Genomic DNA, 57,671 nt, shown 5'->3' with positions numbered 1-57,671 from the left:
CTTTCGTTGGCTCGCGCCAGCAGCTCCGGCGAGCTCTCACACGCCAAACTCGCATCCGCATACTCATCGTAAGTGCCTGAGAAAGCGATTGGGCTGCGCTCCGCGCTCAGCCACAATAGCTTTGTCGCCAGCTTACGAATGAAGAAGCGGTCATGCGAGACGATGACCATGGCGCCGGGATAGCGGAGCAGCGCCTGTTCAATCCTCTCCCGCGAATCAATATCCAAGTAATTCGTCGGCTCATCCAGCACCAGCAAGTTTGCGCCGCTGAAGTAAAGCTTGAGGAAGGCGAGCCTGCAGCGCTCGCCCATGCTTAAATCACCGATGCGCTTGCGCACCTCTTCGCCTGAGAAGAGGAAGCAGCCCAGAATCGTGCGGGCTTGGGTCTGCGTCATGGCAGGCAGCGCCAGCAGGCTGTCGAGCAGTGTCACACCGTCGTCGAGATGCTTGAGCTCCTGCGAAAAGTAGCCGATCGACGTCTGCGGATGCTGCCGCACCTTGCCGGCAGCGGGCTGCAGTTCACCGACGAGCAGCCCCAGCAGCGTCGTTTTGCCTGAGCCGTTGGGGCCGAGCACGGCCAAACGGTCGCCGCGGTCTACGCTGAGGCTTAGCTCAGCGAACAACTCGCGCTGGCCGTAGCTGAACGCGGCCCGCTCCAGGCGCACAAGCGAGCGTGAAGCGAAGTCGCTTGCGCTCAGCTTCACCTTTAGGTGCGCCGCTTCCCGCGGCTTCTCCACGCGTTCCCCCTCTAGGCGCTCCAACTCCTTCATCTTCGCGTTCATCCGCGAGACGTGCGCACCGGCTCGCGCCTGAAAGTACCCGCGCTGTATCGGCACCTCAGCCATCCGGGCGTTTTTCTCGCCCTGATGGAACCACTGCCGATACGTGCGAATGCTCTCCTCCAGCTGCTCGCGTAGAAGCTGCTGCTTGCGATAGAGCTGCTCCTGCGTACGCAGCTCGAGTTCTTTTTGACGTGTATACTCCGTATACCCGCCACGGTATTTCCGACTGCCTGTCGGCGTCAGTTCGACCAGGCAGGTCGCCACACGATCCATGAAATGGCGATCGTGGGAGACGAACACGACGGTGCCCGGATAGGCTCGAAGCCACACTTCGAGCCATTCGAGCGACGCCGCGTCGAGGTGGTTGGTGGGCTCGTCGAGCAGCAGCAGCTGCGGCTCGCGCACCATCAGACGCGCCAACTGGGCGCGCGTCTTCTGCCCGCCGCTCAGCTGGCCGAGCGGCTGATCCCACAGCTCGCGGCCGAGGCCGAGCTGCAGCAGCTTGCGCTCCACTTGGGTTTCCCAGTGGTAGCCGTCCAGCCCCATGTATCGCTCTGCCGCCTCCTGATAGTCGGCTAGCAGGCTCTCCATGCAAGGAGCAGCCGCATCCTGCATCCGCGCCTCCAGCTCCTTCATGCGGCGCTTCGCAGCGCAGTGCTCTGGGCAGCCTCCCTCGACATAGGCGTGTGTAGACACCGCCTCATCAGCCTCTGTCTGCTGCCCCATCCATCCCCACTGATCGAGCTTCAGCCTGCGTTCCACGCTGCCTTTATCAAGCTCCAGCGTGCCTGCTAAAAGGCGAAGAAGCGTCGTCTTTCCTATGCCATTGCGGCCATAGATCGCGATCCGCTCCCCTGCATTCACTTCCAAATCCACTTGTTCAAAAATTGGTTTCCCCGCGAATTCCTTCATCACATTCATTGCTTTTAGTAGTAAAGTCATAGACTCATTTCCTCCTTAAATTCAAATACAAAAAACCGCAAGCAATCGCCTACGGTCAGGAAGAACAAGTCATGATTTTGGTATGCAAAGAACAGCAACCCCTGAAGGAGTCAGCCCCTTTAGACATACGTATCCCACTCGCTCTACCTGCACAATCGTAGAGTCTGCCTATCAACGAACAATTTCGTTTTAGCAGAGAAAGTTAGGCTACATACTTCATCGTCAAAGGGTACCTCCGAGTTCTTTAAGATGGCTCTATTGTATCATAGCCCCCTAAGCACTCAAGGGAGAAAATTAGTATAACCATCTTGCAGCCTGCCCTTTTTTATACTACAATTCAATTCGTAATAATTACTTTTTAATCCCAAGACGAAGGAGGTCCTTGTTTTGAACAAAGTTCCCGTTATCGTACTGAGTGGATTTCTAGGCAGCGGCAAAACAACACTGCTCATCCGCATGCTTCAAGAAGTTGCCTCCTTTAACCTAAGCCCCGCTGTTCTTATGAATGAGCTTGGGAAACAAGATGTAGACGGCCATCTCCTCCAAGAAGCCTCACCTGATGTGAACATGGCCAAACTGCTCGATGGCTGCATCTGCTGCAGTAAAAAAAGTGATATTAGTGATTCCATTAAACAATTGTTAGCGCGCAAGCCTGACGTCATACTCATTGAATTAACCGGTGTTGCCAACCCAGAGGAAATCGTCGATGCATTTACCGAGCCTGCACTACTTCCTCATGTGAAACTACATAACGTCATCACCATACTTGATGCCGAAAACGTGCTTGAATATAACAGTATTTTCGCCTCGGACCGAGAGCTTGTCTATACACTTCGCAGACAGATGGAAGTTGCAGATCTTCTTATTCTGAACAAAATCGACTTAATCACTGATAAACAACAGAGATCCATCGAAAAAACAATTCGCAAATTCAATGTACGTTCCTTCATACTGCCAACCACACATAGTCAATTCGATTTAGAGCTTATTTTTGGCACTCTCAGTCCACAAGGATCGCAATCCACCGTCTCGCCGAATTTCAACAAAAAGCTTCAATTTCAAGCCATTAAAACGGCACAGTCGCCAAGCGAGACATCCAAACATACCCCATCTTTCTCACGTATTCAGACAATTACAATCCTCATGGATGATGACTTTGCAGTGTCACAGCACTTTGTCGAACGTTATTTAGCAAAATGGGGCTCCACACTGCTTCGGGCGAAAGGTTATTTGATTATTGGCGCTAAGCACGAATCCTTTGTTATGCAATTCGCAGGCAAACGCACGAACTGGCAGCAGACCACTTTCCAAGGAACGCCTTATCTCGTCCTCATTGGTATGGATCTGGATGCAAAAACTCTCGAAGATGACTGGCAAAAGCGATTAACGGAATCCTAACTACAATAGCAATGCAAACCAAAAAAGCAGTTCCGCTGAGTTCACCTCAAGCAGACTGCTTTTACTTTTCCACGATTTTTTAATGCAGCTCAGAAGATGGAGATATGCCCGACTTACAATCTGAGCAGTATCCAAATATCTCAAAACGATGGCTTTGAATTTCAAAACTCTCCGGCAAATCCTTCACAAGCTTCATCGGACAGAACTCGAAGGTTACCGTCTTTTCACAACTGATGCAGATCATATGGTGATGATGATGAGATAAACAACTCGCTTTGAATTTCAAGCCATCCGCCAAGTGAAACTGCTCCAGAACACCCATCTCACTCAACAATCGAAGATTACGGTAGACAGTATCAAAACTCACACCAGGATATTTAACTTTCATGTATTCATAAACGTCTTTTGGCGACAAATAACTTCCGGACTCAGCGAATAACGTTGCCAAACTTCTGCGCTGCTCTGTAATTCTCCATCCTTGCTGAGCCATAGCCCTTAGCATCTCGTCAATCGTATGCGTATGAGTGCCCACCTGCATTACCCCTCTGTCATAAATTGTTCTATTAACATAGTGCAGCAAATAGACCGCTTGAGTCAAGTAGACGAACATCTCGTTCTTAATAAAGTTGTCCTATTCCCCTTTCATTCATCATAGGTTACAATAGTAATAATTATGATTAAGGAGTCTTCATCAATGCCCACTACTGTGTTTCGAGCGAGCATGCATATTATCGCCGCTATCTGTTTCCTTTTAATTGTGCTTATCCTTTTAAACAACGACATGCCTACACAGTCCCTGTTAACAACAGAACGCATTCAAGCATTCAAAACCATGTTCATCAGCATCCTATTAGAAGCTATTCCCTTCATTTTACTAGGTGTATTGCTTTCAGCCTTGCTCCAAACGTTCGTATCCGAGCAAACCATACGCCGTTTAATTCCCAAGAACCCTATTCTTGGCATCCTGTTCGCCTGCGTTTTAGGCATCCTATTTCCTATGTGCGAATGCGGCATGATTCCTGTCGTTCGAAGACTAATACTCAAAGGAATGCCCGTCTATATCGCAGTCGTTTTCATCGTAACCGGACCCATCATTAATCCTATTGTATTCGCAGCTACATTCATGGCTTTCCGAAATCATCCCGCTATCGCTTATTCCCGCATGGGGCTGGCTTTTGCTGTTGCCATAATAATCGGACTAATCCTCTACCGTTTTATCAAAAGTAATCCATTGCGTATAAGTCGAGCCAACTTTTCCAGCCAAGAAGCGTTGGAGGGGCATCAGCATCAGGGTGGTGGCATATCCAGTAAGTTAAATACCTTTTTCGTTCATGCCTCTGATGAGTTTTTTGAAATGGGCAAATATCTCGCCTTTGGCTCTTTGCTCACCGCGCTGATTCAAGTTTTTATGCAGCGCGAAAGCCTGCTTGCCATTGGTCAAGGCCCTATCAGTTCCCATTTGTTTATGATGGGCTTCGCTTATATCCTATCTCTATGCTCCACGTCAGACGCTTTCGTTGCTTCATCTTTTCAAACGTCATTTACATCCGGTTCACTGCTTACATTCCTGGTCTTCGGCCCTATGCTTGATTTCAAAAGCACACTTATGATGCTTTCCGTTTTCAAATCCAAATTCGTACTCATGCTCTCAGTATTAATTGCTATCACCGTACTGGCTTGTTCACTGCTTTTGGAACGCTTTTTCTAACTTTTAAGGTCATACAATCTAGGAGGAATTGACATGAGTGAAGTCCGGCTAATAAGCTATCATTATTTCTTTCGTACGTTAATTTTACTTGGTTTTTCCAGCTATATCGTGATCCTCACCAAGACAGATGCTCTTCAATACTACATAGCTCCGCGTATGATGATTTATGTCAAAACCGCCTCCGTTATCCTTTACATCATCGCCTGCTTTCAAGGTTATATGGCACTGCGTGCTTACTGGGGCAAACCAGTTGCCTGCGAATGCGAACAACCAGTTTCTCGCTCAACCTTGCGCAATACAGTTGCTTACGGACTGCTCGTTCTGCCGTTGTTAATCGGCTTCCTGCTGCCTAATACAGCCTTAAGTAGTGCAATGGTAGTTGCCAAAGGGATGAATCTCTCTGCTGCAAAATCTAGCATAGCCAAACAAAATACAGACCTGATCACAGATAATGGCTCCTCAACAGGAGTGAATGCGTCCAACCAGGGAACTGCGCCCTCAACAGTACCACCTGTGAACAGTAGCCCTGCTCCTGCTTCTAGTACCGAGACGCCAACAATCGCTAATTCCGATGCCGAACTCCAAAAGATGTTCCACGTCGATAACGAGTGGGATGAAGATTTTTCCAAAATCGGCATGATCCTCTACAAAAAAGACACCATCGTTGTAAAGCCAGAAATATACATGGAAATCCTTTCGTCCATTGACCTTTTCAAAAACAACTTCATAGGCAAAAAAATTGAACTCACCGGCTTCGTCTACCGCGAAGACAATATGTCAAAAAGCCAATTCGTCGTCGGACGCTTTGCTGTAAGCTGCTGTTCCGCAGATGCTACCCCTTACGGAGTCATGATTGACTTCCCGACCGCTCAAAGCTACCCCAAAGACACGTGGGTCAAAGTCACAGGCACCATCCAAAACGGCAGCTACAACGGAAACGACATCTTCATCATCAAAGCAACCCAAATCGAAAAAACCCCAACGCCCGACTCACCGTATATATACCCAAACTTCGAACCGCTCAAAGAGCTTAACTAGTCAGCACAACTAACGACTACCAAACCAAAAAACCGTCAGGACCACTCTTCATGAGCCTTGACGGTTTTTCTTCACCTCGCGGTTGTCCTATTATGATTTAATGTTCCTGTTACTGCTCCAGTTCCAGTTCGATTGTGTTCTTAATTCTAATTGTTTTACTGTTCTTTACTTAACCATGCAGTCATTCAGTCATACTTCTCACTCATCACTCCTTAATCCCCACTCCTCACTCCTCGCTTCTTACTACTTGCTTATTTCTTACCACTTGCTTACTACTTACTTCTTACTCCTCCTCATCCCCCCTCACACCTTACCTCTTACTCCCTACTCCTTCTTACTTCATACTTCTTACTTCTTACTTTTCACCTCTACTTATACCCCACTCCTCATAATTTTTTTCCATAAAAAGGAAACGAATGCAACTTATATTAATTTCAAACTCAACATATAGACACTATCCCCATTACTCATTTTGCTTTATATCTACAATTCTTTGTCCTAATCTCTGCACAGATCCGATCGAATTTGTGACTCTCATATCTAGAGATATTATTTTAATCCCCGCCTCCTCTTTTATTCTTTTCAAAACAAATCTTACCAGAACCATAATCCTCAAACCGATCGAATAACCAAACCGTAAGATTAAACGCTTTTTGCTGACTTTCATTTAAATCTCCAGTCTAACCTCCGTACTTCAAATTTTCTTTATTTGGTCTCTTCTTTGTTAATCTTCTATTTTTCTTTCTTTAATTAATTTCATTTTTTCTTTATTTCGTTATTTTCTTTATTTCTTTTCTTATTTCTTATTTCTTATTTCTTATTTCTTATTTCTTATTTCTTATTTCTTATTTCTTATTTATAGTTTTTAATTCTTTGTTATCGTTTTCCACACCTCTTTTCTTCTCATTTTCTCATGTTCCTCTTAATTCCCTGTACCGTTTTCCGTAGCTTTTGCCGACTTCTATGTCTAATTGAAAACTGTACTAATTTCTATATCCTAATTACTGAGTTCACACTCATACTTACAAAATCAAAAGAAAAGTATGAATTAGAGTTGAAATAAGAACAAATATTCGATATAATAATATAAGAACAAATGTTCCATATCCAACCTATTTGAGGTGTCATAATGGAGACGAACTATCATTTACCAAGTACCCTGGAGCAGTTTCAGCAGCAATTTCCAACTGAAGAGGCCTGTATAGATTACTTTTTTGAGACGAAATGGCCCTCTGGTTTTTCTTGTCCTCACTGTGGGCATTCGCGCGCCTATATAACCAGTACACGCCGACTCCCTCTTTATGAATGTCTTCAATGCCATCACCAAACATCCCTTACAGCTGGAACTATAATGGCAGGCAGTCGCACGTCTTTACATAAATGGCTTACAGCTATTTTTCTGATATCGGGCACGGAACAAGGCACGAATGCTGTTGTGCTCTCCAAGATTATTAGTGTCACCTACAAAACAGCCTGGCTCATCCTCCACAAAATTCGTCACGCCATAAGTACAGCCGACCAAGGCACACTACTCTCGGGTATCGTCCAAGTAAACTCAGCTGTCTATGGAAAGCCATATAATCCTTACTTCCGCAACCATCCTCAGGAACACTATCTTCTAGCAGGCTCCTCCCTTAACATTCAGGGCGAACCTTCCTATATCAAACTCAAACTTGTCCCTAAAATACATGTAAAAGAAAAGCTTTTTCAACGATCCGCAACATTGGATTTCACCCAACAACATATCGAATCACATACAAAGAGCATCGAATTTATTACTGGACGCTTTAGTTCCAAGAAATTCCGCGCTCTCCTTGCATTCGCTGCACAAGCCGGTAAATCTATTAATAATACTTTCCATGGCATTGGCCAAAAGTATCTACAAAATTACCTAGATGAGTTTTGCTATAAGGTAAATCTCACTTTACACGAAGCACCCATTTTTCAGCATTTGACACACTTATGTACAACACCTCATGCCAAGTTAAACTTTCTCAATCCCCAAAATACGCACATGTGCGCCTAATAGCAAGAGTATAACAATGTAGCCTTAAGCGTCCTATCTTATAGGGAATTGGTTTTTCAATAATCCCAAAGCTATTTTAGGTAATGTTCACTAGGATTTTTTTGTGATATATAAAAGCAGAATACAGATAGGGGTTTTAATTATTACTACACCCTTACTACTTACTGCAACCTGAGTCAAAGGGAGAATGGCGATAGCGGGCATTCATAGTAGGTAATAGGTACTAAGATAGTACTTATAGTGTTTACTTAGACGATTACTGAAAAATCAGTTAACTAACTGTCCTTAATCACTCTCTTCTCTCTTCTCTCTTCTCTCTTCTCTCTTTTTTTTCACCACTCTTATTTACTCTTATTTACTCTCCTTTATTCTCTTTTGCTTTATCTTACTTCCTTTTATCACCATTTACTATTACTTTCCTCTTACTCCCATTACTCTACTTCCTTATCACCTGAGCCAAGGGGATAGTGATCATAGTCCCCCGTTAGAGGATAGGTACGACCCACGTAACAAGTAATTTTAATAACTCCGCTCCCCTATATCTGAGCCAAAGGGATAGTGGCCACAGTGCCCGCTTAGGCCATATCCAACCCTTATGTTTGGCGTATCATAAAAAAAGAATCCTCAGCTTAATAGCTGGGACTCTATTGGAATTGAATTGCTTATTTTGCAGCTATTTCAGATAAGGATTCCAATTTGAGCAATTCTGTTCGAACTGCGTCTTTAGAGAAGTTTTCTCCTATAAACACGGCAACGTCGGGCACATCGCCTTTGGGAGTGATTTTGACAAAATCCATTTCTCGGTAGGCGTACTGGAATAAGAACCTGCTTGAGGTATCGGAAAAACTGAGAATTCCTTTAGCGCGGTATACCTCTTGCGGTAGCTTACTGATAATTTCCTCGAATGCGTTGCTATCTACTGCCCGCTCAAAAAAGTGCGTATACGCCATCACATGATTGTGAGAATGATGGTGACTGTCATGATCACGGTCGGCGTCATTATTGGCGTCATTATGGTCTTCATGATGATGGTTGGCATTGTGCTGCACGTTATTATTAGTGTCATTATGATTTGCGATAAGGTGCTGTTTCTGCCCTTTCTCTTCTTCCAGCATTTCGATGAGTCTCATATCGATTTGGCTGAACACGGTGTAGTATATAGATGCATATGGATTCCATTCGCGTACAAGTGCATCTACTTCCTGAAGCGCCGTTTCCTGTAACAGGTCAGCCTTGTTCAGTAAAAGTAAGTTCGCACAACGGATTTGTTCCTGCATAAGCCGGTAGGTCTTGCCACGACTTGTCCGACTTAGCTCCAGCAATTGCGGTGCATCCACTACGGTGATGACGGCTTTGAGCTCTACCGGGAGTATAAGCGAAGCATCTGTTACTTCATCAATGATTTCCATTGGATTAGCGATACCTGTCGATTCTATGAAAATCAGGTCAGGCTGCTCCTCAGTTACAAGTTCTTTGAGCGCCGTCGCCAGATCGCCTCGGCTCGAACAACAAATGCAGCCTCCCAGCAGCTCGGACATCGGTACTTCATTGGCAATTAACTGGCCATCTAGGTTAACTTCACCAATCTCGTTCATGATAACCGCGGGTTTACGCCCCGCTTCGGTAAAATAATCAATTGCCTTCGTTAATAAAGTGGTTTTGCCGCTTCCGAGGAACCCGGATAATACATACACGGTAACTCTTTTATGTGCTCCCATACTCATTTCTACCTCCGCCAAGCAGTATGATAGCAAAAGCTTCTAACCTGCTCATAATTGATTCCTCTTCTATTATTCGTAAATATTACCTTTAAGTCAAGAGGAGACAACATTTCCGTAGACTTGGGCATGTTGATTCCTTGATTATGTTTCTGTTATTTCAGAGGTCTTTTGCTTAACTTCGAATTTAGTAAAAAGGATCGGCCATTTCCCAACTAGCTGGACAAGAAAGGGAAATAGCTTGACCCACAACAGGCTGTTTACCCGATCGGTTGGCTTGAGCGGAAGCTCTAGTCGATCGTAGAGGATTGCCGCAGCTTCTTCGACAAGTGCTAGCGCCAGGTCCGTTGGAGCAGCTGCGTTGACTGCTTCCAAACGCGGAAGATAGTACTGACTAATGGATTCCGATAATTGATGCTCAGACAAGTTGTCTGAACCCATTACTTCCCCCATCCCTAAGCTAACGAGACGAGCAACGTCGGCATCGAAAGCATGGGGAATGCAGTAAATTTCCAACGCTAAAGCCGCTATGTATATCTCCCTTAATATCTCGTCTTCTTTAGACTCGGATAATATGGGGTCTCTTAGGTAGACCGCAACGACCGGTTTAATTGTTTCCCAGCTGTTTTCTATGCTCTTCATTGTAAACTGCATCATTGCTGCAGCTAGTTCTATCGGTGTAATTTGTTTTCTTTCTGCCTTTTGCATGTTGCTTAACCCTCTTCTCTCTCGTTACTTTTAAAATGAATGGTGAGTTCAATAATTTCTGAGCGGCTGCCTATACGAATGGGTGGTCCCCACGTACCAAAACCTGAGGAAACGATAGCATGAAGGTTACCTTTGCGCAAGTAGCCCCAATCTACCTCAAAAAGCCTTCTTGTTATAAGGTGATTAGGCGCCATTTGGCCCCTATGTGTATGGCCTGATAGCATCACATCTGCACCAGCATCGGCTGCTTTGTCTAGGTGGTAGGGTTGATGGTCCATCACGATTATAGGTTGTTTGGGATCTGTGCCCTCCAGCAATGTAGCCAGCGCCTTACGCCCATCGGGCGTTCGCTCGGCCGCTTTGTCTTTTCTCCCAACGATGTACAGCCGTTCTTTGATATGAACGGTTTCGTCCATGAGCACACGAATGCCGATCTGCTTCATTTGTTCCACGAAGGCAGGAATATGTCCGCCAATGTATTCATGATTACCGAGCACAGCATATATCCCAAGTGGAGCCTGCAGTTCTCGCATTGTTTTACCCATATTGTAGCGGATAAATGGCTTAATATCATCGTCAATGACATCCCCCGGCAAAAGAATCAAGTCCGGTTTTAAGCCATTGACTTGCTCTACAAGTTTACGCAGATGGCGGTTCCCGACAATTGAGCCTAGATGGATATCGGAGGCTACTGCGATGCGAAGCTGCTCCCAGTCTCCCGCTTTTTTGGGAATCGTAATGTCATATCTGCGTATAACAGGGCTCCGTGCATTATAAGAACCACGAATTATAGCGATGAGTATAATCCCTACATTTATCCAACCAAGAATCGGAACGTATGTATTTGAAGGAACGGTTGCCAGATGGAACACGCCTATCGCCAAATCAGTCAACGGCAGCAGCAGAATACCAAATTGCATGATGGCAAACCAGTAGGAGCCGATGATTTTCAATAGTCTGGACACGTCAGCAGGCAGCACCCGCGAGCTTGCCCATGCTAATAAATACGATAAGGCGACAATCCAGAAGACAATCCAATATAAGCCAGGATGAAACCAAGAACCTAGTTGGTCCGATAGAAAGACTCGGCCGTGCCAGCCGATGTAGCCATTCACGCCAAACACAATAACGAATATGAGCGTGATGCTTATTGCCATGCGTGTTTTCATGTCGTTAACTCTCCCATTCTGTTCTTACAATTCTGCCTCTATAGGAGGAGGCTTAACGGTTCTATGCATTGCTCATCGTCGTTACGCACATTTCCCACTCGGCTCGAAACGGGGTACGCAAACATTAGGTCTGATGGATACGGCTGCAAAAGCGGTTGTAGCTCGTTAGTGTTTGTGATGCTGCGATCCAACCAGACTGCCTCCATCTCTCTCGGCAAAATGACCGGCATACGCTCATGAATATCCGCCATCAGTTCGTTCGCTTCCGTTGTAACTACGGTGCAGGTAGAAATGCGCGTGCCATCCGGAGATGTCCACGTGTCGTACAGCCCTGCCATACTAAAGATGCCTTTGCTGCGCAGCATAATACGCATCGGCTGCTTATGCTTACCCGTCCCTTTCCAGTCGTAGAAGGAGTCCGCCGGAATCAGGCAGCGCTTACGCTCAAACGGCTTGCGGAAGGCAGGCTTATCCGCGAGCGTCTCTGCTCGTGCATTGAGCATCTGGTAGCCCAGCTTCTCGTCCTTCGCCCACTCTGGAACGAGCCCCCAGCGCAGCTCGCCAAGCTTATTCTTCTCCCCATCATGGACGATAGCCATGACTTGCTGTCCAGGTGCTACATTATATTTGGGGTTGTATCTTCCAGGATATTTGTAATAAATATCATAATGAAGCATAAGCTCCTCTAACGTCACGGTGATCGTATAGCGTCCGCACATCTGTGCACATCTTCTCCTTCGCATTGTTCTCCCACATGAGAACTAATTCTTTTAGTCGCTGCAGCACTCTTCCTCCATTATGAGAAAAAGAATTACTCACGTCAATTCGTGTAAGCCCGAGGAAGATTTCTCCATCGGGCTTACGGTCTTGATCTTGCTATTGTCTCGATCTTCTCTCGTTCTACGCTTTCTGTTCATCAACTTTCGGAGCCTTATACACACTTGCTACCAGATGATCAATATACCGTGCTGTTCGCACGCTAATTTCAGCACGCATATAATCCTTAGCTATGATAAGCGCATCTTCATGCCCGCGACATACATAGCGGTAATGAATGGCGCGGTCATTCTTTTCCTCTTCAAATAATTGAATGCTTCGCTGCATCATCTTGGTTTTAATTTCGCTTAAGTCGGCTTGTATATGCGCAGCAAGCGCATGAGCGACTCGCGCATATAGCATTCGGAGCGTTTCGGAGGATCTCTCGATTTCACCAGCTTTTTTCTTGATCATCCCGTGCATGAGCGGCAGCAAGACATAATCTCGCATAACACCAATGTCTTCCGCTGTGGGACGGTTTGCCGGAGCAGGTCTATCACTGCGTTGGTTTTGAAAAGCCTCTCGATGCTGAGGCAGCATCATCCTGCTGGATTCCCATAGGCCGTTTTTCTCCAATTTTTTGCTCATTTATAGTGCCCTCCGATTTTGAGCGCCCTGTTCTGCGCTTGGCCGGCTGTTGTGAGCGAGGAAGCACGAACAATCGCCGCGTTGCCAAATCGGTCCTTGATGCTGTCCGTCACTTTTTCAAGCGCTCGCGCCTTGATCTGATCCTCGAAGAGGGTAAGCTGATAGGTGTCATCATCCACTAACTGGCTCAGCATGACACCGGCGCGACGCACCGGCATGGTGTCCCAGAACTTATAGAAAAGCTTTTTTACAGCTTGAAACACCGTACTTGTATGATTCGTAGGATCCGGCATCTTCATTTGGCGCGAAAAGCCTGTCGGGGCGTCGAAAGGACTGCACATACAGCTTACGGTAACAATTGAAGCCATATAGCCTTTGCGCCTACAGTCGCGGCACACCTCTTCTGTAAGCTCGAGCAGGATGGTATCTACTTCAGAGGAGTCCGCGTAGTCCCTCGGCAAAGTCATCATATGGCCTACGGACTTCGGAGGCGTATCAAACGTACCCGGCGTGACCGGACTATCATCGAGCCCATTCGCTGTTCGCCACATCACTTCGGCGTGAATGTCCGACTGCTTGCCGAAGCGTGCGCGGAATTTATTCTTGAGCTGCGGCAGCGGCGTTCTCGCCACATCGCCAACCAAATACATACCTAGCTTGGCAAAATGTGCGGTCATCCGCGAACCGACACCAAACATTTTACTTACAGGCTGCTCCCACAAGTATTTCTCGACGTCTGATGGGTGCAGCGTGAAGATGCCACTTTCATTCTTTTTGGCCCAAATATCGGTCGCAATCTTCGCTAGTATTTTATTAGAACTAATCCCTATACGAACCTTTACCCCCGTTTGACTGAACACCTTTAGCTGAATGGTTTTCGCAATCGTGATCGGATCTCCGAACATAGACAAACTCGCTGTAACATCAAGAAACTGCTCATCTATACTGAAAATTTCAACAAGATCGGTAAACCCTTCGTAAATCTTGGTAATCTGCAGCGAAACATCGATATAATGCTGCATGTGCGGACGCATCACGATCAGCTCAGGACACTTCTTAAGCGCTTCGCCTAACCGTTCGGCTGTGGATACGCCGTATTTCTTAGCAACGGGGCAGGCGGCTAGAATGATACCCGAACGTAGAGCAGGGTCTCCTGCAACAGCAACCGGTTTATCCTCTAAGCCCGGGTGACCCGCTTTCTCCACACTGGCATAGAAGCTCTGACAATCTGCTAGGAAGATCGTTCGTTCCCGGCCTTTGCTTCCTTTGCTCACCGCAATCCCCCCCGCATATTCATGAGCGTAGTCATAAGCTCAGCCTTGACCAAGCTGCGAAGCATCGTGAAATGATGAATGTAGCCTCGGACTTTGTACTCTACGTTAATGCCTAAGGCATTCATTTCGGTATGGATAACTCTAATATCTCGCTTCTTCATCTGGCTCTTAATACTTTGTAATTCCGGATAAATAGCCATCTCAACTTCTCTGAGATAAAAAAGAATATGATTGTACACGATTTTATCCTTATAAACCTTGAGCTCCTCCATGTCCCTTGCTAGCATATCGAGTAAAATGGGCAGCAGCGTGTATTCCTTAACAATTTGAACATCCTCTTCTGTCTCAATTCTTGAACTTGAACTAACTTTCATATTTCCACCACCATATGCGAACATATATTCGTGTTACTTATTATATACCGAACACGTATTCGTTATGCAAGTGAATTTTTCTGGAAGCAAAAAAAAGCCACTTAACGGGCATCTTTAACCCTGCAAGTGGCGCACTTTGTTTAGTCTATCGAAACATGGACCAGAGTTTGATCAAGTGAAAGGCGTTAGATGGATCAATCTTTTGTGCAAGGATAAACTCCAAAATTTGGGTCGTTTGGCTTCCGCTTAGCTTCTCACCGAGAATGCCGGCGGCAAGTCCTATTAAGCGCGTAACCTTGGTATGATTTTGTAAATCAGCCTTCGTCACACCCTGCAGCAGCATTTTAATGCGTTCCTTGATCTCTGGATTTTTCATCTTGAACTTTACGCGCTCTACGAGCGCAGGATCGATGCCATAATGGTGATAGCTCATGTTCGCACCTCCGATAACCTGTCATGCTCCTAGCTTATGAGTAAATGCATACAAACTTGACTAGGACTCCTGTATAAAAAAGAAAACAGCTGCCGCTGCCGGCAACTGTCTCCTATTTTTTGCTATTGCTACATATAAATCGCGACCATGATGACACATAGGCTATTTAGCGCAACAAGCAGCGGCATGCCAATGACGAATGAGGTATGTTTCGTCTTATGGCGCCAAACCCGCATACCGAGCCACCCGCCAATCCCGCCACCGAGAGCAGCCAGTATAAAAAGACGTTTTTCAGGCACTCTACGCCCGCCTTTTTTGGCTTGTCCCTTGTCATGTCCCATTTCTATGAACGTAATGATATTCATCAGCAGTAAATAACAAAGGAAATAAGTCAAGTTCCATACACCTTCGTTTCCAAAAAAATAGTAAACTATCTACTATCATCTTAAAATCGAATGCGAGCACGGTCAAATGTTAATTTATTTCCTTCTTTAGAGTAGCTCCAACTCCACAACCGTAGCTCTTTGATCCGGCAGCGGATAGCTGGAGTGCTCAGGTCTAGCGAAACTAATGAACGCATCGTCCGGATACTGGGCGGCATTCCAAGGACGGCTTAGGAAGAGCTCGGAACCGTCAGATAGCAGCCTTGCTTTCTTCACCTTACCGGCCAACCCGTTTAAGTTAATAGGACCTACGCTTTCCTCAAACAAGTGGGCATACAGCAGATTGCCCTTTTGCGTATACCTGCCCCACTCCGGTTTCGGTAAGTAGGCTTGCCCGCAGCCGTAAATGCTGTCCCCATTTTTCTGAACCCAATCGCCGATCTCGGCCAAAATGTCCAGCGACTCCTTCGGAATCTCGCCGAGCGCATTCGGACCCACATTCAACAGCAGATTCCCATTTTTGCTGACGCACTCTATCAGCTTCCGGATAAGGGTAGTTGAGGATTTATATTGGAAATCTTGGGCTGCGTACCCCCAATTATTATTCAGCGTGATACAAGCTTCCCATGGAAGCGAATTGCCCTCGTCATCCGTCACGCCTTGCGGCGGAATGATCTGTTCCGGTGAAGCAAAGTCACCCGAATAGCTGAGCGGATTTTTAGTGAAAATAGTTCCGCCTTCTTCGCCGCTTGCGTCTAATCGGTTGTCTACGATGATATGTGGCTGCAGAGATCGAATCATCGCCATCAGCTCGGTTGCTTTCCATGTCTCCCCCTTCATGCGATCATAAGAGAAGTCGAACCACATCACATCCAGTTTGCCATAGTTCGTCAGCAGCTCCCTTACTTGTCCATGCATATACTGAAGGTACCGATCAAACGTCTCCGGATTTCTTGTGTAGTTCTCATTATCCCGCATCGGATGAATGCGATCCCCGTAAGCCGGATAGTCCTCATGATGCCAATCGATTAACGAATAATAGAGTCCCACCTTTAAGCCTTCCGCCCGAAACGCTTCAATAAATTCGCGAACCAAATCTCGCCCGGCCCGTGTATTCGTTGACTTATACTCAGTGAGAGCGCTGTCAAATAAACAAAACCCGTCATGATGCTTGGCCGTCAATACCGCATATTTCATACCCGCTTGCTTCGCAGCACGCGCCCACGCCTTAGGATCATAACGGACAGGATCGAATTCATCATAATACGTTTGATAGTCCTCTACCGAAATACGCTCGACGCTGCGCACCCATTCTCCTCTGGCTGGAATGGCATACAGTCCCCAATGAATAAACATACCGAATCGATCCTGCAGAAACCACTGCGTACGCTCTGTTCGTTCTTGAATAATCGGATGATTGCTTGACATCAGCTACACACCTTTCGAATTTAATGCGTGTGTAAAAAGTCCACTTTCAGAACCGAGAAGGTTGGACGAAGTCCGGGGAAGGAGGAACGGAGCGAGATGTGAGTACCGGACCTCCCCGTTTCGTTCAAGATTCGATGCCGAGATGCTTCCATGAATGACTTCGTTATCAAAGTGGGCTTTTTAAACAACCTCTTAAAACTTCACAACTTTAGTCTATCAAGCCTGTGCTATAATAAACAGGTACGAAACTAACCTCAATCAGGATATAATTAACATTCTCAGGTGAACATGATGATGAATACGCAGCAAATTACATTCCTATCGGACCTTCTGCAGAACCTACAGATTCACATTTTAGAAGCGCATCTTACGCAGTGCACAGCTTCGTGGAAGGAGCTTAATTTTACACCAGAGCATAATAAGCTGTATTGGATTCTGGAAGGCGAAGGCTGGGTTAAGGTTGACCATCAGGAGCTTAATCCTTTACCCGGTCAGCTCTGTCTGCTTCCTGCCCACACGCTCCATTCTTACTCCACGATCAGCGATCGCCCTTATTTAAAATATTGGTGCCATTTCACGGCACATATCGGTTCTTTTGACCTCTTTCAATGGCTGGATATTCCTTTGTTTATCCAAATTTGCAACGTAGAGCAGATGACGGCATGGTTTAAAGAGCTTGCCGCCTTGCATCATGAACCGTCACTAACTTCGCGTTTACGAGAAAAAGCAATCCTGCTGCAAATCATATCCAGCTACTTGGAAGCGGTTCCTGTACATGTACTGCAAAAGCGTACCGATGAAATGGACCGACTCGGCCAATTACGGCAATTTATTGAGCAGAATCTTCATAAGAGCATCACTGTGGAACAAATGGCCAAGTCCGTTCACCTGCACCCCAATTACTTGATCAAATATTTTAAAAAGCACTTTGGCATGCCCCCCGCCAAATACATGCAGCGCAAGCGCATCGACAAGGCCAAATTTCTGCTCACGACCACGTCGCTCAGTATGAGAGAAATTGCCGAGCAGACCGGTTATGAGGATACGAACCATTTCGCGAAAAGCTTCCGCAAAGACACCGGCTTTCCGCCTACGGAATATCGGATGAATGTACGGGGTAAAGGATAAAATAGTAAAAAAACGCTAGGATCAGCGACTGACAGTTGTCATCAGTCCATCCTAGCGTTTTTTTTAGTTATAAGGCTGATTAGTCCAACACTTCACTGTCAAAAATCTGCGCACGCTGCAAGTAAGCTCTGAGCGGTATGAATGAAGCTCCCGTCCAGAAGGACGAGTCACCGACAAGCTCAGCCGCATCATCGCGCGCTTGCTCCATGACTTCAAAGTCCGCCATCATGTCGGCGATCCGGAACTCCGGCAGCCCGCTCTGCTTCGTGCCGAAGAAGTCCCCCGGCCCGCGCAGCTCTAGATCGCGCCGGGCAATCTCGAAGCCGTCGGTCGTTTCGGTCATCGCCTTCATGCGCTCCTTGCCGACCTCGGTCTTCGGGTCGGCGATGAGCACACAGAAGGACTGGTGCTCACCGCGGCCCACCCGCCCGCGCAGCTGATGCAGCTGCGACAGGCCGAAACGATCGGCGTCGTAGATCACCATCAGCGTGGCGTTCGGAACGTCCACGCCAACTTCGATCACCGTGGTCGACACGAGCGCCTCCACGGTGCCTTCCTTGAATGCGCGCATGATCGCTTCCTTCTCCTGCGCGCTCATTCGCCCGTGCAGCAGGCCGATCCGCATGTGCGGAAAATGCTGCTGCAGCTGTATGTGGACATCGATGGCATTCTGCACGTCCAGCTTGTCCGACTCTTCGATGAGCGGACAAATGATATACGCCTGCCGCCCTGCGGCGACCTCACGCTGGATGAAGCCGAGCACTCGCTCCAGCATCGCATGCTGAACCGCATACGTCTTGATCGGCTTACGTCCCTTCGGCAGCTCACGCAGCGTTGAAACGTCCATGTCGCCGAAGGCCGTAATCGCCAGAGTACGCGGAATTGGCGTCGCCGTCATCGTCAGCACGTCGGGGTTCATGCCCTTGCGCCGCAGGATGCTGCGCTGGTTCACCCCGAAGCGGTGCTGCTCGTCCGTCACGACAAGCCCCAGCTGGCGGAAGTAGACGTCCTCTTGAATGAGGGCATGCGTGCCGACCAGCACATCGATCATGCCCATCTGCAAGGAGGCCAGCAGATCCCGCCGCTGGCGGTCGGTTGAGCTACCTGTCAGCAGCGCAATCTGCAGCCCGTAGGGCTCGAACAGGCTGTCCAGCGAGCGCTTGTGCTGCTCAGCCAGAATCTCCGTCGGCACCATCAGCGCGCCTTGGTAGCCGGCCTTCACCGTCGCGTAGAGGCCTATGGCCGCGACGATCGTCTTCCCCGCACCGACATCGCCTTGCAGCAGTCGGTTCATGGCGTACGGCTCCTGCATATCGTGCAGGAGCTCGCCTACGACCTTCTTCTGCGACTCCGTCAGCTGGAAGGGGAGCGCGCGCACGAAGGCGCGGACAGCAGGCAAGTCCACCTGCTGTTTCAACCCGTCCGCGCGGCTGCGCGTCACGGCGCGGTAAGCTTGCAGCTTGAGCTGGAATAGGAACAGCTCCTCATAAACCATGCGCCTCCGCGCCTGCTTGCCTTCCTCCACACCGCTCGGCGTGTGGATGACCGCTAGCGCCTTGCTGCGCGGCATAAACCCATACCGGCCGATAATGCCAGCCGGCAGCACTTCACTGATCATCGCGCTGTACTGCGTCAGCGCCTGCTGAATGACCTTACGCATCCACTTCTGCGTAACAGTGCCTACAACCGAATATACCGGCTGTATGGTGCCGGTATTGGAATCGCCTTGTCCGGGAAACTCCGAATCGGACACGCTCATTTGCCTGCGCTTGCCGTCCCATTTGCCGGTGAGTATAATCTCCTGCTGCGGCCGCAAGCGGTCCTTCAAGAAGTGGCGGTTAAACCACACCGCCGTCAGCAGGAACTCATCGACCATCACCTTGCAGGATAGTCGGGATTTGCCGCTGTAGCGCTGCAGCACCGGCTCTCCGATGATATAACCCTTCACGGTGACACGGTCGCCGTCCTTCACACTCGCTAAATCACGTACCGTGTAATCCTCATACCGGAATGGCACATATTCCAGTAAATCCATAACCGTAAAAATGCCCATGGAGTTGAGCTCAAGTGCCTTCTGAGCGCCCACTCCATGGACTTCGCGTACTTCGAATTGATTCAAATCCATAACTTACACCGTACTAACGAACGCTGCGATGGTGCCTGGTCCAGCGTGTGCGCCAATAACAGGCCCCAGTGTAATGTAGTCAACATGCTCCACAACAAATTGCTGCATGATGGCCGCGCGCAGCTGCTCCGCACCTTCCAAATTGTTTGCATGAGCAATGTGTAAACTACGGATTGTCTTACCCGATACATCCGTCGCCAACAGCTCTAGGATTCGCGCAACCGCTTTTTTGTGGCCGCGAACCTTATCAATCGCAGCTACTTCGCCCGATCGATCCAGAGAAAGAATGGGCTTAATATTTAGCAAAGAACCAAAAAGAGCGGATGCTTTGCCGATTCTTCCACCTTTTTGCAGAAATTCTAGCGTATCTACGAGGAAGTATATGTAAAAGTTCTCTCTCAGCGTTCGTACTAGCTCTAAAATCTCATCGACACTTTGCCCCGCCTTAGCTGCTCGGGCAGCAGCTACAGCAAGAGCGCCAATCCCATAGGAAGCCGAACAGGAATCAAACACATGTACCTTGCCTGGCGAGTCCTCCAGCATCGTGGAAGCTAGCAGCGCCGACTGATACGTTCCGCTCAGCACAGATGCCAAATGAATCGAGATAACCTCCGTATCGGGCTCTTCAAGCAGTCTCTGATACAAGTCCAGAAACTCTGCAGGAGACGGCTGTGACGTTCGGGGAAAGTGAGGTGACGAGGTTAGCTTCGGATAAAATTCCTCAGACTGCAACGTCACCGTATCTAAATATTCTTCATCTCCAAAATGAATCTTGAGAGGCACCATCTCGATGTTAAGTTCTTGTCTGAGTGCCAAAGGTATGTCGGCCGTGCTGTCCGTTACGATACGAATGTTTGTCAACAGGGCTCACTCCATTTCACGAATTTATCCACGGCTAATGGTATTCTTTTACTCAACGGAAAACAGGTACGCATACAAAGGCTGTCCGCCAGGATGAAGCTCAATTTCTATTTCGGGATAAGCCGCTTGAATGAACGCCTCCAGCTCCTCCGTCTCTGCATCGACGGCATCTTCTCCGGTGAGGATAGTGACAATTTCGCTGCTTTCTTCAATCATTTCCTCCAGCAGCTTCTTACAAGCATCCAGGAGACTCGGCTGAGAAGATACAATGCGCCCATCTTGAATGCCAATAAAATGGCCCTGTTTAATGTCAATACCGTCCATGTTCGTATCGCGCACAGCGTAAGTAACTTGGCCCGATTTTACACGTCGAAGCGACTCACTCATGGCTTCCGTATTTGTTTTGGCATCCGCCTTCTCTTGGAACGCCAGAATGGCTGCAAGACCTTGCGGAATCGATTTAGATGGGATCACAATCAGCGTTTTATTGTCTACCAGTTCAATAGCTTGCTGCGCAGCCAAAATAATGTTGGAGTTGTTGGGCAGCACATAAATGGTGTCTGCATCAATACTGTTAACCGCATTCACAATATCCTCGGTGCTTGGGTTCATCGTCTGTCCACCGGAGAGAACGACATCGACGCCTACACTAGACAAAATATCGGTAATGCCATCACCTAGAGCAACCGCTACGAAACCATACGGCTTGCTTGGCGGTACAGCTGCGGCCGTAGTAGAAACAGGAGCTTCGTACCCTTCGGTCATATCTTCCAATATATGTGAATGCTGATCGCGCATATTTTCAATTTTGATACGGCTCAGAGCACCGTAATTCATCGCTTGGTTCATTACTTCCCCCGGGTATTCGGCGTGAATATGAACCTTCACCAACTCGTCATCGGCTACAACCAGCAGCGAATCCCCCAACTTGCTCAATTGATCACGGAACGTGCCTTCATCGAAAACTTGTCCTTTGACCTTACCTGGAGCAATCGTCAGCATAAATTCCGTGCAGTATCCAAATTCGATGTCTTCCGTGGCCAAATGTGCCTGCGCGGGAAGATGTGCGTGCACTTCCTTCGCTAAGTTCATACCGGGAACGAGTGAAACAGCACCAAGTGTTGTATCCATCGTAGCATAGTCATCGTTCACTTGAACCAGACCGCCGCTTAACGCCGCTACAAAGCCTTCATAGACACATACAAGCCCTTGTCCGCCTGCATCTACCACACCGACCTGTTTGAGCACAGCAAGCTGCTCAGGCGTTCTAGCGAGGGCTTCCTTCGCTTTGCCCAGAACCTCCTGCATGAGATCAAGCAGGTCGCTTCCACGTCTATATTGTGCGGCATGCTTAGCTGCTTCTTTTGATACCGTCAAAATGGTTCCTTCCACCGGCTTCACAACAGCTTTGTAAGCTGTCTCTACGCCTTGCTGCAGAGCGCCGGCGAATTGCTGTACATTTACATGCTCAAGATCATGCACATGCTTCGCGAATCCGCGAAACAGCTGTGACAAAATAACCCCTGAGTTGCCTCTTGCGCCCATCAATAACCCTTTGGACAACGCATCAGCTGCTTTCCCAATATGGGAGGATGGCTTCTTTTTAAGTTCCTCACAACCCGCAGTGAGTGTCAAATTCATGTTGGTGCCGGTATCTCCGTCGGGTACAGGAAAAACGTTCAATCCATTAACCTTATCTACATTTCTGCGAAGGTTATCCGCACCCGCCAAGACCATGGCAGTGAAGTCATTTCCATTTATTGAAATAAAGCGCTTACTCAAAGTGATTCCCCTTCCTGGTTATCGGGCTTTTACTTGGCTACACGAACGCCCTGAACAAAAATGTTCACATCGTCCACATGAAGCCCTACAACGTCATTCAAAATATATTTGACTTTCGTTTGGACATTACCTGCGACTACGGATATTTTCGTTCCGTAGCTGACAATAATATAAAGATCAATTTCGAGTCGCCCGTTTTCATGGCGGACTTCGACGCCGCGGCTTAAATTGTCCCGGCCTAGCAATTCAGCTATCCCGTCTTTCAGTTGCTTTCTCGTCGCCATGCCAACAAGTCCATAACAATCTAACGCAGCGGATCCCGCCAGTGTTGAAATCACTTCATTGGTAATATACACTTTTCCGTACTCGGTTGTGAGTTCAATTGGCATTATCTAACAACTCCTTCAAGTTTCGCTTTAGCAAGACTACCTTTGTAAGTATTCCCTTTCCTGCTTTGGCTTTAGCTAATTCGACTTCATAAGTCAATTACTATGTACTTGGAATGTGGGCTAATCTTCATTGTACTATAACATACTGAATAAATAAACGGCAAAAGTGCAGGTATTTCGTTGACTAGGCTCCTTTTGCTATGCTATTATATTTAAGTGTGTTTTTGCTGGTTATTATTATGAATCGCAACAAACCAAACAATGTCTAAAATTATGGAAAGCTGTCATGTCAAGCTTAGGCTTGCCACCCAGGCTGCTTTGTATACTGCCCAAGGAGGTGTCAAACATGTCCCGCAAATGTTTCATTACAGGTAAAAGTCCTTCTTCAGGAAATCACGTGTCCCACGCTAACAATAAAAACAAGCGTACTTGGGGAGTTAACGTTCAAAAGGTTCGCATCCTCGTTGATGGCAAACCAAAACGGGTTTACGTAAGTACTCGTGCGTTGAAATCCGGAAAAGTGGCTCGCGTTTAATTGTAGCTGCGCATACTTACACTTTCTTATGTGAAAGACAAAAAGCACCTTATCGGTGCTTTTTTTGCATTTCTGGGGGAAATGGAGTAAGTAAGTGTTGGCCTAGTTTTTACTAAACGTATTAAGTACGGCTTTCACGAATCCACCCAAAAATCTTGGTAGCTTAATTGTGTAGAACTTCATTCTCTACCCCTCCTTAGAGTTTTCGTCAGAAAACTGACTTCATGAGCATTCGCTTAGAGTTTTCGTGAGATAAACCTCTACCGAGGTCTTACGAAGATGAGCGACCGCGCTTAGAGGAAGGCAGAGAACTGACTTCGTGAGCACAGACTTCAAGTTTTCAGAAGAAACTTATGTCGTAAGCATATGCTTCACAAGTTGCATGACTGCTCCTTAGCATCGTTACAACAGTATATGCCCGGACCGTAAAAAAGTGCCTTCTATTTTTACTTTCTCCCACAATTCGCTCGCTTCCAGAAAACAAAAAAAGCTACAAGAGCGCTTCACTCTTGTAACTATATGTATGCGGCTAGGGTGCAGTTATGCCCAGCTGCGTGTAAAGCGCATAAATTAAACTGAAAATAAAATAGAAGAGAACAGAAATAACGACGAACCAAATGCGAAACCCAACTTGCTCAAACTTCCGAAAGAATCGCATCCCTAAATAAAGGGCGCCAAGTGAGAATACATACTTCGAGATACCGTGTATATTTGAAAAGCAAGTCAACAGGACTGCGCAAAGCAGACTGTACATCAATAACCAGAGAAATCTCATCGTCCTTCGCTCCCCCTCTACCCGCGTATTCGCTCGATAGCCTCGGTGCGATTGGACTGCCCGAACACAGCATTGCCGGCAACCAATACATCGGCTCCAGCTTCCACCACCTGGCGAGCCGTCACCTCATTAATACCGCCGTCTACTTCAATATGAAGCCCGTTCAGTCCCTTAGCATTCGCTTGCTCACGCAGCGCGCGAATTTTACTCAGCATACCAGGGATGAAAGCCTGTCCGCCGAATCCAGGATTGACCGTCATAATAAGCACAAGATCCAGCTGTTCATCGAGTACATGTTCAATTAGAGAAATCGGGGTTGCAGGATTCAGCACAACCCCCGCTTTAATGCCGCTTTGCTTAATAAGATGAAGGGTCCGATGCAGATGCGTACAAGCCTCCACATGGACGGATATCAAATCGGCACCCGCTTTGACAAAATCAGGTATATAGCGATCTGGCTGCTTAATCATCAAATGAACATCAAGCGGCAGCTTGGTCACTGGCCGTATCGCTTCAACAACAAGTGGACCAATTGTGATATTCGGTACGAAATGGCCGTCCATGACATCCACATGGATCCAGTCGGCTCCGCCAAGCTCCGCTTCCTTAATTTCTTCCCCAAGCTTAGCGAAGTTGGCTGATAAAATAGAAGGTGCTACATATACCATCCGTCCTAATACCTCCTCTTCCGATCCTTGATTTCAGTTAAAAACAACAAGTAATGATCAAAACGAGAGGCTGCAATCGCTCCCTCGGCTACAGCATCACGAACCTTGCAATCCGGCTCATGCAGGTGCAAACAGCCTCTGAACCTGCAGCCCTCCGCTATCGCGGCAAACTCCTTAAAGCAGCCGCTAAGACCCTCTGCTTCGACTTCCATAAAGTCTAACTGGCTGAAGCCCGGCGTATCGGCTACAAGGCCGCCATTCGTGAGTGGCAGCAGCTCAACATGACGTGTTGTATGCTTTCCTCTGCCTAATCTCTGAGAAATGGCATTCGTCTCTAGATTAAGACCACTAATCATTGCGTTAAGCAGGGAAGACTTACCCACACCGGATTGTCCAGCAAAAACACTGACCGCTCCGTCCAAATGATGCAGAATCGCTTCCACGCCTTCTTGCAGCTTAGAACTCGTCTTCACTACCGTATAGCCGATTCCTTCATAGAGCTTCGTAATCCGCTCCAGCTCGGCAACCGTCATTTCTTTGGGAACGGAAGACTCATCATCTTCGGTCAATAAATCACTCTTGGTGAAACATAACAAAACATCAATGCCCGTATTTTCAATATGGACCAGAAATTTATCTAACAGCTGCAAATTGAGAACAGGCTCTGTCACCGAAAAGACCAGCACAACCACGTTTACATTGGCGATTGGAGGTCGTATGAGCTCCGAAGTGCGGGGAAGGATTTCCGTAACGGTTCCTTCCCCATTCTCCGTTTCCGCATACATAACACGATCTCCTACAAGGGGGGTTATGTTCCTATTTTTGAAAACGCCTCTTCCTCGGCAAGTAACCGTCTTGGCTTCACGGAGATCCGCCTCCTCAGGCAACACATAATAATAGCCGCTCAGCGCTTTTACGATGTATCCTTGTGGCATTAAGGTGTGCCTCCAGCAGGTGGTTTAGAGGCAGTGCCGCCAACCGGAATAGCCGGTCCATTGCTTTGCTGTTTAGGTGAAGGCGATGGTGACGCGGAAGGACTAGGTGATATTGTCTTTCCATTTTTTTGATCCAAGTAGTCTTGATATGTGCGAGTAATGGAGTTGACCAAGTTATCTCCTTCTTTAATCAAGATGACAGCTCTCTTATCTGGAGAAACAATGACTTTGACATCCATATTCTGAGGCTTCGATACTTTTTCTGTTTTATATTCGAAGTTCTCATACTGGGCATCGCTTACGACAATTTTGAACTCAGAATCTTTGCCCTCCGTCGTCGGCTTCACAGGTATGCTGACGGTTAGTTGTCCAGCGTCCTCAGGCAATCCGTCACTAATAATCAAAGAGATCTCAGAACCAACGGATACATCCTGATTTTTGTCAAAAGGAAACTGCTTAACAACCCTTCCTTTGGCCACTTTGTAGCTTTTCTCACGCGTGATGCCATTCACAGGAAGCTTGAGATTTAACTTTGTGATCTGAGCCTTGGCTTCAGCTTCCGTCATTCCCACGAGATCCGGCATTTTGAACGTTTCTTTGGCTTTGCTGACGGTAAATGCAATTGCCGCTTTGTCAAGCTCAAACTCTTCGCCAACCAGAGGGAATTGTTTCAAAATTATATCTGGCGCATCATCAGTCGTCTCTTGTGTAATCGTAATCTGATTATCCTTGATGCCGAGGGCTTGCAGCTTCAGCTTAACATCCTTAAGTGGTTGCCCCGCATAATTGTCCATCTTGATTTTGGGCGTACCCTTACTAACATACAGCGTCACTTTGGTGCCCACATTCATTCTCATCCCCGTAGGATCTTGGCGAATGACAATGTCTTTATCCAGCTTGCTGTCCAAATCATATTCAACCGTGGAGCCCAATCTTACCGCCGTCAATTCAGCTTGAGCTTGAATCAACGGTTTGCCTGCTACATTGGGAACCTCGACGGTTTCAATGGCGAACATTCCTTTCACATACCCAACCATGTACCACATAGCGCCAAGCACCATTAACAAAACGACAATCCAAATGAGTGGCTTAATCCAGCCCTTCCCTTTTGAAGGGGTCGGCTCTTGCCGACGGGCAGGCTTCTCAGGCTCATCATCATCATCATCATCATCATCATCGAACTGTCCGAGTTGGTCGGCACGAATCGCAGGCATCACTAAGGTACGCTCTGCGTCCATCCCATCCGCATCCCAGAAAACCACCTTCGCTTCATTCCGGCGATCCGGATTCAAACAGGTATCGAGGTCTGCCATCATTAGCTTTGCAGACTGGTAGCGTTCTTCAGGCTTTTTGCGCATGGCTCTCAAAATAATGTTTTCCACGCTTTGCGGAATAAGAGGGTTCACATTACGCGGATCTTCCACATCTTCCTGCAAATGCTTCAAAGCCACAGAAATCGGGCTCTCACCGAGAAAAGGCAGCCTAGCTGTCAGCATTTGATACATCACGATACCTAGGGAATACAAATCGGATTTCTCCCCTGTATTCGTCCCTTTGGCATGTTCCGGTGAGAAATAGTGCACAGAACCGACAACGGATCCGGTTTGCGTTATGGTGGAAGAAGTGGCTGCCCGTGCGATACCGAAATCCGTCACTTTGACGCGGCCGTTTTTACCGATCAAAATATTGTGCGGTTTGATATCCCGATGAATGATTTCATTGTGGTGGGCGTGATCGAGGGCATCTGCAATTTGACTCGCGTAGTGAACCGCATCTTCGACCTGCAGCGGTGCTCTCTCTTTGATTACATCATTCAAGGTCGTGCCTTCTATGTATTCCATCACAATATAATGCACGTCTTCTTCTTGTCCGACGTCATAAATACTGACGATATTAGGATGAGAAAGTGAAGCGGCTGCCTGAGCTTCTCTACGGAAGCGACGAATGAACTCTTCATCGTGCACATACTGCTGGCGCAGTACTTTCACAGCCACTTTACGATTTAATAATAAATCATGCCCTTTGTAGACTAAAGCCATGCCGCCTCCGCCAATGCGATCTAATATTTCATAGCGGCCTCCAAGCTTTCTACCGATCAATTCCCATCACCCCTTTTTTCGTCCGAATCATGATCGTGCGCAAGTAAAACGACCGTTACATTATCGTCTCCACCTTCATCAAGCGCGCTTTGAATCAACTGTTCCGCCGCATCTTCTATCCGTTCATGTGATTTGACAATTCGTAAAATGTCGCCGGAATCCACCAAACCGCTCAAACCATCCGTACAGATCAGAATGATATCACCCGGACGCCACGCGTACTCATAGAGATCCACCTCTACGCCCGGCTCTGTGCCGAGTGCACGTGTAATCCAGTTACGCCTAGGGTGATGATCGGCCTCTTCGATGGTAATCTGCCCGTTCTTCACAAGCTCATACACCAAAGAATGATCTTCCGTTAGTTGTGTGATCGATTCATCGGTGATCTTGTAAGCACGACTATCACCGATATGTCCAATAATAAGAAGCTCTTGCGAAGCAATAATGGCAACGACCGTCGTGCCCATACCATGATAACTTTCTTGCCCGGAGGCGAATTCATAAATTTTCTCATTCGCCTTTTCAATGGCTTCCTTCAGCACTTGCTTACAAGCTTCCACAGACATTCCCCAATGGATCGATTGCAGCTGATCTGCAATCATTTCGATGGCCATTTGGCTGGCGATATCACCAGCTTGATGTCCCCCCATGCCATCAGCCACAATAGCTAAAGATAGGCCATTGAGGTCATGATGGATGGCAGCTCGGTCCTCATTCACTAAACGGACTTTGCCAATATCGGTACGGCTTACCATCTTCATCCGGATTTCACCTCATTACTTGTTCTCCATATGCTTCGCGCGCAGTTGTCCGCAGGCAGCAGCAATGTCACTACCTTGTTCACGACGTATGGTGGCATTAATTTTGCCCTTCTCAAGAATACGTTGGAAGGTGAAAATATCATCCCTAGGCGTACGTTTGAAATCCCGTTCGGCCACGAAATTCACAGGAATCAGATTCACGTGGCTAAGCGGCATATCCTTCAGCACTTGCGCTAGTTCCTCTGCATGTTCAGGCTGGTCATTCACTTCCCCCATAAGGGCATATTCAAACGTAATTCGTCTGCCGGTTTTGGCAATGTAATACTTGCAAGCTTCGATTAGGTCAACGAAAGGAAATCTCCGATTGACCGGCATCAGCTTAGACCGAAGCTTATCGTTCGGTGCATGAATCGAAATCGCCAAATTCACTTGCAAATTCTCATCAGCGAACTTATAAATGTTCGGCACAATCCCACTCGTCGATACCGTGATATGACGCTGTCCAATGTTCAGACCTTTCGGGTGAATCATCACACGAAGGAAATTCATTGTCGCTTCATAATTTTCAAAAGGCTCGCCAATACCCATAATGACGATGGAAGAGATTCGTTCCTCTGTCTCATCCAGCAATTTCTGGGCTTTAACAACCTGAGCCACAATCTCACCCGGTCTCAAATCCCGCTTCAAACCGCCCAAGGTAGATGCACAAAACGTACACCCTACTCGGCACCCTACCTGCGTTGTTACGCAAATACTGTTGCCGTAGTTGTGCTTCATGACAACTGTTTCAATGGCATTCTTGTCTTCCAATTCAAATAAAAACTTGACCGTACCATCCTGCGACTGATACTTGGCAATCTCTGTCAACGTAACGAACTCAAACTGATCCTTCAGTTTGTCCCGCAGCGTCTTCGGCAAGTTCGACATCTCATCGAAGCTGAATACCCGCTTTATATACAGCCAGTCAAAAATTTGCCCAGCACGAAACGAGGACTCGCCGTTCTCTTTCACCCAGCTCTGCCACTCATCCCAATTTAAATCATACACAAATGGTTTCACATTCTCACTGACTTTACTAGTCACAATTATCACAACCTGTTGTTATTTCGTCTATTTTTTTGCTAATCGTATGTTATTTTATCACAAAGCGGGAACGAACACACGTCCCCGTGGTTAGCAGCTGCGGACGATAGGCATTTGCCTGGCCGAGTAACCGTCAAAATCAACTCGGATCACCCGATCATTACCTGCAAAAAGTACAGCTAAATCAAAATACTTAGCTCTATTTGAGGCAATTAACTGTAAAAAGTGCAGAAATGAAATCAGCTATATTTACAAAATGCAGTTTGTACCCGTCATTGTCACGGTTTCCCTGAAATTAACTGTAGGAACTACAGTTAAACCAAGAAAACCGTTGCGCAGCATGCGCCCGACAAGCTATACACGTTTGCGCAGCCGTGCGATAAAGAAACCGTCGGAATGAAACTGCTGCGGCAGGATTTGCACCATACCGGCTGCGGCAGCCACAGGGTCAATGCTTGCAAAAACATCCACCGGCAGCGGCGCTAGCTCGAACTCGCTATGTTCGGCGAGAAAGCGCTCGACCATGCCCGCGTTCTCCGCATGCTCAATCGTGCACGTGCTGTAGACCAGCACGCCGCCCGGCTTGAGCAGCCTATGCACTTTGCTTAGAATAGCATGCTGCAGCTCGCTAATCGCGTCAATCTCCGCCTCCTGCTTCGCCCACTTTAGGTCGGGCTTGCGGCGAATGACCCCAAGGCCCGAGCAGGGCGCATCAAGCAGGATGCGGTCAAATGACTCCGCCGCAAAATGTTCGTCCAGCTTCGCAGCATCCATCACCAGCGTCTGGATCGACGACAGTCCCAGACGCTCCGCTTGATCTGCGATCAGCTTCTGCTTGTGCTCATGCAGATCACAAGCCCAGATCTTGCCCACATCGTCCATCTTCTCGGCGATATGCGCGGTCTTGCCGCCAGGGGCGGCGCAGCAGTCCAGCACCGTCATGCCTGGACGCGGATCCAGAGCTTCGGCGACGAGCATCGAGCTCTCGTCTTGAATCGAGAAGTCCCCATGCTGGAAGCCGGGGACTAACGCCATGTTCCCGGCCCCCTGCACAAGAATGCCGGCCGGGGCCAGCTCTGACGCTTCCGCGCTGAGGCCGCTGCCTTGGAGCTGCTCCAGCAGCTCCAAGCGACTGCGGCGCCTCGCGTTCGCGCGAATGCTGACGTGCGGCGGCTCATTGTTCGCCGCACAGATCTGTTCCGTCAGCTCAGCTCCCAGCTGACGGATCCACCGGCGCACGAGCCATTCCGGATGGGAATGGCTCAGCGCGATGCGCTTCACGTCGCCGAGCGCAGCCGGCAGCGTGAGCTCGGCTTTGCTGCGGATCACCGCGCGCAGCACGCCGTTGACCATGCCCGAGATGCCTTGATGGCCTCGGCGCTTCGCGATATTGACCGCTTCGCTTACGACCGCATGGTCGGGGATGCGGTCCAAATAATGCAGCTGATAGAAGCTCAGCCGCAGCAAGCATCTCACCCAAGGCTCGAGCTTCGCTAGCCCCTTGCTGACAAAACGTTCCAAGAAGAAATCGATCGTATTTTTCCGTCCGATGGTCCCATAAACAAGCTCCGTCGCCAGTCCCGCATCCGCCCGCTCAAGCGCATGCTTTTGCAATACCTGGTTCAGCAGCAAATTGCTGTACGATTGATTTTCTTCAACCCGAATCAGCACATCCAGCGCCGCATCACGGGCAGAATGCTTAACAGCGCTGCTCTTCGCAGCGCCTGAGGATGATTTTGGAGCAGAGGGCTTTCCGGCCCCCTGCGATTTTATTAGTCCGTTTTGCGGACGATTTGGTTTTTGCGTTGACAAATCGAATACCTCATTTTTAGTTGCTTTAGTTACTGTGTCCGAATACCGTACCAGCTGGGATTTGCACACCTCGTACGAACTCTGACACGGGCATCGCCTTTTTGCCTGAAGGTTGGATCTCCGTCAGCCACAGCGTACCTTCACCCGTCATCACTTCAATGCCCTGCTCACTACTGCGAAGTACAGTTCCAGGAACAGGTGCGTCTCCGCTGATTTCGGAGAAGCTTCGGCTTCTTGGCTCCGAAGAACTTTTCGGATTCGCGCTAGCCCACACTTTCATAACTTCCCCGTTCCAGAGCGTGTAAGCGCCGGGGAAAGGGTTTAAGCCGCGCACTTGATTCCAAAGCTGGGCGGCAGAACGCGACCAATCGATCCATTCGTCCTCCCTGCGGATATTCGGAGAATAAATAGCATCTGCCTCATTTTGCGCAACAGCCTGGATACGTCCTGCCAGTAAATCAGGCAGCGTGCGCTTAAGCAGATCAGCACCGGCTAAGCTTAGCTTTTCAAATAATGAGCCCGTCGTATCCGTATCTTCGATGGGAAGCTCCACCTTTGAAATCATATCGCCGGTATCAAGACCTACGGCCATGTACATAATTGTAACGCCAGTTACGGCTTCACCCCGAATCACAGCATGATGGATCGGCGCTCCGCCTCGATATTTGGGCAGCAGCGAAGCATGGATGTTAATACACCCGTACTGCGGCAAGTCCAAAACCGCTTTAGGCAAGATCTGTCCGTAAGCAGCTGTCACAATCAAATCAGGTTTTAATTGTCGCAAAAGCTCAACCGAATCAGCTTGACGCAATTTCTCCGGCTGAAGGACGGGAATCCCATGCTTTTCTGCTTCCACTTTAACCGGAGGCGGCGTCAGGACGCGCTTGCGTCCTTTCGGCCGATCTGGCTGTGTGACAACCGTGGTCACGTTATAACCTTCCTCCAAGAGCAGACGCAAGGAGGGTACAGCAAAATCCGGCGTGCCCATGAAAATAATGTTCACTCGGAATCTTCCTCTTCTTCTTCAGCCGTATACGTTTTGGTTGCAAGATCCGTAAACAAAACGCCATTTAAGTGATCAATTTCATGGAAAATGCAGCGAGCCAGCAAATCTGTGCCTGTCACTTCAATGGGATTCCCATTACGATCTTGGCCTTTGGCCGTGACATGGAGCGGCCGAAGCACATCGCCGCGAAGTCCAGGAATACTTAAGCAGCCTTCCGGCCCCATTTGTTCACCGCTGGAAGTAACAACCTCGGGATTTACCATTTCTATCAATCCACCGTGTTCTTCTCCGCAATCCATGACGATAACGCGTTTAAGAATACCGATTTGCGGAGCAGCAAGGCCCACGCCTTCTGCTTCATACATCGTGTCTGCCATATCATTCAGCAGTTTATGCAGATTGGAATTAAATTTCGTAACCGTGATAGCTTTCTCACGCAGCACTGGATCTGGATCTTTAACAATAATACGAATAGCCATAATGTGCACCTACCTTTGAAGTCTTCTCTATTTGGGGTTCATTACATCAAATATTGCGGGTCAACATCCACGCTGATCAGCAGCTTTTCTTTCGCTGAACGCTCTTCAAACCAAGCTACTGCTTTAGAAACGATCTCTGCAGCCTGATCTTCCCCCCGATATTTTACCACGCATTGGAATCGATATCTATCCTTGATTCGTGAAATCGGCGATGCAACAGGTCCTAACACATCCATTTGAAAAGATTGATCCGTGGGCAACGTATTCGTAAACAGATCAACCTGCTGGGCCCGGTACGTAAAAGCAATCTCTTTCAGCCTCGTGACAAAAGCCTCCGCAGAACGTACCAGAAGCGGAACCTGCTCATGCGAAAAAGTGACCAGAATCAATCGCTGATAAGGCGGATAGCCTAGATTTGCACGTATATCAAGCTCATGGTTCGCAAAAGCGATATAATCGTGTTTGCTTGCATACTGCACACTATAATGTTCGGGAGTGTATGTCTGGACGAACACTTCCCCTTGCTTTTCATGACGACCCGCCCGGCCTGCAACCTGTGTTAATAACTGAAAAGTCCGCTCCGCTGAACGGAAATCCGGCAGATTAAGCACTGTATCCGCTGCGATAACCCCCACTAAGGTCACGTCAGGAAAATCCAGCCCTTTTGCTACCATCTGCGTGCCAAGCAGCACATCCGCCTGCTTCTCGCGAAACATCGTCAGCCATTTTTCATGTGAACCTTTCTCCGTCGTCGTATCGACATCCATGCGGATGACCCGAATCCCGGGAAAAATCTTACTAAGCTCCTCTTCAACACGCTGTGTTCCTGTACCAAAATGACGAATATGCTCCGACTGGCAGCTAGGACACTGCGTAACCTCTCGCTCCGCATAGCCGCAATAATGACAACGCAGCATGCGCGAGCTTTGATGATAGGTAAGTGAAATATCACAATGTGGACATTGCGAGACGAAACCGCATGTACGGCACATAACGAACGTCGCATACCCACGCCGATTCAGCAATAAAACAATCTGTTCTTTCTTTTGTAACCGATCTTCGATCGCTTTATACAAGGAACGGCTGAACATAGAACGATTTCCGTTTTTCAGCTCCTCACGCATATCAACGATAGCTACTGGGGGCATCGGTCGGCTGGCCACGCGTTCCCGCATCGTCAACAACCGAAAGGGAGGTTTATCCCTGTCACGGCGTCGCCTTGTCTTCTCGATACTTTCAAGAGAGGGTGTTGCGGAACCGAGTACAACGACGGCGTTTTGCTGCTTCGCTCTTTGAACCGCGACATCACGGGTGTGATATTTGGGGCTCTCCTCCTGCTTATAGGAAGATTCATGCTCCTCATCAATGATAATAAGGCCAATTCTCGTAAAAGGAGCAAAAATCGCCGAACGAGCGCCGATCACAACCTTCACTTGCTTGCGCATAATTTTGCGCCATTCGTCGTACCGTTCTCCATTCGATAACCGACTGTGTAGGACGGCAACCAAATCGCCAAACCGCCCTTTAAATCGTTCTACCATCTGCGGCGTCAGTGAAATTTCAGGAACAAGCACAATCGCTTCCTTATCCATATCCAAGCACTGCTGAATGGATTGTAAATACACTTCGGTTTTACCGCTACCCGTAACCCCGTGCAGCAGAAATACCTCATTGCGCTCCTCAGCTACAGCATCTCGAATTTCCGCGAAGACACTGCTCTGTTCTTCCGTTAAGGGAAGCGGCTTCGTCCGCGTGAAAGCACGACCCGCATAGGGGTCGCGCATCACTTCGACCTCACGCAGCTCAATCCACCCGCGATCCGCCAAGCTTTTGACCGTGCTCGCGCCGACCTCCACCGTTTCCATCAGCTCTGTGAGCCGAATCGCGTGTGGATGTTCCATCAAATAACGCAGCACATCCTGCTGTTTGTTAGCTCTGGCAGGAAGCTCGGCCAAAGCCTCTTCCAATCCGCTCCCACCAGCAGGAGGGAAAACGGTCAACGCTTTCTTGGTATTCATGCGGTCTTTGACCAATTGTACTTCCGCTAGGATACCTGCGCTCAGCAGTTGTTTAATGAGGGCGCCGTCACTTGCAAAACGCTCCATCAAAGCATCCATCGAGACGGAACCTTTGGATTTCACGAAGCTAACAATCTCTTGCAGATCCGACATGTCCAACAGCGATTGCTCGCCAGACTCCTCCCCGACCCCAATCGCCCGCTCATATTTCGCTTTGAGTGCAGCAGGCAGCATCGCCTGTAGCGCCGTAACTTCATGGCACAAGTACATGCGGCTGACCCACCTCCCCAGACTCACAAGTTCCTCCGTGAGCGGAGGAACCAAGTCCAGGACGTTCTGAATCGGCTTAATGCGAGTCACATCTACCTGGGTTTCCTCATGCAATTCGACGACAAAGCCTTGCAGCACCCGCGGGCCGAAAGGCACGCCAACGCGACTGCCCACTTCAACCCATTTCCTCAAGGATGCGGGTACTTCATAGTCGAATGCCCGGTTTGTTTGTTTCGCTGGGACATCGACAATGACTTTTGCGTACATCAGGATTCCCCCGCTGCGGAATGCATACGATCCGCCGCAAGCTCGAGCAGTCTACGTGCCACATCTTTCTTACTTTGTATAGGAAGGGCCTCTACGAGCCCATTACGATCGTAAAACCGGACCACATTCGTATCACCGCCAAAGCCCGCACCTTCCTGTGATACATCATTACCAACGATGAGATCACAGTTTTTGCGGTTCAGCTTGTCCATCGCATGCTCGTCCAAACGCTCCGTCTCTGCAGCAAACCCGATGATGAACTGATGCTTTTTGAGCGTACCGATTTCCTGTAAAATATCTGGATTTTTAACCAGCTCTAGCGTTAGCGAGTCCGACTTCTTTTTAATTTTATGCTCAGCAACAACCGCTGGACGATAATCAGCTACCGCAGCTGCTTTGATAACAAGATGACTTTCATCCAAACGAGCCAAAACAGCCTCTCTCATATCCAAAGCAGACTGAACATTGATTAGCTTAACGCCCTCAGGCGCTGATAAAGCGGACGGCCCTGATATCAACGTCACCTTGGCTCCTATACGCACCGCTTCTTCAGCGATAGCGTAGCCCATTTTGCCGGAGGAGTCATTCGTAATGTACCGTACCGGGTCAATGCGTTCAACGGTGCCTCCGGCAGTCACGAGGACACGTTGTCCTTCTAAACGCCTAGGCTCCCCCTTAAAATGCTGCTCAATTGCAGCAAGAATCTCCTCAGGTTCAGCAAGCCGTCCTTTTCCAACGTAACCGCAAGCCAATTGCCCTTCTCCCGGTTCAATAAACCGCACTCCACGGCTTAGCAAGGTCTGCATATTATGCTGTACAGCTGGATTCGCATACATATGCACGTTCATTGCAGGCGCTACCCATATCGGTGCCATGGTTGCAAGCAGCGTCGTACTGAGCATATCATCGCCAAGACCAAGCGCCAGCTTGCCAATCATATTCGCCGTTGCAGGCGCAACAAGCACGAGGTCGGCACTATCCGCCAAGTTGATATGCGATACAACCGAAGGATCTTTCTCATCAAAGGTATCCACAAAAACATGATGACGAGACAGCGTTTGAAACGTTAACGGCGCTACGAATTGAACAGCTGATTTAGTCATAATCACACGCACAATTGCACCAGCTTGTGTCAATTTACTCGTTAACGCAGCAGCCTTATAAGCGGCAATGCCTCCGCATACGCCAAGCACAATCGTTTTGCCATGCAGTACACTCATAGGTATCCCCTTTCTACGCACAATTTGAGAAAAAAATAACAACCACTAGGGTTGTTGGGTAAACCAATTTATTTCTTCTGATATTTCTCAGTCTCTGTCGACTCAATTTTCTCATAACCGATATAGTTGCCGTATAGCTCTTCTAACGCGACACCAACATGTTTGTGAGCCTTTTGGCCTTTTAAATTTGATTTAGCGCCATCACGCAAGGATCTTGCTCTTTTGGAAGCAGCTACAACTAGTGAATACTTGCTATCCACGATATCAAGCAGTTTATCAATTGAAGGGTATAGCATTCAATTCACCTCATCCATCCATTGTACGATTTTTGGATACATCCGATCTTTTTTGCAATGTTCTGCTAAAAGAATCGCTTGTATTTTGGAACAAGCCGCTTCTACATGGTCATTTACAATCGCATAGTCATAGTGCTCCATCAAGCGAATTTCGTCCATAGCTACCGACATTCGGCTGCGTATGACTTCATCCGTTTCCGTACCACGCGTTACAATGCGATTCTCAAGCTCATCTAGAGAAGGCGGCAGCAAGAAAATGAAAACACCTTCGGAAAACTTTTGTTTGACTTGCAGAGCACCCTGCACTTCGATTTCCAAGATGACATCTTGACCGGAGCGCAGCGTTTCCTCAACAAAACGTCTCGGAGTGCCGTAGAAGTTACCTACATATTCAGCCCATTCCAACACTTCATCCGTTTCGATCATCTGTTGAAATTGCTCCCGAGTTTTGAAGAAATAGTTCACACCATCCACTTCCCCTTGTCTAGGAGAACGGGTTGTGGCCGATACCGAGTAGACGATATCCGGTGAACACTTGCGTAGCGCGGCGCAAACGGTTCCCTTGCCGACACCGGAAGGACCGGATAAAACAATCAGAATGCCTCTCTCACGCTCAAGGGTATTCGTATTACTCGTCATGATCATCGTCCTTGTTGGAAAGTCTATGCGCTACCGTCTCTGGTTGTACTGCCGACAAAATCACATGGTCGCTGTCAGTGATAATAACGGCACGGGTTCTTCTACCATATGTAGCGTCAATCAGCATGTGACGATCACGCGCCTCTTGAATGATCCTCTTGATCGGAGCCGATTCCGGACTTACGATCGAGATAATGCGGTTCGCCGATACGATGTTGCCGAACCCGATATTAATTAATTTGATAGCCATTACGACTTCCTCCTCGCGAAGCTCCATGCCGCTTCACTCGATATTCTGTATTTGTTCGCGCATCTTCTCAAGCTCTGCTTTCATCGTAATCACTCTAGCCGTAGGCTCCGAGTGATTGGACTTGGATCCGATTGTGTTCACTTCTCGATTCATTTCTTGAATCAAGAAATCCAACTTTCGTCCAACAGGCTCTTTCTCTGTAAGCAATTGATCACATTGCTCAAAATGACTTTTCAGTCGAGTCAATTCCTCATCCACATTCGAACGATCTGCGAATATCGCAATTTCTGTCGCTAAGCGCTGCTCATCCACAGGCGTCTGATCCTGCAGAAGAGACTGAATTCTGTTCGTCAGCTTAGCCGCATAGTCTTGAACCACCTGAGGTGCTAAAGCTTCCAATTCCACATGGATTCGCTTCAGTTCCGCCAAGCGCTCACGAATATCTTGCTCCAGAAACGCTCCTTCCCGCAGCCGCATGTCGGATAATCTGGCAACGGCCTCCTGCAAGCAGGCGCATAGTTCCTGTTCGATCTCTTCATCAGGTTCCTTACGCGACTCCTTCATCTGAATGAGATCGGGAAGTTTCAATAAATCTTTGAGCTCGACCTGCTCGGCAAACCCATAGCGCTCCTTCAACTGCTCCGCAGCCTGCAAATAAGCATCTGCCAAAGCAAAGTTAACCGTTACGCTCTTCGGAGAAGCCGTTTCACGTTCCACCGTGATGAAGACGTCTACCCGTCCTCTCTTCACCGCTTGCAGCACCGTTTTCTTCAAAGCGTCTTCAAAAGCCGCCCATTCCTTCGGCAATCGGATCGACACTTCACTATACCTATGATTGACCGATTTCGCATCGATAAACACGTTGTATCCCGCAAAAGAACGATTCGCTTGTCCGAATCCGGTCATACTGCAAATCATCCTTATCACATCCATTAACCTATTTTAATTCATTTTGAAAGTGGGTACAAGTGGAAATCATGCCGATTCGACTTTTCCCATACATACTTCGTCAGTTCTACGCACATCTCATAGGCCAGAAAAGGGGTCATTAGATAGATGCCATTAAAGAAAGGCATTGCAGCATCCAGCAGCTCTTTGGCAATCTCAACGCCCATTGCCCGCCCTTCTGGACCCTTGAGTCCATTCATGCGTTCTCTCACTTCATCGGACAACCGAATACCTGGAACTTCATTGTGCAGATATTCAGCGTTCCCTCCGCTAGCTAGCGGAGCAATACCTATGAAAATCGGTATATTTAAATGCTTCGTCGCCTCATAAATTTGTTCAATCAGCTTGGCGTCGTAGACGGGCTGCGTCATGATGTAATCGGCGCCTGCTTCAATTTTGCGTTCCAAGCGCTGAACCGCTTTATCCAGATGCTTCACATTCGGATTAAAAGCAGCCCCTACAACGAAGTTGGCCTTCTGCTTTAGCGGCTTACCTGAGAAGGCAATGCCTTCGTTAAGCTGCTTAATCATCCGAATGATCTCGAATGAGGTCAGGTCGTAAACGGAGCTGGACCCAGGGAGATCGCCGAATTTGGCGGGATCGCCGGTCACGGCCAGCACGTGGTCAATGCCCAGCGCGTGAAGACCCATCAGATGGGACTGCGTCCCAATCATGTTGCGGTCGCGGCACGCGATGTGGATCAGCGGACGCGCGCTTAAGCGTTCCTGCACGAGGTAACCGAGGGCCAGATTGCTCATGCGCGTCACGGCTAGTGAATTGTCGGCCATCGTAATGGCGTCGACATGCGCATCCTGCAGGGCCTTCGACCCCTGCATAAATTTCTCGATGTCGAGATCCCGAGGGGGATCCAGCTCGACAATGACGGTTTTGCGCTGCTTCACGATTTCGAGCAGCGAGGGTTTGCCTGCCGGCGGCGCAGGTTTCGCCGGGGCGGGCTCGCTCACGCGCACAGTTCGCGTGGAGGCCATCGTACCAGGCGCTGCCGGGACGTAGCCTTGCAGCGCCTGGGCGACGGCAGCGATATGTTCCGGCGTGGTGCCGCAGCAGCCGCCGATGATACGCGCGCCGAGGTCTGCGAAGCGCAGCGCGCTCTCGGCGAAGTACTGAGGCGTCGCCGCATAGGTGTAGTGACCGTCGACGTAGTCGGGCAGCCCCGCGTTCGGGAACGCGGAGAACGGGATGCCGGCGATTGGAGTTAGCTTCTCCATCGAACGGAGAATCCCATTCGGGCCGACGCGGCAGTTGAAGCCGATGACGTCCGCCCCGTCGTCGCGTAACCGCTGGAACGCTTCTTGCAGCGGAACACCGTCCTGTGTGCTGCCAGTGCCTTCGTTAGCGAACTGACAAATGACAGGCAGCTCACTCATGCTGCGAATAATACGCAGCGCGAGTTGCAGCTCTTCCAAATCATAGAAGGTCTCAAGCAATAGCCCGTCCACTGGCGAATCCAGTAAGATGCCAATCTGCTCGCGCAATGAATCCTCAACGTCCGTGGTACGAACATTTTTGCGCTTGCCCGCACGAATAGATCCAATAGCGCCAACAACATACGCTTCATCACCAACCGCTTTTCTGGCTAGCTCCACACCTGCTCGATTAATGGCTTCAACATCGCCTTCTAGACCGTATTTGGATAATTTTTCGCGATTAGCCGAGAATGTATTCGTTTCAATAAGACGCGCACCTGCCTCAAAATAACGGCGGTGCACGTCAGCAACCGTTTCCGGTCTAAGCAAATTCAATTCTTCATAAGAAATGCCGACAGGAAATCCCATCTGATATAAATAAGTCCCCATAGCGCCGTCACCGATCAAAATGTCCCGCTGCAGCGCCGTACGAAGATCCAATTTCATGATAAATTCCCCACCTACTAAAAATGTAATTAACTTAAACCGTGCCCGTAAACACTTCTTCCGCAGGTCCGGTCATATAAACATGGTTGTCCGCTTCATTCCATTCGATAAACAATTCTCCGCCTTTAAGCGAAACTGTCGCTTCACGGTCCGTTAAACCGTTTAACACGGAGGAGACAAGCGTTGCACAAGCGCCAGTGCCGCAAGCAAGTGTAGGACCTGCCCCTCTTTCCCAAACGCGCATATCCGTGTAAGCACGATTTTTCACCGTAACGAATTCGACATTTATTTTCCGAGGGAACATCGGGTGCACTTCAAGCTTCGGCCCCCAAGTGGCAAGATCAAAATTCACAGCATCCTTCACATAAATAACGCAGTGCGGATTTCCCATCGAAACAGCCGTAAAACGGAATTCTTTCCCGTCAACTTCAATCGGGTAATTGATCACTTTAGCTTCATCTACCGTAGTTGGGACTTGAAGGCCGTTCAGGATCGGTTGACCCATATCCACGCGAACAGTCCGAACTTTGCCATCTTGTACGTTTAATTGTACCTTTTGTACGCCTGCGCCAAGTGTTTCAACGGTAATCTCCGTTTTATCAATTAGCTTATGATCGTAAACATATTTAGAAACGCAGCGGATGGCATTGCCGCATTGCTCAGCTTCAGATCCGTCGGAGTTCATAATGCGCATTTTGAAATCAGCATTGTCAGAAGGAAGAATATAGACGATGCCATCGGCTCCAATACTAAAAAAACGATTACACAACTGGATCGCACGCTGATCTGCATCAGCAGGAAGTTCTTTCTCTCCAGCTACTACGATAAAATCGTTACCTAGACCATGCATTTTTGTGAAATTCATTGTTAATAGCACTCCCAGTATGCGGTTTAGCCATTATCATAGCGTAAAAATGTCAAGATGCATAGTCCTTCCTTTCCATTCCAACCGAATATCACTCTGATTCCCCATGACATGAGCCAATGGGATAGTGTTAATAGATTCCTAGTAAAAGAATTGAATAAATCTTGCCTGATGGAATTAGAATGCAGCCAAAAAAGAATTTATTCGTTTGTACAAACACAAATAATTACAAAGAATAGTTTATCTATCCGACTTTCAGCTCACATCCCTATGCATAACGAGCCTCTAGAATTGCATCTAAGGCTCGTTTCAAGCAACAAAGCCGCCTCACGGCAGCTTTGTTCACTATCTAAAGCTCGGTTTGGAAGAATTATATGAAACAGAACGTGAATTCTTGTTGCGTTTTGGCGACAGCACACTGCCCAGCCCCATTAAGAAGGTCGGAATGCCAGCGGCAATCAGAACCAGAATCCAATCTTTCAAACCAAGCGGAACGGTTTTGAAGATCGGTTGAAGAGCTTCCACATACATAACGGCTAACATCAACACAAGCGAAGACAGCACAGCGAGAACGAGATAACGATTTTGAAAAGGATTACGGTGGAAAATAGAGCGTGAGCTGCGGCAATCGAATACGTGAATCAGCTGAGCCATTACCAACGTGGCGAACGCGACGCTTTGCGCTTTTAGTAAGGTTCCGGCATCCGTAGGATTGACTCGTAATACGAGCCAGAAAGCACCCAAGGTGCAAATACCGATGAGAATACCTCTGGAAATAATTTTCCAACCCAATCGTCTTGCGAAAATATTTTCCTTCGCCGAGCGAGGCTTGTGCTGCATCAAATCCTTCTCCGCTTGATCCACACCCAACGCCATAGCAGGAAGGCCGTCGGTAACAAGATTCACCCATAGAATTTGAATCGGTACAAGCGGCAAGGGTAGACCGGCCATCATAGCAATGAACATCGTCATAATTTCACCCACATTGGAGGCAAGCAGATAACGGATGAATTTACGTATATTTTCATAAATACCTCGTCCTTCTTCAATCGCTGCAACGATCGTGGAGAAGTTATCATCACTGAGAATTAACGAAGAAGCTTCCTTGGACACATCAGTCCCTGTAATCCCCATCGCGATGCCGATATCCGCAGCTTTGATCGCTGGCGCATCGTTCACGCCATCCCCCGTCATCGCGACGACATGTCCTTTGCGCTGCAAAGCTTTGACGATACGCAGTTTATGCTCAGGGGATACCCTGGCATACACGTAGGTATCATTCACTTTAGCATCCAGTTCATCGTCCGAAAGACCTGCAATCTGCTGACCACTCATGCTGACACCATTCGCCGGAATCATGCCAAGCTGCTTAGCTATCGCCTCAGCCGTTGACTGATGGTCACCTGTAATCATGACCGTTTTGATGCCTGCTTTACGGCACTTCGAGATCGCTTCACGCACTTCTTTACGCGGTGGATCGATCATGCCGGTTAATCCGACAAAGATTAAGCTGTTTTCCACATCTTCATAATCCTCATATCGGTCACTGCTCTTAAGTTCTTTGTAAGCAATCCCCAATACTCGAAGAGCGGACTTAGCCATGCCTTCATTCGCAGAAATCACTTTCTGTTTAAGCGTAGACGTGAACGGAATCACTTTTCCATCCCAAAGAATGTAGCTGCAGTGTTGAATGAGAACATCAGGAGCTCCCTTCGTGCAAGCCATCCGACCATGTTCAGAAGTCACAAGTACAGACATCCGTTTACGCTCAGAGTCAAAAGGAAATTCGGCGATACGCTTATATTTCTCGCTGAGCGATTCCTGGGTAATGCCACTCTTCGCACTCAGGACAACTAAAGCACCTTCGGTTGGATCCCCTTTAATGTTCCAAACAGAGACGACACCGTCTTTGCCATCTTTACCCTTCTTCCTTTTCAACTCCTGCTTTTCCTCATATAAAGTTGCATTATTACAAAGTACGGACACATGAAGCAGTTTACTGAGTGATGGGTTCCTAAGCGCATCTGTGTTTTGTCCACTGAATTGGATATCCCCGACTGGCGTATAGCCGTCCCCCGTTACTTCCAACACATCACCGCCCACCCATAAGTGGGTGACCGTCATTTTATTCTGAGTCAATGTTCCAGTTTTATCGGAGCAGATGACTGAGGCACAACCTAAGGTTTCTACAGAAGGCAATTTTCTTACAATGGCTTTACGCTTAATCATTCGCTGTACGCCGAGTGCAAGCGCAATGGTTACTATAGCCGGAAGTCCTTCCGGAATAGCTGCGACGGCTAAACTGACACCGGCTAGGAACATCGCATAAGGTGGTTGTCCATGCATAATACCTGCGACAACAACGAGAACCGTCAATGCAATCGCGACAATGATTAGAATCTTCCCAAGCTGTTCCAAACGATGCTGCAGTGGCGTTTCCATAGATTCTGTATTTTGAATCAGATCCGCGATTTTCCCCATCTCCGTGCTCATCCCGGTACGAACAACAATGGCTTTGGCCGTTCCACGTGCCACCATCGTACCCATGAAACCCAGATTACGCTGATCCCCAAGAGGTACTTCATCATTAGATATAGCGGATGTAATTTTGCCGACGGCAACGGACTCCCCTGTTAGAGCTGACTCCTCGATATATACGCCATTCGTTTCCAGAAACCGCACATCTGCCGGCACCCGGTCGCCACTTTCCAGCATAATAATATCGCCTGGAACCAAATCGCGAGCTGGTATTTGATGAATAGCCCCTTCTCTCCAAACGTTTGCATTAGGGGCTGATAGTTCTTTAAGTGCACGTAGTGAACGTTCCGCCCGAAATTCCTGTGTAAAGCCAAGAATGCCATTCATCACAATAATGACGATAATGGTAATGGCATCTAAATATTCACCCAACAAGCCGGAAATCAAGGTCGCCCCCAATAAGACCAGCACCATGAAATCTTTGAATTGATTCAAAAGCAGTGTAATCGGAGAAACACGCTTCCCTTCGGAAAGCTCGTTTCGACCAACTTCCGCCTGTCGCTTCCAAGCTTCCTCCCAGGGCAATCCTTGCTGCATGCTCACCTGCTGTGACTGCAGGACTTCCTCCGATGTCAACTGGTACCACTTATTCTGACTCATCCGCCCTTCTCCCTCCCACTTCCACATATACTTGCCTCTCACTCATACGTAAATGTATTCAGACAAGCAGGAAAATATCCCTGAAATCATCTTTCTTGCCGACAAACGCTTAAGTTTTTGTGAAAAGTATGGCATCATAGAGGTTAGCAAAGTTTTCAACCTAGAATGGAGTTGTATGTATCATGGCTTTAGACGGACTAGTCCTTCATGCAATTATTCACGAACTGCAAATGTGTGTAGGAGGCCGAATCAATAAAATTCACCAGCCCACCGAAAATGACGTTATTATGCACATCCGAGCACAAGGGCAAAATGTGAAACTACTTCTTTCAGCAAATCCTACCTATCCAAGGGTCCAAATCACTGAACAGTCCTCGTTAAACCCAATGGATGCTCCTATGTTCTGTATGCTGCTTCGCAAATACTGTGAGAGCGGCGTAATTGAAGCCGTGGAACAAATAGGCATGGAGCGTGTCATCCGTTTGCAAATTCGTCATCGCGATGAATTAGGAGATATGAGCACCAAACACATTATTGTGGAAATCATGGGGCGACACAGCAATATTATTCTTCTGGACCCGGCAACGGAAACAATTCTAGACGGTATCCATCACGTAACGCCAGCCATCAGTTCTTATCGAATTGTCATGCCGGGAAGCAAGTATGTCACGCCGCCTGAGCAGGATAAACAGAATCCACTAGAGGCTGATGCCTCCACGTTCCAGCATGCTCTTATTCAAGATCCAGGTGAAGAAGAGTCCAAGGAAAAACCTGAACAAAAATTAGTCGCTGCCTTCAGTGGGCTAAGTCCTTTGATCGCCAAAGAAATCGTATTCCGCAGCCGTCAAGACGGGAACAACGAACAAGGAGATGACCTTGCGGCCTTGTGGACAGCTTTCGATGGTGTCATGACGGCTGTACGTCAGCATCACTACGAACCCGTCATTGTAGAGCAAGAAGGTACCGGTAAATTGTTCTTTGCCATGACACCGTTAACACACATTACCGGCATTTCCACGTCATATGCGACTCCGAGTGATTGTTTGGAGCACTTTTATGGCGACAAAGCGGAAAGAGATACGGTCAAACAACGTGTGGCTGATTTGCTCCGTTTTTTGCATAATGAAGCGAATAAAAATGTTAAAAAGTTGGAAAAACTTCAAGAAACCGTTGATGACTCCAAAGAAGCCGACAAATATCGGATTCTCGGTGAGCTGTTGACGGCATCTCTTCACATGATTAAAAGAGGGGATCGCGAGGTCGAGATCATCAACTACTATGATGAGGACCAGGCTTTGATAAAAATAAAACTGGATCCACTTTTGAACCCTTCTGAAAATGCACAGCGGTATTTTAAAAAGTACACAAAAATGAAAAACAGCACGGCGATTGTCGAGGAACAAATTGCACAAACCCATCAAGAGATTACGTACTTAAACTCCTTACTGCAGCAGTTGAGTGTCGCTTCTTTAACCGATATCGAAGAGATCCGCGATGAGCTTATGGAGCAAGGTTATGTACGTGACCGCAATAAAAAACAGCGAAAAAAGAAAAAGAAAGATAAGCCGGCTTTGGCCTGCTACCTTTCCAGTGAAGGTGTTCCTATTTATGTTGGTAAAAATAATACGCAGAACGAATATTTAACGAATCGACTTGCCTCTTCGATGGATACATGGCTCCATACGAAAGATATTCCTGGCTCCCACGTCGTTATTCGCAGCGATAGCTTCTCAGAAACTACCCTGCTGGAGGCAGCCCAATTGGCCGCTTATTTCAGTCAAGCCAAACATTCCAGCCAGGTTCCTGTTGACTATACAGCTATAAAACATGTCCACAAGCCAAATGGGTCAAAACCCGGATTTGTCATCTATGTGAATCAGAAGACGCTATTCGTTACGCCTGATGAGAACATGATTAAGCAGATGAATGTCACGATAAAATAAAATTTCATTTGGAGAATAAAGAACCTAGCGAGTTAACCGCTAGGTTCCTTTGTGTCCTATTTTCATGAAATAACCATGTCCGGAACGGCTGTTTTTCTGCCAATCGACACATAGGCAAACCCGAGTCTGCTCATCTCTTCCGGTTCAAACATATTCCGTCCATCCGTAATGAGAGGTTCCTTCACAAGGCTTCTAACCAGACGCCAGTTCATGCGTCGAATATCTTCCCACTCCGTCGTGATAACCATGGCGTCAGCCTCATGGAGGGCAAGATAAGGATCGGTGAACAGGGTCACTTCCGGGAGCAGCCGAGCAGCATGCCCTGTAGATACAGGGTCATAGGCATTAACTATGGCGCCTCGTTCTTGAAGTGCAGCAATAATATCGAGCGCGGGAGCATCACGCAAATCGTCTGTATTCGGCTTAAACGCCAAACCCATGACAGCTATTCGCTTCCCGTTCAATTTGCCGACTGCACGTTCAATTTTATGTACAAAACGTTCTCGCTGCAGGTGATTCACTTCAATCACGGAACGTAATATTTTGAAATCATAATCGACGTTCTGAGCAAGCTTAAGCTGCGCTTTCGTATCTTTGGGGAAGCAGGAGCCCCCGTATCCAATACCCGCGTTCAGAAAATGAGGACCAATGCGGCGATCCAGCCCCATGCCTTTGGCCACAAGGCCAACATTAGCACCCACCTTCTCACACACATGAGCCATTTCGTTAATGAACGAAATTTAGGCTGCCAGAAATGCGTTGGAGGCGTATTTGATAAGCTCTGCGCTTTCGCGGTCAGTCAGAAGCAATTCAGTTCGTAAAGGAGCGTGCAGGGCAGCAATTCGGGCTCCTGCTTCCGGGTGATCCGCACCAATGACAACACGATCCGGATGGAAGGTATCCTCAATTGCAGAGCCTTCTCTAAGAAATTCAGGGTTAGAAACGACATGCATGTCTAAATGAGCAGCCGCTAACGACTTCAACTGCTCTTCTACCCATCGACCGGTTCCTACCGGTACGGTACTTTTCATTACGATGATCTTGGAAGTCGTGGAATAGGCAGCAGTACTTGCAATGACACTGTTAACTTGGGTCATATCCACATCGCCATTGTCCTCAGTTGGTGTTCCAACAGCAATGAAGATTATATCGGATAAGACAATGGCGTCACTGATTAGCGAAGTAAACGATAGGCGGTGGGCTAGCAGATTGGACGTGACTAGCTCCTTCAGACCAGGTTCATAGATTGGAATATCCCCTTGCTGCAAGCGAGCTATTTTTCCTTCGTCACGATCAGCGCAAATAACCTGATGCCCCATCTCCGCGAAGCAAGTACCCGATACCAGTCCGACATATCCCGTTCCAATAACCGCAATTCGCTGCACCTGTACCATTCCATCCAACCTCCCAAGTTCATCGCGTTTCTCTATTTCAATTCCAACTGACGAATCAGAGATAATAGATAGGCTTTTACTTGGTCCTGTAAATCCGGACGCTGCAAGGCTAGCTCGATGGTCGCTTCAATGTATCCCATCTTATCGCCAACGTCGTAGCGCTTAGCTTGCATCAGATAGGCAGCCATTTGCTGCTGCCTGTTGAGTACACGCAAAGCGTCGGTCAATTGAATTTCGCCGCCGCGGCCAGGCTCTTGTCTCTCCAAAATACCGAAAATTTCCGGCATGATGATATATCGCCCAATAACGGCTAAATTCGAAGGTGCCTGATCACGGTCCGGCTTCTCAACCAGATCTTCGATCAACTGGTACTTGTCCAGGCTACTTGAGGGGGAGACGATACCATACTTACTTACATCTTCCCAAGGCACTTCTTGCACAGCAATGACGGACGTTTCGGATTGTTCATAAATGTCCATCATTTGCTTAAGTCCTGGCGGTGAGGATTGGAGGATATCATCGCCAAGCAGAACCGCGAATGGCTCATCCCCAATAAATTTACGGGCACACAGAATCGCGTGACCAAGTCCAAGGGGCTGCTTTTGCCGTATGTAATGAACATCGGCCAGATTCGAAACGGATTGCACGATTTCCAGAAGCTGCGTGCTACCTTTTTCCTCCAACATCATCTCAAGCTCAACTGATTTGTCAAAATGATCTTCAATTGCACGCTTATTGCGTCCAGTGACAATAATAATATCTTCAATGCCAGATTCAATCGCTTCTTCCACGATATATTGAATGGCCGGTTTATCAACAATAGGCAGCATCTCTTTGGGCTGCGCTTTTGTAGCTGGCAGGAAACGAGTTCCCAGACCTGCTGCAGGGATAATAGCTTTGCGAATTTTCTTCATGTACGCTGCTCCTTCTCTGGCTTGAGGCTTTGTAAAACATCGATTCCTATTCGCCTCGAACCGATAGGTGCGTGGAATACTACACCGCCTCGCTCACCATGGAAATCGGAACCAGCCGTTATGAGAAGTCCGGAGCGCTGTGCAAGGCTGAGATATTTCGCCTCTTCTTCCGGCGTATGGTCTGAGTGATAGACTTCAATACCGTCCAAGCCTTGATGGATAATTGCCTCTACAAGGGTATCATCATGGTAAATACCCGGGTGTGCAAGGACGGCCTTTCCTCCCGCTTCTTGAATCCACCCAATCGCCGTAGCTGGTTCGATCCTTGGTGGATTGGCATAAGCGGCGGCACCCGTTCCTAAATATCGGTCAAAAGCCTCACTGATGGAGCTCACATAGCCTTTATTTAACAATACTGCAGCGATATGAGGCCTTCCAACTGTATCGCCCTTACTCTTAATATTCTCTACTTCCCGCAGCACTTCTGCCATTGTAATGTCTAGTCCAAGCTGCTGCAAACGATCGATAATCATGTTATTGCGGGTATCTCTCGTATCTCGCAAAGACGCCAGTCTCTGAAGAAATTGCTCATTATTAATGTCAATATAATAACCTAGCACGTGGATATCCTGCCCATTAGCAACCGTGGAGATTTCAACTCCTGGCACGACCTCAATACCAAGCTCACGACCCGCTGAGAGTGCCTCTGCGACACCTGAGACCGTATCATGGTCAGTGATCGCTATAGCGCCTAGTCCGGCGTCGAAAGCCATTTGAACGTTAGCTGCAGGGCGCTCAGTCCCATCTGATGCTGTCGTATGTGTATGTAAATCCGCTTCTATTCTTGCAGACATTTTCTATTCCCTTCCTTCATCGTAAATGACATTTATGAACTCATCATTAAGCGAACTGTAGATTTATGTAAAATATTAAAGGAAGCGGCTCAAATCCTCTTGTCGCAAGAAGGTCATGAAGCTTACAGCCGATATAGGCAGCAGCGTAGAGTTCAAGTAAATGGCATAGAAGCTGCGTTCGAAGGCAATGTTCTCGATCTCCTTCACTTTAAAGAGGCCTAGCGTCACTTCATGCTTGACGGACGACTGAGAAAGAATGGATATACCCAAACCCGCTTCAACAGCTGATTTGATAGCACCAGTGCTGCCGAGCTCCATGACAATCTTCATGGAAGAGCAATCCATATTGCAGCGCGCGAACTCCTCTTCCATCACTCTTCTCGTCCCGGAACCTTGCTCACGAAGAACAAACGGATATCTCAGCAGCTCTTCAAGAGTTACAACCTCCATATCGGCTAGCGGATGGTCCGCAGGCACGATAAGCTTAAGCTCATCACTAAGAATCGCTTCGGTATGGACATCCGGGTGATGAATGGGCGCTTCTACAAGTCCGAAATTGAGCTGATGACCCAGGACCTCGTCCAAGATCTGAGTCGTATTCATCACTTTCATCGATACGGAGATATTAGGATAGTCTTTGCTGAAGGGTCCAAGAAGGCGAGGTAAAATGTATTCCCCCATCGTCAAGCTGGCGCCCAACTGCAGCCGCCCTTCAATCATCTTCGTAAATTTGGACATGGCGACGTCCGTCTCACGAATAAGCTCAATGCTGTTTTTAGCAAAAGGCAGCAGAGCTCGTCCCGCTTCGGATAACTCGATCTTTTTGGTACTGCGGTGAAATAGCTTGACGCCGAAATAATCTTCCAGTGATTGTACCTGCATGGTCACCGCAGGCTGTGTCATATGTAGGGCTCCCGCCGCATGAGAGAAGCTGCCTTTCTCCGCCACGGTAAAGAAAATATGTAGTTGATGAAAATTAAGTGCCATGTAAACCCGCCTCTCTTTGTTTCCATTATATGAAATCGCAAGCACACAGTCCATTAAGACGCAAAAAAGAGCATGCCGTCATCGACACACTCCAGCTAAGCAACCTATTCGGTTATCGACGCTTACGACTGTTCTTGATCAGTGTCATGCGACGCGAGTGTCTAAGCCAAGAATAATAGGACTTCAAATCACGAAGCTCCATCGTTTCTGACATTTTCCCAAGGAAAGTAACAATAATCATTTTGTGAAGCGGATTACCCACGAGATCAGTCTCATGCTCCAAATGCGAGAACTCGGCAACAACGACAAGGTCATCATCAATGAGATAAACGTCTTCTTCATTGCGATAATACGGGACGATGCTATCATTTTTAAGCTTTTCCCACAGAAAAGCGCATATTTCCTCGAGTGAATTGTTTTCGCTAGAAACACGATCACTCCATCTCAGCTTCGCATGATTCGTGATCACGACATCCGCCACTTTCTTGTCACCCAGCTGTACGAAGAATGGTTCATAAGTACTCCATCTCCCCATCACCTTGTCTTTCATGATCACAACCCCTTTCCTACTAAAATGAGACCGTGTACCTATTCCCTATCTGTCTGTAAGTTATATTTTACTTGATTATAACTTTTTTTCCCATGAAAGAATATATAAAATTATTAATAAATATTTGTGAAATCATGAAAAAATGCTTATTTTCTAAAAATTCAAAAAATAAAAAAAGCTTCTTACGAAGCTTTCGTTTTGCACTGCAGCCTCAAAGGGTGTAAAATCTAGTTTTGTCCGGCACATCACTACTGTATTCGGTTTTAATTTCGTTACGGTACGACTTCTCTACCTTTTTGACGTACGGGAGCTTCAAAAGGTTCCGTGTTGTCTCATCTACTTTGCTTGCATGTATATAAAGAACGGCATAATTCATTTTCTTGGATATGTAATGAAGGGAACCGAACCGTTCCAAGTTTCTCGCGGCTTTGATATCGTTTACCCAAATGATTAATCCGCTACGCTCGATCATCATGATTGCAACCTCTTTTCAATAATCCTAGTATGGAGTGATACCACTACATGAAGCCTTCTGACACAATCGTCCGTATATGCCGTGGAAGCATAACAGAAAGTATTCACCGCGTCCACCTCGCGGTTGTTAACGCCCAAGGGACGCTGCTGCATCAAGCAGGCGACCCGCAGCTGCTCACCTTCGCCCGTTCGACGGCGAAGCTCATTCAAGCATTGCCGGTGATAGAGTCCGGCGCGGCAGATCATTTCGGCCTCACTGATGCCGAAATCGCCCTATGCTGCGCTTCCCACAACGGGGAAGCTGAACACGTGGGCACTGCCCAGGGTATCCTGGGCAAGCTCGGTTACCACCATGAGCACCTGCAGTGCGGTGCACATGATCCTTATCACGCGCCGACCGCACAGGCGATGCGCGAGCGAGGAGAATCCCCGAGCACCTTGCATAACAATTGCTCGGGCAAACATTCGGGTATGCTAGCGCTTAGCGCACACCTTGGTGCATCGCCGGATACCTACATGAGCATCCAGCATCCTGTCCAGCAGCTTATGCTCGATGCGGTATGCGCCATAACCGGCGTGCCTAAGCTGCAGATGCAGCTCGGGATTGACGGTTGCGGAGTGCCCGTATTCGGCATGACAATTGACCGACTGGCACTTGCTTTCGCCAGATTAGGCCGCCCTGACGAATTACCGCAAGCACGTGCAAACGCTTGCCAAAGAATTGTCGACGCGGTGCGAAAATATCCTCAATTCCTCGCGGGAAGCGACCGCTTCGATACGCGATTAATCGAGGTAACCAAAGGCCGTATCATCGGCAAGATGGGAGCCGAAGGCATCTTCGCCATCACGATTCCTGAGCAGGGACTAGGCTTCGTCTTAAAGATCGAAGACGGTAATGTCCGGGCCTTGTACCCCGCTGTCGTCGAAGCTTTGAAGCAGCTAAGCTTGCTTTCGGAATCCGAAGTAGGCGAACTTGCCTCCTATCATACCCCAACCATTCATAACTGGCAGGGAACCGAGGTCGGAATCATCCGCCCCGATTTCCAACTTTAGTATTTACCCGCAATTCCCGCTGCAGCTTCCACCGGAACTGCAGCCTTTGCCAGTTGGAAGTGGATTATTGCTTGGGACTTTAATCGTATCGGAGACCGCATGCGCGATCGTTGTGGAAACTGTAAACAGCAAATCATCCAAACGGTCTTCAGCTTCTTTAAACCTACGTACCGCTTCAACAGCATGCAGCTTCTCCTGAATCTCATTCACCGCGGCTAAGGCTTCGTGATAGCTTGGGTGGTAATGCCCGAAACGTTCACATTCCTCGAAAGCATCTTTCTTTCTGGCGAAAACCGCTTTAAGATCCCGAACTTCCGCGCTGTTCTCCACAGCGATCTTCCAATATAAATAATCTGCCACTTCAGCAGAAGAATTAATCATATCACCCATGTCATAAGCCTGCATAAGAACGGCCGACATATCTATTGTTTCTGGTTCCATTGTCTGTAACATAACTACGATCAACATCCTTCCTCTCAAAGAATAGATAACATCTCTACTATACCACAGTTCCCCAAGAGTTTCTTCCTTTTCTCTTTGCAGCGAAATCCTCGTCCATGATTCATTTGATCATTATAACCTAAGTATAAACACCTTCATCGTTGATACCAGGTAAAATAAGCTTCATTTCCTCCCAATCCTCGCTCGCCAAAGAAATCTCCTGATATTCCTCCAGTCCTTCCAGTATCCAGCCCGATCGTTCTTCGCGAAGAATTCGGGGAATAATGAAGCGATTTCGTCCTTCTTTACGAAGCTGCAGAACGCTTTTCCATTCAATAGCTTTGCGGATCATCTCTTTGCGAGTAGAGCCGTGATACTCACGAAATTCCTTAATCCAGCTTACAGGAATATCCTGCATATCCGGATACAATTCGTCCCGCTCCGGCAAATGGGTATCCATTTCATAGAGCTGGATGGTATCCCGTGAATAACAAAGGCCACCGGTCTGATTTTCGGGCGAAATCAAGGGATTGGAAATCGCTGTATTCTCTTCTTTTCGGCTAATTCGTGGATTGAAACCCATATTCTCTAAACACTTCGTAAGCACTGTAAGATGTTCTCGCAAAATAATAAAGTCTGAGCCGCCAACACGATTCCCAAGAAGTGGTAGGCAATTCTCGTTTCTAAGCAAGGCCTCAGCAATATCCTCAGAACGGCAGCGAAGCAGCGTAACTTCTTCGATATACACCTTACCGGCCTGCTCTCCCCATTGCTGTAAAGTAATCGTAATATGTGCGGGTACTTCGTAAAGAGCATTCTCATGCAGCATCCGAATCATCTCTTCACTGCTCATCCCCTTTTCCCAAGCACGGTAGAAGCTTTCTTTGGTTATGCGATAGGTACGAACAAGATCTGTCGTCTGGAGGTCAGCGAAAACCGCGATATCCCATTCTGTGCGAAGAGATATGTCAGGGGGAAGCAGCATTTCAAAATCCGGCTGCACATAAAGCGAGGGATGCACCTCAACATTCGTTTCTGACGATCTAAGGTTGTTATCCTTATCGTGTGCGATCTCTTCTCTCGGTGTGATTAACCATCGAAACCATAGATGATCTTCTTTGTCGGTACCCAACTCTATGAAACGGAAAACAGACAAAGGAGCCATCCAAGTGGTCATGATAGCCTTACGAAGTGATGATTCTTCCGTCACCTGCCCACCGAGGGAACAGCAAGAACCGATTTTTTTTATAATAACGTCCACATCATACCAATGTCCGAACTCTCCTCTCTCCATCAATGATATGCCATGTTCAAGCCAGACAGGTGCTGGAACCAACAACTGACGCCAAGTCTGATATAATTGCCCCTGCTGCCTATCGTAGGAGTCCTGAAGCCATCTTAGACAGGCTTGTTGATTGAAGAGGTATCGGTCACCTTGGCTATGAATAGTGAGGAAACCCATACGAATAGCCATTTCAATTATTAGTGCGGCAGGTTCGTTATAAACGTCTCTAAATGCGTAAGTAAGCCCAGCAGAGCGTAAAATATCATTGGGCAAAGCAAGATGTTCCGTTAGCTTTTGCAGCTGCTTTTTATGTAAAGTCCCTTTGTTCGTGAGTGGTAGAGATGATTGTTGGTTACAAACCACCAGAAAATGAAATAGCTGCTGTGCCAAGCCTCTAGGGTGTATCGGTGCTGCTGGATCTGATGTGTTTAATTGCCCTGAGCTCCCAGCCTCCCACAGCTCAAGAGCCATATCCTCTTTACCTGTTTGAAGCTGATCGGACGGAAACAATAACATCTGCCACGCTGCAAAAGCATCCTCAGGCAGGATAAAAAGCTGCTCCCCCCAAGATTTGCGAAAAGCCGCAATAACGCCTGCTCTTCTAAGTCCGACAAGGCCTAGAGCGACTTGCGCACCCGCCATACGAAGAGCTGCTTGCTTTTCCAACGCGTCTCTTGTAAACGGTTCACAGCCGAAAGCGGATAAGATGAAACGCAGAGTATGCTTTTCATCCAATGACAAATGCCGGTTCAACTCAGCAAGGTACTTCAGATCCGTCATTAATTCAGGTAATGCCACTCCTTGTTCTAGGAAAGAAGCGCACCATTTTTGTTCAATTATGAGCTCCCTCAGTTCTCGGGGCATTTTCCTATCCATATGTTCAAATCTCATCCTATGCTCCTTCTCGTCATTTCGCCTCTTGATTCCAACTCGTTATGCTATATTGATAGCCCTGTTCAACTAGAAAAAGCTGCCTTTTCATTGCAAAATCCTGCTCCTTCGTATCCTCGCTAATCAGAGAATAGAAGACAGCTGCGTTCGTACCGCTGCTCTTTGGGCGAAGAATTCGCCCAAGCCGCTGCGTCTCTTCTTGCCGCGAACCATAGCTGCCCGACACCTGAATGGCTACAACGGCATCGGGCAGGTCCACAGCAAAATTGGCAACCTTGGATACAATAAGGAGGGGCACCTGACCCTTCTTGAATTGTTCGTATAGGTCCTCTCGGCGTTCATGCGCCACTCCACCGCTGATCATGGGCGCGCCGGTATGGGCAGCGATAAGCTCCAACTGACTAATATATTGACCGATAATTAACGTCTGTTCATTCGCATGAAGCCGCAGCAAGTGGTCTATAACATCTAGCTTAGCGGCATTTTCTCCAGCAATTCTGAACTGCTGCCTAGCACCCGAGGCTCCATAACGATCCCGATCGAAAGCTGATAGAGGCACTCGTACTTCCTTGCAGGCGACCTTGGCTATCCAGCCCATAGACTCAAGTTCTTTCCAAGCCATATCATATTTCTTCGGTCCCACAAGGGAGAAAACGTCTTCTTCTCGACCGTCTTCCCTAATTAAAGTTGCCGTTAATCCGAGCCTGCGAGTCGCTTGTATCTCTGCTGTAGCACGAAAAACGGGTGCTGGCAGAAGATGAACCTCATCATAAATAATCAACCCCCAGTCTCTCTGACTAAACAGCCGCATGTGCGAGAATTCGTCTTCTTTCTTCCCTCGGTGCGTCAAAATCTGATAAGTCGCAATCGTGATAGGCCTTACTTCCTTCGTAGTGCCGTTATATTCCCCTACCTGATCTTCCGCTAAACCCGTTTTGCTCAATATCTCACGCTTCCACTGCTTCACCGAAGTAACATTGGTTGTCAGAATCAATGTAGCACAGTTGCACCTGGCCATCGCGGCAATGCCGACCACAGTCTTCCCTGCTCCACAAGGAAGCACCAATACACCGCTGCCGCCTTCTCCGACACGGTTAAAAGCATCTACAGCGTGCTTTTGGTAATCCCGCAATTGGAACGGCGCTTCCAACGTATCTTCATTCCGAAGCTGAATCGGAAGAAACTCACCGCTGCGATACGCGGCCAAATCTTCTACAGGATACCCCAGCTTGATAAGTTCTTGCTTCAAAACACCACGTGAAATTGGAGAAATAGCAATAGCGCGCTCTCCGCGGGTATCCTCTAAATACATCTTCAACGAATCGTACGCGCAAATTTCTTTAAAGACGACAGTATCATCGCTAACTAAATAGAGCTCATTTCCGACATTCTGCATACGCAGTATGCCATACCGCTTTACATATTTACGGATGCTGCTCAGTACTGTGGGAGGGACACCAAATTTGGCATTTCGCTGTAAAAAGACCGACATTTCTTCTATTGGCATTCCAGCAGCTGATGCATTCCATAACGATAATGGCGTAATCCGATACGTATGGAGATGCTCTGGGCTTTTGATCAGATCCGCGAAACGGGATATTGTCCCTCTTACAGTTTCAAATTCCGGGTGATTCGTTTCCACTAATATCGATAAATCGCTCTGAACAATCAGAGGACGGGTAGGATCCATGGCAATCATGTGCTGCCTCCTTTTTTCCTAGTATGAAAGGAAAGCACTTGATTTAAACATCCCCACCATGTTAACGTCTAAAACATACTTAAGGAAATGCTTACTAGATAAGTTTTCCTTAAGGAAAACTCAGCTTATGCTTACGAAGAAAGTTTTCTTACGAAAACTCAGTCAATGCTTACGATGC

The 57,671-nt window shown here is 47.8% G+C and carries 51 protein-coding genes and 1 pseudogene (1 of these 52 running past the window's edge); 8 read left to right on the top strand and 44 right to left on the bottom strand.

What is annotated here, in order from left to right:
• Nucleotides 1-1,724, bottom strand: the 5' portion of a protein-coding gene (gene abc-f, locus QFZ78_RS02045; protein WP_307545010.1) for a ribosomal protection-like ABC-F family protein. It extends 124 nt beyond the left edge of the window; 1,724 of the gene's 1,848 nt are visible here — the first part of the coding sequence; the start codon lies at nucleotides 1,722-1,724; the stop codon falls past the left edge of the window.
• A gap of 387 nt (nucleotides 1,725-2,111) precedes the next feature.
• On the opposite strand from abc-f, the gene QFZ78_RS02040 reads away from it, so the two are divergent.
• Nucleotides 2,112-3,122 carry a CobW family GTP-binding protein gene (locus QFZ78_RS02040; protein ID WP_307545008.1) on the top strand — a complete coding sequence of 337 codons (1,011 nt, stop codon included), beginning with the start codon at nucleotides 2,112-2,114 and terminating at the stop codon, nucleotides 3,120-3,122.
• Nucleotides 3,123-3,201: 79 nt separating this feature from the next.
• Here QFZ78_RS02040 and QFZ78_RS02035 read toward each other — a convergent pair whose 3' ends face one another.
• Nucleotides 3,202-3,660, bottom strand: coding sequence for a Fur family transcriptional regulator (locus QFZ78_RS02035; protein ID WP_036634240.1), 459 nt, complete (start codon nucleotides 3,658-3,660; stop codon nucleotides 3,202-3,204).
• Nucleotides 3,661-3,816: 156 nt separating this feature from the next.
• Between QFZ78_RS02035 and QFZ78_RS02030 the strand changes: the two genes are divergently transcribed.
• The 3 genes from QFZ78_RS02030 to QFZ78_RS02020 all read left to right on the top strand — a co-directional run bounded on the left by QFZ78_RS02030 (nucleotide 3,817) and on the right by QFZ78_RS02020 (nucleotide 7,894).
• Nucleotides 3,817-4,830, top strand: coding sequence for a permease (locus tag QFZ78_RS02030; protein WP_307545006.1), 1,014 nt, complete (start codon nucleotides 3,817-3,819; stop codon nucleotides 4,828-4,830).
• 33 nt (nucleotides 4,831-4,863) lie between these two features.
• Nucleotides 4,864-5,868: a TIGR03943 family putative permease subunit gene (locus tag QFZ78_RS02025; RefSeq protein WP_307545005.1), complete on the top strand. Its 1,005-nt coding sequence runs from the start codon at nucleotides 4,864-4,866 to the stop codon at nucleotides 5,866-5,868.
• Between the two features lie 1,129 nt (nucleotides 5,869-6,997).
• A complete protein-coding gene (locus QFZ78_RS02020; RefSeq protein WP_307545003.1) occupies nucleotides 6,998-7,894 on the top strand; it encodes a transposase in 897 nt (298 codons plus the stop codon).
• A gap of 662 nt (nucleotides 7,895-8,556) precedes the next feature.
• Here the strand turns inward: QFZ78_RS02020 and QFZ78_RS02015 are convergent.
• The 10 genes from QFZ78_RS02015 to QFZ78_RS01970 all read right to left on the bottom strand — a co-directional run bounded on the left by QFZ78_RS02015 (nucleotide 8,557) and on the right by QFZ78_RS01970 (nucleotide 16,785).
• Complete coding sequence (locus tag QFZ78_RS02015) at nucleotides 8,557-9,612, bottom strand: CobW family GTP-binding protein (protein ID WP_307545001.1); 1,056 nt, start codon at nucleotides 9,610-9,612, stop codon at nucleotides 8,557-8,559.
• 144 nt (nucleotides 9,613-9,756) lie between these two features.
• The gene (locus QFZ78_RS02010) at nucleotides 9,757-10,320 is read right to left on the bottom strand and encodes a hypothetical protein (RefSeq protein WP_307544999.1); all 564 of its coding nucleotides are present in this window, start codon (nucleotides 10,318-10,320) and stop codon (nucleotides 9,757-9,759) included.
• A 5-nt stretch (nucleotides 10,321-10,325) separates the two neighbouring features.
• Complete coding sequence (locus QFZ78_RS02005) at nucleotides 10,326-11,489, bottom strand: metallophosphoesterase (protein WP_307544997.1); 1,164 nt, start codon at nucleotides 11,487-11,489, stop codon at nucleotides 10,326-10,328.
• A 38-nt stretch (nucleotides 11,490-11,527) separates the two neighbouring features.
• Nucleotides 11,528-12,208: an SOS response-associated peptidase gene (locus tag QFZ78_RS02000; RefSeq protein ID WP_307544995.1), complete on the bottom strand. Its 681-nt coding sequence runs from the start codon at nucleotides 12,206-12,208 to the stop codon at nucleotides 11,528-11,530.
• 181 nt (nucleotides 12,209-12,389) lie between these two features.
• Nucleotides 12,390-12,893, bottom strand: a complete 504-nt coding sequence (locus tag QFZ78_RS01995) for a YhjD family protein (protein ID WP_307544993.1) — start codon at nucleotides 12,891-12,893, stop codon at nucleotides 12,390-12,392.
• A complete protein-coding gene (locus QFZ78_RS01990) occupies nucleotides 12,890-14,167 on the bottom strand; it encodes a DNA polymerase IV (RefSeq protein WP_307544991.1) in 1,278 nt (425 codons plus the stop codon). Before QFZ78_RS01990 ends, QFZ78_RS01995 begins: the two co-directional genes overlap by 4 nt.
• On the bottom strand, nucleotides 14,164-14,541 hold the full coding sequence (locus QFZ78_RS01985) for a YhjD family protein (protein WP_307544989.1): 378 nt from the start codon (nucleotides 14,539-14,541) through the stop codon (nucleotides 14,164-14,166). Before QFZ78_RS01985 ends, QFZ78_RS01990 begins: the two co-directional genes overlap by 4 nt.
• Before the next feature lie 145 nt (nucleotides 14,542-14,686).
• Nucleotides 14,687-14,974 carry a stage VI sporulation protein F gene (locus tag QFZ78_RS01980; RefSeq protein ID WP_307544987.1) on the bottom strand — a complete coding sequence of 96 codons (288 nt, stop codon included), beginning with the start codon at nucleotides 14,972-14,974 and terminating at the stop codon, nucleotides 14,687-14,689.
• 128 nt (nucleotides 14,975-15,102) lie between these two features.
• The gene (locus tag QFZ78_RS01975; protein WP_307544985.1) at nucleotides 15,103-15,369 is read right to left on the bottom strand and encodes a DUF1294 domain-containing protein; all 267 of its coding nucleotides are present in this window, start codon (nucleotides 15,367-15,369) and stop codon (nucleotides 15,103-15,105) included.
• A 96-nt stretch (nucleotides 15,370-15,465) separates the two neighbouring features.
• Nucleotides 15,466-16,785 (bottom strand): alpha-L-fucosidase, encoded by a 1,320-nt coding sequence (locus QFZ78_RS01970; RefSeq protein ID WP_307544983.1) that lies wholly within the window; start codon nucleotides 16,783-16,785, stop codon nucleotides 15,466-15,468.
• Nucleotides 16,786-17,073: 288 nt separating this feature from the next.
• Here QFZ78_RS01970 and QFZ78_RS01965 point away from each other — a divergent pair, with 288 nt between their 5' ends.
• Nucleotides 17,074-17,913, top strand: a complete 840-nt coding sequence (locus QFZ78_RS01965; protein ID WP_307544981.1) for an AraC family transcriptional regulator — start codon at nucleotides 17,074-17,076, stop codon at nucleotides 17,911-17,913.
• Between the two features lie 79 nt (nucleotides 17,914-17,992).
• On the opposite strand, the gene recG is transcribed toward QFZ78_RS01965, so the two are convergent.
• Genes recG through QFZ78_RS01945 form a run of 4 tightly spaced genes read right to left on the bottom strand, consistent with a single transcriptional unit; the run spans nucleotide 17,993 to nucleotide 23,070 of the window.
• Entirely contained in the window at nucleotides 17,993-20,038 is a 2,046-nt protein-coding gene (gene recG, locus QFZ78_RS01960; protein WP_307544979.1) for an ATP-dependent DNA helicase RecG, read from the bottom strand.
• 3 nt (nucleotides 20,039-20,041) lie between these two features.
• Complete coding sequence (locus QFZ78_RS01955; RefSeq protein WP_307544977.1) at nucleotides 20,042-20,899, bottom strand: DegV family protein; 858 nt, start codon at nucleotides 20,897-20,899, stop codon at nucleotides 20,042-20,044.
• Between the two features lie 48 nt (nucleotides 20,900-20,947).
• Nucleotides 20,948-22,681, bottom strand: a complete 1,734-nt coding sequence (locus tag QFZ78_RS01950; RefSeq protein ID WP_307544976.1) for a DAK2 domain-containing protein — start codon at nucleotides 22,679-22,681, stop codon at nucleotides 20,948-20,950.
• Nucleotides 22,682-22,710: 29 nt separating this feature from the next.
• Complete coding sequence (locus tag QFZ78_RS01945) at nucleotides 22,711-23,070, bottom strand: Asp23/Gls24 family envelope stress response protein (RefSeq protein WP_057303556.1); 360 nt, start codon at nucleotides 23,068-23,070, stop codon at nucleotides 22,711-22,713.
• 346 nt (nucleotides 23,071-23,416) lie between these two features.
• On the opposite strand from QFZ78_RS01945, the gene rpmB reads away from it, so the two are divergent.
• The gene (gene rpmB, locus QFZ78_RS01940; protein ID WP_029197753.1) at nucleotides 23,417-23,605 is read left to right on the top strand and encodes a 50S ribosomal protein L28; all 189 of its coding nucleotides are present in this window, start codon (nucleotides 23,417-23,419) and stop codon (nucleotides 23,603-23,605) included.
• Between the two features lie 102 nt (nucleotides 23,606-23,707).
• On the opposite strand, the gene spoVM is transcribed toward rpmB, so the two are convergent.
• The 19 genes from spoVM to QFZ78_RS01845 all read right to left on the bottom strand — a co-directional run bounded on the left by spoVM (nucleotide 23,708) and on the right by QFZ78_RS01845 (nucleotide 45,008).
• A complete protein-coding gene (gene spoVM, locus QFZ78_RS01935; protein WP_036634233.1) occupies nucleotides 23,708-23,788 on the bottom strand; it encodes a stage V sporulation protein SpoVM in 81 nt (26 codons plus the stop codon).
• A gap of 346 nt (nucleotides 23,789-24,134) precedes the next feature.
• Nucleotides 24,135-24,380 (bottom strand): hypothetical protein, encoded by a 246-nt coding sequence (locus tag QFZ78_RS01930; RefSeq protein WP_307544974.1) that lies wholly within the window; start codon nucleotides 24,378-24,380, stop codon nucleotides 24,135-24,137.
• Nucleotides 24,381-24,397: 17 nt separating this feature from the next.
• Entirely contained in the window at nucleotides 24,398-25,048 is a 651-nt protein-coding gene (gene rpe / locus QFZ78_RS01925; protein WP_307544972.1) for a ribulose-phosphate 3-epimerase, read from the bottom strand.
• 5 nt (nucleotides 25,049-25,053) lie between these two features.
• The gene (rsgA, locus tag QFZ78_RS01920; protein ID WP_307544970.1) at nucleotides 25,054-25,983 is read right to left on the bottom strand and encodes a ribosome small subunit-dependent GTPase A; all 930 of its coding nucleotides are present in this window, start codon (nucleotides 25,981-25,983) and stop codon (nucleotides 25,054-25,056) included.
• The gene (gene pknB / locus QFZ78_RS01915) at nucleotides 25,983-28,082 is read right to left on the bottom strand and encodes a Stk1 family PASTA domain-containing Ser/Thr kinase (RefSeq protein ID WP_307544968.1); all 2,100 of its coding nucleotides are present in this window, start codon (nucleotides 28,080-28,082) and stop codon (nucleotides 25,983-25,985) included. Before pknB ends, rsgA begins: the two co-directional genes overlap by 1 nt.
• Nucleotides 28,079-28,843, bottom strand: coding sequence for a Stp1/IreP family PP2C-type Ser/Thr phosphatase (locus QFZ78_RS01910; protein ID WP_307544965.1), 765 nt, complete (start codon nucleotides 28,841-28,843; stop codon nucleotides 28,079-28,081). Before QFZ78_RS01910 ends, pknB begins: the two co-directional genes overlap by 4 nt.
• Nucleotides 28,844-28,858: 15 nt before the next feature.
• Nucleotides 28,859-29,902 (bottom strand): dual-specificity RNA methyltransferase RlmN, encoded by a 1,044-nt coding sequence (rlmN, locus tag QFZ78_RS01905; protein WP_198146217.1) that lies wholly within the window; start codon nucleotides 29,900-29,902, stop codon nucleotides 28,859-28,861.
• Between the two features lie 378 nt (nucleotides 29,903-30,280).
• On the bottom strand, nucleotides 30,281-31,738 hold the full coding sequence (gene rsmB / locus QFZ78_RS01900; protein ID WP_307544962.1) for a 16S rRNA (cytosine(967)-C(5))-methyltransferase RsmB: 1,458 nt from the start codon (nucleotides 31,736-31,738) through the stop codon (nucleotides 30,281-30,283).
• A 25-nt stretch (nucleotides 31,739-31,763) separates the two neighbouring features.
• Nucleotides 31,764-32,741 carry a methionyl-tRNA formyltransferase gene (gene fmt, locus QFZ78_RS01895; protein WP_307544961.1) on the bottom strand — a complete coding sequence of 326 codons (978 nt, stop codon included), beginning with the start codon at nucleotides 32,739-32,741 and terminating at the stop codon, nucleotides 31,764-31,766.
• Nucleotides 32,738-33,223, bottom strand: a complete 486-nt coding sequence (gene def / locus QFZ78_RS01890) for a peptide deformylase (RefSeq protein ID WP_307544958.1) — start codon at nucleotides 33,221-33,223, stop codon at nucleotides 32,738-32,740. Before def ends, fmt begins: the two co-directional genes overlap by 4 nt.
• A 41-nt stretch (nucleotides 33,224-33,264) precedes the next feature.
• Nucleotides 33,265-35,778 carry a primosomal protein N' gene (gene priA, locus QFZ78_RS01885; RefSeq protein ID WP_307544956.1) on the bottom strand — a complete coding sequence of 838 codons (2,514 nt, stop codon included), beginning with the start codon at nucleotides 35,776-35,778 and terminating at the stop codon, nucleotides 33,265-33,267.
• Nucleotides 35,778-36,998 carry a bifunctional phosphopantothenoylcysteine decarboxylase/phosphopantothenate--cysteine ligase CoaBC gene (gene coaBC, locus QFZ78_RS01880; protein ID WP_307544954.1) on the bottom strand — a complete coding sequence of 407 codons (1,221 nt, stop codon included), beginning with the start codon at nucleotides 36,996-36,998 and terminating at the stop codon, nucleotides 35,778-35,780. The genes priA and coaBC overlap by 1 nt, the downstream gene beginning before the upstream one ends.
• Nucleotides 36,999-37,066: 68 nt before the next feature.
• Entirely contained in the window at nucleotides 37,067-37,294 is a 228-nt protein-coding gene (gene rpoZ, locus QFZ78_RS01875; protein ID WP_047672652.1) for a DNA-directed RNA polymerase subunit omega, read from the bottom strand.
• Complete coding sequence (gene gmk, locus QFZ78_RS01870) at nucleotides 37,295-37,933, bottom strand: guanylate kinase (RefSeq protein ID WP_307544952.1); 639 nt, start codon at nucleotides 37,931-37,933, stop codon at nucleotides 37,295-37,297.
• The gene (remA, locus tag QFZ78_RS01865; protein WP_009672664.1) at nucleotides 37,923-38,183 is read right to left on the bottom strand and encodes an extracellular matrix/biofilm regulator RemA; all 261 of its coding nucleotides are present in this window, start codon (nucleotides 38,181-38,183) and stop codon (nucleotides 37,923-37,925) included. The genes gmk and remA overlap by 11 nt, the downstream gene beginning before the upstream one ends.
• 33 nt (nucleotides 38,184-38,216) lie before the next feature.
• Nucleotides 38,217-39,089, bottom strand: a complete 873-nt coding sequence (locus QFZ78_RS01860; protein WP_307544950.1) for a YicC/YloC family endoribonuclease — start codon at nucleotides 39,087-39,089, stop codon at nucleotides 38,217-38,219.
• A 41-nt stretch (nucleotides 39,090-39,130) separates the two neighbouring features.
• Nucleotides 39,131-41,005 (bottom strand): bifunctional homocysteine S-methyltransferase/methylenetetrahydrofolate reductase, encoded by a 1,875-nt coding sequence (locus tag QFZ78_RS01855; protein ID WP_307544948.1) that lies wholly within the window; start codon nucleotides 41,003-41,005, stop codon nucleotides 39,131-39,133.
• Nucleotides 41,006-41,039: 34 nt separating this feature from the next.
• Nucleotides 41,040-41,870, bottom strand: a complete 831-nt coding sequence (gene dapF / locus QFZ78_RS01850; protein ID WP_307544946.1) for a diaminopimelate epimerase — start codon at nucleotides 41,868-41,870, stop codon at nucleotides 41,040-41,042.
• Nucleotides 41,871-42,215: 345 nt separating this feature from the next.
• Nucleotides 42,216-45,008, bottom strand: a complete 2,793-nt coding sequence (locus QFZ78_RS01845; protein WP_307544944.1) for a calcium-translocating P-type ATPase, SERCA-type — start codon at nucleotides 45,006-45,008, stop codon at nucleotides 42,216-42,218.
• A 182-nt stretch (nucleotides 45,009-45,190) separates the two neighbouring features.
• Between QFZ78_RS01845 and QFZ78_RS01840 the strand changes: the two genes are divergently transcribed.
• Nucleotides 45,191-46,951 (top strand): Rqc2 family fibronectin-binding protein, encoded by a 1,761-nt coding sequence (locus tag QFZ78_RS01840; protein WP_307544942.1) that lies wholly within the window; start codon nucleotides 45,191-45,193, stop codon nucleotides 46,949-46,951.
• 62 nt (nucleotides 46,952-47,013) lie between these two features.
• On the opposite strand, the pseudogene QFZ78_RS01835 reads toward QFZ78_RS01840, so the two are convergent.
• From QFZ78_RS01835 to QFZ78_RS01810, 6 genes and pseudogenes are all read right to left on the bottom strand, one after another.
• A pseudogene (locus tag QFZ78_RS01835) lies at nucleotides 47,014-48,336 on the bottom strand (UDP-glucose dehydrogenase family protein).
• A 41-nt stretch (nucleotides 48,337-48,377) separates the two neighbouring features.
• Nucleotides 48,378-49,259 (bottom strand): UTP--glucose-1-phosphate uridylyltransferase GalU, encoded by an 882-nt coding sequence (gene galU, locus QFZ78_RS01830; protein WP_307544939.1) that lies wholly within the window; start codon nucleotides 49,257-49,259, stop codon nucleotides 48,378-48,380.
• Nucleotides 49,256-50,113, bottom strand: a complete 858-nt coding sequence (locus QFZ78_RS01825) for a PHP domain-containing protein (RefSeq protein WP_307544937.1) — start codon at nucleotides 50,111-50,113, stop codon at nucleotides 49,256-49,258. Before QFZ78_RS01825 ends, galU begins: the two co-directional genes overlap by 4 nt.
• A gap of 75 nt (nucleotides 50,114-50,188) precedes the next feature.
• Nucleotides 50,189-51,100 carry a selenium metabolism-associated LysR family transcriptional regulator gene (locus QFZ78_RS01820; protein WP_307544935.1) on the bottom strand — a complete coding sequence of 304 codons (912 nt, stop codon included), beginning with the start codon at nucleotides 51,098-51,100 and terminating at the stop codon, nucleotides 50,189-50,191.
• A gap of 112 nt (nucleotides 51,101-51,212) precedes the next feature.
• Nucleotides 51,213-51,650, bottom strand: coding sequence for a hypothetical protein (locus tag QFZ78_RS01815; protein WP_029195611.1), 438 nt, complete (start codon nucleotides 51,648-51,650; stop codon nucleotides 51,213-51,215).
• Nucleotides 51,651-51,861: 211 nt separating this feature from the next.
• On the bottom strand, nucleotides 51,862-52,125 hold the full coding sequence (locus QFZ78_RS01810) for a YlbG family protein (RefSeq protein ID WP_029195610.1): 264 nt from the start codon (nucleotides 52,123-52,125) through the stop codon (nucleotides 51,862-51,864).
• A gap of 47 nt (nucleotides 52,126-52,172) precedes the next feature.
• On the opposite strand from QFZ78_RS01810, the gene QFZ78_RS01805 reads away from it, so the two are divergent.
• Nucleotides 52,173-53,177 carry an asparaginase gene (locus QFZ78_RS01805; protein ID WP_307544933.1) on the top strand — a complete coding sequence of 335 codons (1,005 nt, stop codon included), beginning with the start codon at nucleotides 52,173-52,175 and terminating at the stop codon, nucleotides 53,175-53,177.
• A gap of 3 nt (nucleotides 53,178-53,180) precedes the next feature.
• Here QFZ78_RS01805 and QFZ78_RS01800 read toward each other — a convergent pair whose 3' ends face one another.
• The 3 genes from QFZ78_RS01800 to QFZ78_RS01790 form a co-directional block, all read right to left on the bottom strand.
• The gene (locus QFZ78_RS01800) at nucleotides 53,181-53,630 is read right to left on the bottom strand and encodes a YlbF/YmcA family competence regulator (RefSeq protein WP_307544932.1); all 450 of its coding nucleotides are present in this window, start codon (nucleotides 53,628-53,630) and stop codon (nucleotides 53,181-53,183) included.
• Nucleotides 53,631-53,757: 127 nt separating this feature from the next.
• The gene (locus QFZ78_RS01795) at nucleotides 53,758-55,794 is read right to left on the bottom strand and encodes a helicase-associated domain-containing protein (RefSeq protein WP_307544930.1); all 2,037 of its coding nucleotides are present in this window, start codon (nucleotides 55,792-55,794) and stop codon (nucleotides 53,758-53,760) included.
• 16 nt (nucleotides 55,795-55,810) lie between these two features.
• On the bottom strand, nucleotides 55,811-57,493 hold the full coding sequence (locus QFZ78_RS01790) for a DNA repair helicase XPB (protein ID WP_307544928.1): 1,683 nt from the start codon (nucleotides 57,491-57,493) through the stop codon (nucleotides 55,811-55,813).
• Between the last annotated feature and the right edge of the window lie 178 nt (nucleotides 57,494-57,671).

It is taken from the genome of Paenibacillus sp. V4I5 (genome assembly GCF_030817255.1).
Taxonomy (GTDB): Bacteria; Bacillota; Bacilli; order Paenibacillales; family NBRC-103111; genus Paenibacillus_E.
The sequence above is the reverse complement of the archived record's forward strand: the minus strand, read 5'-3'. Positions and strand labels throughout refer to the sequence as shown.

What these genes read in the sequence shown, in the direction of transcription:
- QFZ78_RS02035 (WP_036634240.1), bottom strand. Translation starts at nt 3,660, where the DNA reads ATGCAGGTGGGCACTCATACGCATACGATTGACGAGATGCTAAGGGCT.
- QFZ78_RS02030 (WP_307545006.1), top strand. Translation starts at nt 3,817, where the DNA reads ATGCCCACTACTGTGTTTCGAGCGAGCATGCATATTATCGCCGCTATC.
- QFZ78_RS02025 (WP_307545005.1), top strand. Translation starts at nt 4,864, where the DNA reads ATGAGTGAAGTCCGGCTAATAAGCTATCATTATTTCTTTCGTACGTTA.
- QFZ78_RS02020 (WP_307545003.1), top strand. Translation starts at nt 6,998, where the DNA reads ATGGAGACGAACTATCATTTACCAAGTACCCTGGAGCAGTTTCAGCAG.
- QFZ78_RS02015 (WP_307545001.1), bottom strand. Translation starts at nt 9,612, where the DNA reads ATGGGAGCACATAAAAGAGTTACCGTGTATGTATTATCCGGGTTCCTC.
- QFZ78_RS02010 (WP_307544999.1), bottom strand. Translation starts at nt 10,320, where the DNA reads ATGCAAAAGGCAGAAAGAAAACAAATTACACCGATAGAACTAGCTGCA.
- QFZ78_RS02005 (WP_307544997.1), bottom strand. Translation starts at nt 11,489, where the DNA reads ATGAAAACACGCATGGCAATAAGCATCACGCTCATATTCGTTATTGTG.
- QFZ78_RS02000 (WP_307544995.1), bottom strand. Translation starts at nt 12,208, where the DNA reads ATGTGCGGACGCTATACGATCACCGTGACGTTAGAGGAGCTTATGCTT.
- QFZ78_RS01995 (WP_307544993.1), bottom strand. Translation starts at nt 12,893, where the DNA reads ATGAGCAAAAAATTGGAGAAAAACGGCCTATGGGAATCCAGCAGGATG.
- QFZ78_RS01985 (WP_307544989.1), bottom strand. Translation starts at nt 14,541, where the DNA reads ATGAAAGTTAGTTCAAGTTCAAGAATTGAGACAGAAGAGGATGTTCAA.
- QFZ78_RS01980 (WP_307544987.1), bottom strand. Translation starts at nt 14,974, where the DNA reads ATGAGCTATCACCATTATGGCATCGATCCTGCGCTCGTAGAGCGCGTA.
- QFZ78_RS01970 (WP_307544983.1), bottom strand. Translation starts at nt 16,785, where the DNA reads ATGTCAAGCAATCATCCGATTATTCAAGAACGAACAGAGCGTACGCAG.
- QFZ78_RS01965 (WP_307544981.1), top strand. Translation starts at nt 17,074, where the DNA reads ATGATGATGAATACGCAGCAAATTACATTCCTATCGGACCTTCTGCAG.
- recG (WP_307544979.1), bottom strand. Translation starts at nt 20,038, where the DNA reads ATGGATTTGAATCAATTCGAAGTACGCGAAGTCCATGGAGTGGGCGCT.
- QFZ78_RS01945 (WP_057303556.1), bottom strand. Translation starts at nt 23,070, where the DNA reads ATGCCAATTGAACTCACAACCGAGTACGGAAAAGTGTATATTACCAAT.
- rpmB (WP_029197753.1), top strand. Translation starts at nt 23,417, where the DNA reads ATGTCCCGCAAATGTTTCATTACAGGTAAAAGTCCTTCTTCAGGAAAT.
- spoVM (WP_036634233.1), bottom strand. Translation starts at nt 23,788, where the DNA reads ATGAAGTTCTACACAATTAAGCTACCAAGATTTTTGGGTGGATTCGTG.
- QFZ78_RS01930 (WP_307544974.1), bottom strand. Translation starts at nt 24,380, where the DNA reads ATGAGATTTCTCTGGTTATTGATGTACAGTCTGCTTTGCGCAGTCCTG.
- rpe (WP_307544972.1), bottom strand. Translation starts at nt 25,048, where the DNA reads ATGGTATATGTAGCACCTTCTATTTTATCAGCCAACTTCGCTAAGCTT.
- rsgA (WP_307544970.1), bottom strand. Translation starts at nt 25,983, where the DNA reads ATGCCACAAGGATACATCGTAAAAGCGCTGAGCGGCTATTATTATGTG.
- QFZ78_RS01910 (WP_307544965.1), bottom strand. Translation starts at nt 28,843, where the DNA reads ATGAAGATGGTAAGCCGTACCGATATTGGCAAAGTCCGTTTAGTGAAT.
- def (WP_307544958.1), bottom strand. Translation starts at nt 33,223, where the DNA reads ATGGCTATTCGTATTATTGTTAAAGATCCAGATCCAGTGCTGCGTGAG.
- priA (WP_307544956.1), bottom strand. Translation starts at nt 35,778, where the DNA reads ATGTACGCAAAAGTCATTGTCGATGTCCCAGCGAAACAAACAAACCGG.
- coaBC (WP_307544954.1), bottom strand. Translation starts at nt 36,998, where the DNA reads ATGAGTGTACTGCATGGCAAAACGATTGTGCTTGGCGTATGCGGAGGC.
- rpoZ (WP_047672652.1), bottom strand. Translation starts at nt 37,294, where the DNA reads ATGCTATACCCTTCAATTGATAAACTGCTTGATATCGTGGATAGCAAG.
- gmk (WP_307544952.1), bottom strand. Translation starts at nt 37,933, where the DNA reads ATGACGAGTAATACGAATACCCTTGAGCGTGAGAGAGGCATTCTGATT.
- remA (WP_009672664.1), bottom strand. Translation starts at nt 38,183, where the DNA reads ATGGCTATCAAATTAATTAATATCGGGTTCGGCAACATCGTATCGGCG.
- QFZ78_RS01860 (WP_307544950.1), bottom strand. Translation starts at nt 39,089, where the DNA reads ATGACCGGATTCGGACAAGCGAATCGTTCTTTTGCGGGATACAACGTG.
- QFZ78_RS01855 (WP_307544948.1), bottom strand. Translation starts at nt 41,005, where the DNA reads ATGAAATTGGATCTTCGTACGGCGCTGCAGCGGGACATTTTGATCGGT.
- dapF (WP_307544946.1), bottom strand. Translation starts at nt 41,870, where the DNA reads ATGAATTTCACAAAAATGCATGGTCTAGGTAACGATTTTATCGTAGTA.
- QFZ78_RS01845 (WP_307544944.1), bottom strand. Translation starts at nt 45,008, where the DNA reads ATGAGTCAGAATAAGTGGTACCAGTTGACATCGGAGGAAGTCCTGCAG.
- QFZ78_RS01840 (WP_307544942.1), top strand. Translation starts at nt 45,191, where the DNA reads ATGGCTTTAGACGGACTAGTCCTTCATGCAATTATTCACGAACTGCAA.
- galU (WP_307544939.1), bottom strand. Translation starts at nt 49,259, where the DNA reads ATGAAGAAAATTCGCAAAGCTATTATCCCTGCAGCAGGTCTGGGAACT.
- QFZ78_RS01825 (WP_307544937.1), bottom strand. Translation starts at nt 50,113, where the DNA reads ATGTCTGCAAGAATAGAAGCGGATTTACATACACATACGACAGCATCA.
- QFZ78_RS01820 (WP_307544935.1), bottom strand. Translation starts at nt 51,100, where the DNA reads ATGGCACTTAATTTTCATCAACTACATATTTTCTTTACCGTGGCGGAG.
- QFZ78_RS01815 (WP_029195611.1), bottom strand. Translation starts at nt 51,650, where the DNA reads ATGAAAGACAAGGTGATGGGGAGATGGAGTACTTATGAACCATTCTTC.
- QFZ78_RS01810 (WP_029195610.1), bottom strand. Translation starts at nt 52,125, where the DNA reads ATGATGATCGAGCGTAGCGGATTAATCATTTGGGTAAACGATATCAAA.
- QFZ78_RS01805 (WP_307544933.1), top strand. Translation starts at nt 52,173, where the DNA reads ATGAAGCCTTCTGACACAATCGTCCGTATATGCCGTGGAAGCATAACA.
- QFZ78_RS01800 (WP_307544932.1), bottom strand. Translation starts at nt 53,630, where the DNA reads ATGTTACAGACAATGGAACCAGAAACAATAGATATGTCGGCCGTTCTT.
- QFZ78_RS01795 (WP_307544930.1), bottom strand. Translation starts at nt 55,794, where the DNA reads ATGAGATTTGAACATATGGATAGGAAAATGCCCCGAGAACTGAGGGAG.
- QFZ78_RS01790 (WP_307544928.1), bottom strand. Translation starts at nt 57,493, where the DNA reads ATGATTGCCATGGATCCTACCCGTCCTCTGATTGTTCAGAGCGATTTA.